43 protein-coding genes (1 of these 43 only partly in view) are annotated in these 44,353 nt (G+C 64.5%); 22 read left to right on the top strand and 21 right to left on the bottom strand.

The genetic code is table 11. From position 1 onward, the window contains the following. The 3 genes from E3O18_RS07830 to E3O18_RS07820 form a co-directional block, all read right to left on the bottom strand. Window positions 1-431 (bottom strand): biotin/lipoyl-containing protein (locus tag E3O18_RS07830; protein ID WP_347232339.1); only part of this gene is annotated, 431 nt, incomplete at its 3' end. Window positions 432-501: 70 nt separating this feature from the next. After that, window positions 502-1,872, bottom strand: a complete 1,371-nt coding sequence (lpdA, locus tag E3O18_RS07825) for a dihydrolipoyl dehydrogenase (RefSeq protein WP_134397248.1) — start codon at window positions 1,870-1,872, stop codon at window positions 502-504. 99 nt (window positions 1,873-1,971) lie between these two features. Further along, on the bottom strand, window positions 1,972-3,459 hold the full coding sequence (locus E3O18_RS07820; RefSeq protein ID WP_134395596.1) for a leucyl aminopeptidase: 1,488 nt from the start codon (window positions 3,457-3,459) through the stop codon (window positions 1,972-1,974). A 96-nt stretch (window positions 3,460-3,555) separates the two neighbouring features. Between E3O18_RS07820 and E3O18_RS07815 the strand changes: the two genes are divergently transcribed. From E3O18_RS07815 to E3O18_RS07795, 5 genes are all read left to right on the top strand, one after another. Continuing rightward, the gene (locus tag E3O18_RS07815; protein WP_134395595.1) at window positions 3,556-4,479 is read left to right on the top strand and encodes a PAC2 family protein; all 924 of its coding nucleotides are present in this window, start codon (window positions 3,556-3,558) and stop codon (window positions 4,477-4,479) included. Between the two features lie 54 nt (window positions 4,480-4,533). Further along, a complete protein-coding gene (locus tag E3O18_RS07810) occupies window positions 4,534-5,868 on the top strand; it encodes an MFS transporter (RefSeq protein WP_134395594.1) in 1,335 nt (444 codons plus the stop codon). 216 nt (window positions 5,869-6,084) lie between these two features. Continuing rightward, the gene (locus E3O18_RS07805; protein ID WP_134395593.1) at window positions 6,085-7,407 is read left to right on the top strand and encodes an RNA polymerase sigma factor; all 1,323 of its coding nucleotides are present in this window, start codon (window positions 6,085-6,087) and stop codon (window positions 7,405-7,407) included. Window positions 7,408-7,511: 104 nt separating this feature from the next. Then, window positions 7,512-8,684, top strand: coding sequence for a Mur ligase family protein (locus tag E3O18_RS07800; protein WP_134395592.1), 1,173 nt, complete (start codon window positions 7,512-7,514; stop codon window positions 8,682-8,684). Next, entirely contained in the window at window positions 8,681-9,409 is a 729-nt protein-coding gene (locus E3O18_RS07795) for a cobyric acid synthase (protein WP_134417833.1), read from the top strand. Before E3O18_RS07800 ends, E3O18_RS07795 begins: the two co-directional genes overlap by 4 nt. A 55-nt stretch (window positions 9,410-9,464) precedes the next feature. Here the strand turns inward: E3O18_RS07795 and E3O18_RS07790 are convergent, their stop codons facing one another. Continuing rightward, entirely contained in the window at window positions 9,465-9,701 is a 237-nt protein-coding gene (locus tag E3O18_RS07790; protein WP_134373800.1) for a hypothetical protein, read from the bottom strand. Between the two features lie 172 nt (window positions 9,702-9,873). On the opposite strand from E3O18_RS07790, the gene E3O18_RS07785 reads away from it, so the two are divergent. Next, window positions 9,874-11,955, top strand: coding sequence for a DNA topoisomerase IV subunit B (locus E3O18_RS07785; RefSeq protein WP_134395590.1), 2,082 nt, complete (start codon window positions 9,874-9,876; stop codon window positions 11,953-11,955). 18 nt (window positions 11,956-11,973) lie between these two features. On the opposite strand, the gene E3O18_RS07780 is transcribed toward E3O18_RS07785, so the two are convergent. Together E3O18_RS07780 and E3O18_RS07775 are read right to left on the bottom strand one after the other, a co-directional pair. After that, window positions 11,974-12,672: an SDR family NAD(P)-dependent oxidoreductase gene (locus E3O18_RS07780; RefSeq protein ID WP_134395589.1), complete on the bottom strand. Its 699-nt coding sequence runs from the start codon at window positions 12,670-12,672 to the stop codon at window positions 11,974-11,976. 54 nt (window positions 12,673-12,726) lie between these two features. Further along, on the bottom strand, window positions 12,727-15,210 hold the full coding sequence (locus E3O18_RS07775; protein ID WP_134417832.1) for a DNA topoisomerase (ATP-hydrolyzing): 2,484 nt from the start codon (window positions 15,208-15,210) through the stop codon (window positions 12,727-12,729). A gap of 91 nt (window positions 15,211-15,301) precedes the next feature. Here E3O18_RS07775 and E3O18_RS07770 point away from each other — a divergent pair, with 91 nt between their 5' ends. Next, the gene (locus E3O18_RS07770) at window positions 15,302-16,447 is read left to right on the top strand and encodes a nucleotide pyrophosphatase/phosphodiesterase family protein (RefSeq protein ID WP_198410591.1); all 1,146 of its coding nucleotides are present in this window, start codon (window positions 15,302-15,304) and stop codon (window positions 16,445-16,447) included. A 19-nt stretch (window positions 16,448-16,466) separates the two neighbouring features. Here E3O18_RS07770 and E3O18_RS07765 read toward each other — a convergent pair whose 3' ends face one another. Further along, on the bottom strand, window positions 16,467-17,063 hold the full coding sequence (locus tag E3O18_RS07765) for a DUF3043 domain-containing protein (protein WP_241973235.1): 597 nt from the start codon (window positions 17,061-17,063) through the stop codon (window positions 16,467-16,469). A 37-nt stretch (window positions 17,064-17,100) separates the two neighbouring features. Between E3O18_RS07765 and E3O18_RS07760 the strand changes: the two genes are divergently transcribed. From E3O18_RS07760 to E3O18_RS07740, 5 genes are all read left to right on the top strand, one after another. Further along, window positions 17,101-18,522 carry a dipeptidase gene (locus tag E3O18_RS07760; protein WP_134395587.1) on the top strand — a complete coding sequence of 474 codons (1,422 nt, stop codon included), beginning with the start codon at window positions 17,101-17,103 and terminating at the stop codon, window positions 18,520-18,522. A gap of 137 nt (window positions 18,523-18,659) precedes the next feature. Next, window positions 18,660-19,016 carry an iron-sulfur cluster assembly accessory protein gene (locus E3O18_RS07755; protein WP_134395586.1) on the top strand — a complete coding sequence of 119 codons (357 nt, stop codon included), beginning with the start codon at window positions 18,660-18,662 and terminating at the stop codon, window positions 19,014-19,016. Between the two features lie 178 nt (window positions 19,017-19,194). After that, window positions 19,195-20,082: a cytochrome c oxidase subunit II gene (gene coxB / locus E3O18_RS07750; protein WP_134395585.1), complete on the top strand. Its 888-nt coding sequence runs from the start codon at window positions 19,195-19,197 to the stop codon at window positions 20,080-20,082. Window positions 20,083-20,085: 3 nt separating this feature from the next. After that, window positions 20,086-21,825 carry a cytochrome c oxidase subunit I gene (gene ctaD / locus E3O18_RS07745; protein ID WP_134395584.1) on the top strand — a complete coding sequence of 580 codons (1,740 nt, stop codon included), beginning with the start codon at window positions 20,086-20,088 and terminating at the stop codon, window positions 21,823-21,825. Beyond that, the gene (locus E3O18_RS07740) at window positions 21,826-22,248 is read left to right on the top strand and encodes a cytochrome c oxidase subunit 4 (protein ID WP_134395583.1); all 423 of its coding nucleotides are present in this window, start codon (window positions 21,826-21,828) and stop codon (window positions 22,246-22,248) included. Between the two features lie 281 nt (window positions 22,249-22,529). Here E3O18_RS07740 and E3O18_RS07735 read toward each other — a convergent pair whose 3' ends face one another. From E3O18_RS07735 to E3O18_RS07715, 5 genes are all read right to left on the bottom strand, one after another. Beyond that, window positions 22,530-23,186: a methyltransferase domain-containing protein gene (locus E3O18_RS07735; protein WP_241978145.1), complete on the bottom strand. Its 657-nt coding sequence runs from the start codon at window positions 23,184-23,186 to the stop codon at window positions 22,530-22,532. Window positions 23,187-23,390: 204 nt separating this feature from the next. After that, complete coding sequence (locus E3O18_RS07730) at window positions 23,391-25,010, bottom strand: ubiquinol-cytochrome c reductase cytochrome b subunit (protein ID WP_134395581.1); 1,620 nt, start codon at window positions 25,008-25,010, stop codon at window positions 23,391-23,393. Then, the gene (locus E3O18_RS07725) at window positions 25,007-26,080 is read right to left on the bottom strand and encodes a Rieske 2Fe-2S domain-containing protein (protein WP_134417829.1); all 1,074 of its coding nucleotides are present in this window, start codon (window positions 26,078-26,080) and stop codon (window positions 25,007-25,009) included. The genes E3O18_RS07730 and E3O18_RS07725 overlap by 4 nt, the downstream gene beginning before the upstream one ends. A 55-nt stretch (window positions 26,081-26,135) precedes the next feature. After that, window positions 26,136-26,948, bottom strand: a complete 813-nt coding sequence (locus E3O18_RS07720) for a cytochrome c (protein ID WP_134395579.1) — start codon at window positions 26,946-26,948, stop codon at window positions 26,136-26,138. A 22-nt stretch (window positions 26,949-26,970) separates the two neighbouring features. Beyond that, window positions 26,971-27,540, bottom strand: coding sequence for a heme-copper oxidase subunit III (locus E3O18_RS07715; protein ID WP_241977815.1), 570 nt, complete (start codon window positions 27,538-27,540; stop codon window positions 26,971-26,973). 204 nt (window positions 27,541-27,744) lie between these two features. Here E3O18_RS07715 and trpD point away from each other — a divergent pair, with 204 nt between their 5' ends. Beyond that, window positions 27,745-28,797 carry an anthranilate phosphoribosyltransferase gene (trpD, locus tag E3O18_RS07710; protein ID WP_134395577.1) on the top strand — a complete coding sequence of 351 codons (1,053 nt, stop codon included), beginning with the start codon at window positions 27,745-27,747 and terminating at the stop codon, window positions 28,795-28,797. Window positions 28,798-28,824: 27 nt separating this feature from the next. Here trpD and glpK read toward each other — a convergent pair whose 3' ends face one another. Both glpK and E3O18_RS07700 read right to left on the bottom strand, forming a co-directional pair. Continuing rightward, window positions 28,825-30,339: a glycerol kinase GlpK gene (gene glpK / locus E3O18_RS07705; RefSeq protein ID WP_134395576.1), complete on the bottom strand. Its 1,515-nt coding sequence runs from the start codon at window positions 30,337-30,339 to the stop codon at window positions 28,825-28,827. Between the two features lie 99 nt (window positions 30,340-30,438). Then, complete coding sequence (locus E3O18_RS07700) at window positions 30,439-31,203, bottom strand: MIP/aquaporin family protein (RefSeq protein ID WP_134417828.1); 765 nt, start codon at window positions 31,201-31,203, stop codon at window positions 30,439-30,441. Between the two features lie 224 nt (window positions 31,204-31,427). Between E3O18_RS07700 and dhaK the strand changes: the two genes are divergently transcribed. The 5 genes from dhaK (at window position 31,428) to E3O18_RS07680 (ending at window position 34,970) form a co-directional block, all read left to right on the top strand. Then, entirely contained in the window at window positions 31,428-32,429 is a 1,002-nt protein-coding gene (gene dhaK, locus E3O18_RS07695; protein ID WP_134417827.1) for a dihydroxyacetone kinase subunit DhaK, read from the top strand. 19 nt (window positions 32,430-32,448) lie between these two features. Next, window positions 32,449-33,087, top strand: coding sequence for a dihydroxyacetone kinase subunit DhaL (gene dhaL, locus E3O18_RS07690; RefSeq protein ID WP_134395573.1), 639 nt, complete (start codon window positions 32,449-32,451; stop codon window positions 33,085-33,087). A gap of 1 nt (window position 33,088) precedes the next feature. After that, window positions 33,089-33,775 (top strand): dihydroxyacetone kinase phosphoryl donor subunit DhaM, encoded by a 687-nt coding sequence (dhaM, locus tag E3O18_RS07685; protein WP_134417826.1) that lies wholly within the window; start codon window positions 33,089-33,091, stop codon window positions 33,773-33,775. Between the two features lie 175 nt (window positions 33,776-33,950). Next, window positions 33,951-34,121, top strand: a complete 171-nt coding sequence (locus tag E3O18_RS16080; protein ID WP_166784607.1) for a hypothetical protein — start codon at window positions 33,951-33,953, stop codon at window positions 34,119-34,121. 252 nt (window positions 34,122-34,373) lie between these two features. Beyond that, entirely contained in the window at window positions 34,374-34,970 is a 597-nt protein-coding gene (locus E3O18_RS07680; RefSeq protein WP_166784893.1) for a DUF308 domain-containing protein, read from the top strand. A 58-nt stretch (window positions 34,971-35,028) separates the two neighbouring features. On the opposite strand, the gene E3O18_RS07675 is transcribed toward E3O18_RS07680, so the two are convergent. Continuing rightward, window positions 35,029-35,820: an SDR family oxidoreductase gene (locus tag E3O18_RS07675; protein ID WP_241976592.1), complete on the bottom strand. Its 792-nt coding sequence runs from the start codon at window positions 35,818-35,820 to the stop codon at window positions 35,029-35,031. Between the two features lie 116 nt (window positions 35,821-35,936). Here E3O18_RS07675 and E3O18_RS07670 point away from each other — a divergent pair, with 116 nt between their 5' ends. The 4 genes from E3O18_RS07670 to E3O18_RS07655 all read left to right on the top strand — a co-directional run bounded on the left by E3O18_RS07670 (window position 35,937) and on the right by E3O18_RS07655 (window position 38,602). Beyond that, window positions 35,937-36,407 carry an NfeD family protein gene (locus E3O18_RS07670; protein ID WP_174720088.1) on the top strand — a complete coding sequence of 157 codons (471 nt, stop codon included), beginning with the start codon at window positions 35,937-35,939 and terminating at the stop codon, window positions 36,405-36,407. After that, window positions 36,407-37,396 (top strand): SPFH domain-containing protein, encoded by a 990-nt coding sequence (locus E3O18_RS07665; RefSeq protein WP_134395568.1) that lies wholly within the window; start codon window positions 36,407-36,409, stop codon window positions 37,394-37,396. Before E3O18_RS07670 ends, E3O18_RS07665 begins: the two co-directional genes overlap by 1 nt. 6 nt (window positions 37,397-37,402) lie before the next feature. After that, window positions 37,403-38,146 (top strand): glycerophosphodiester phosphodiesterase family protein, encoded by a 744-nt coding sequence (locus E3O18_RS07660; protein WP_134395567.1) that lies wholly within the window; start codon window positions 37,403-37,405, stop codon window positions 38,144-38,146. A gap of 90 nt (window positions 38,147-38,236) precedes the next feature. Beyond that, complete coding sequence (locus tag E3O18_RS07655) at window positions 38,237-38,602, top strand: RNA polymerase-binding protein RbpA (RefSeq protein ID WP_134395566.1); 366 nt, start codon at window positions 38,237-38,239, stop codon at window positions 38,600-38,602. 35 nt (window positions 38,603-38,637) lie between these two features. Here the strand turns inward: E3O18_RS07655 and lnt are convergent, their stop codons facing one another. The 6 genes in view from lnt to E3O18_RS07625 are tightly spaced (at most 47 nt apart) and all read right to left on the bottom strand, a layout consistent with a single transcriptional unit that may run on beyond the window. Next, window positions 38,638-40,182, bottom strand: coding sequence for an apolipoprotein N-acyltransferase (gene lnt, locus E3O18_RS07650; RefSeq protein WP_134417823.1), 1,545 nt, complete (start codon window positions 40,180-40,182; stop codon window positions 38,638-38,640). Window positions 40,183-40,191: 9 nt separating this feature from the next. Continuing rightward, window positions 40,192-42,645: a DEAD/DEAH box helicase gene (locus tag E3O18_RS07645; RefSeq protein WP_134417822.1), complete on the bottom strand. Its 2,454-nt coding sequence runs from the start codon at window positions 42,643-42,645 to the stop codon at window positions 40,192-40,194. A gap of 9 nt (window positions 42,646-42,654) precedes the next feature. Beyond that, window positions 42,655-43,407 (bottom strand): twin-arginine translocase subunit TatC, encoded by a 753-nt coding sequence (tatC, locus tag E3O18_RS07640; RefSeq protein WP_134395563.1) that lies wholly within the window; start codon window positions 43,405-43,407, stop codon window positions 42,655-42,657. Between the two features lie 47 nt (window positions 43,408-43,454). After that, complete coding sequence (tatA, locus tag E3O18_RS07635; protein WP_104102079.1) at window positions 43,455-43,676, bottom strand: twin-arginine translocase TatA/TatE family subunit; 222 nt, start codon at window positions 43,674-43,676, stop codon at window positions 43,455-43,457. After that, window positions 43,669-44,013: a hypothetical protein gene (locus tag E3O18_RS07630; RefSeq protein WP_134417821.1), complete on the bottom strand. Its 345-nt coding sequence runs from the start codon at window positions 44,011-44,013 to the stop codon at window positions 43,669-43,671. Before E3O18_RS07630 ends, tatA begins: the two co-directional genes overlap by 8 nt. Before the next feature lie 3 nt (window positions 44,014-44,016). Further along, a protein-coding gene (locus tag E3O18_RS07625; protein ID WP_134395561.1) for a WYL domain-containing protein crosses the window boundary here: on the bottom strand, window positions 44,017-44,353 show its end. It continues 659 nt past the right edge of the window; the window shows 337 of its 996 coding nt (coding positions 660-996); its start codon lies off the right edge, out of view; its stop codon occupies window positions 44,017-44,019.

The following is a 44,353-nucleotide window of genomic DNA, read 5'->3' as shown; positions in this document are numbered from 1 at the left end:
GCCGCCACGGGTGCCGGTGCCGCCACGGGTGCGGGTGCCGCCACGGGTGCGGGTGCCGCCACGGGTGCCGGTGCCGCCACGGGTGCGGGGGCCGCGACCGGTGCGGGGGCCGCGACCGGTGCCGGCGCTTCCGCGATGGTCTCCGGAGCGTCCACCGGCGCAGGCGCTTCCGCGACGGGAGTGGAGGCACCGGAACCGTCACCGATCGTGACCAGCGGAGTTCCGACCTCGACGGTCTCATCTTCCTGGACCAGGATGGCCTCGATCACGCCGGCAATGGGGGACGGGATTTCCGTGTCCACCTTGTCGGTTGATACTTCCAGCAGCGGCTCGTCGACTTCGACGCGGTCTCCCACGTTCTTCAGCCAGCGGGTGACCGTACCCTCTGTGACACTCTCACCGAGTGCCGGGAGGTTAACGGATTCGCTCATGCGATTGTCTCCTTCAAAACGTATTGTCTGTAATTAGAGTGCTGAGTGTCTGAATGCAGAGGTTCGGCGGCTACGCGTGAAGCGGCTTGCCGGCCAGCGCCAGGAAGGCCTCGCCGAGTGCCTCGTTCTGGGTGGGGTGCGCGTGCAGGAACGGGGCGATGTCTTCCGGGTAGGCCTCCCAGTTCACCACCAACTGTCCCTCACCGATCAGCTCGCCGACGCGGGCGCCGATCATGTGGACACCGAGGATGGGGCCGTCCTTGACCCGGACGAGCTTGATGGAGCCACTCGTGCCGAGGATGGAGCTCTTGCCGTTTCCACCCAGGTTGTACTCGAAGGTGGAGATCTGGTCGGCGCCGAACTTTTCGGCAGCCTTGGCCTCCGAGTAGCCGACGGAGGCGATCTCCGGGTCGCAATAGGTGACCTTGGGAATGTTGAGGTCGTCGACGACGATCGGGTTGAGACCGGCGATCTCCTCGGCGACGAAGATGCCCTGCTGGAATCCGCGGTGCGCGAGCTGCAGGCCGGGGACGATGTCGCCCACGGCGAAGACGCCGGGAATGTTGGTCGCGAGGCGCTCGTCGGTCAGGACGAAGCCGCGGTCCATGGTGACGCCGACCTCTTCGAAGCCGAGTCCGGCGGTCGACGGGCCACGCCCGACGGCGACGAGCAGAATCTCCGCCTCGATGACGGTGCCGTCCTCCAGGGTGATGACGACGCCGTTCTCGTGCTGAGTGACGCTCTGGAACCGGATGCCGAGCGAGTATTCGATGCCGCGCTTGCGGAAGGCGCGCTCCAGCTGCTTGGAGATGGACTCTTCCTCGTTGGGAACCAGGTGGGGAAGTGCCTCGATGATGGTGACGTCGGCGCCGAAGGACTTCCAGACGCTCGCGAATTCGGCGCCGATGACGCCGCCGCCGAGCACGGCGACCTTCTTCGGGACGAACTCGAGCTCCAGGGCGTGCTCGCTGGTCATGACTCGACCGCCGATGGCGAGCCCCGGCAGGGAGCGGGAGTAGGAGCCTGTCGCGAGGACGATGTTCTTACCCACGATGGTGTCGGCACCGACCTGCACGGTGTTCGGCGAAATCAGTCGACCTTCACCTTCGATCACTGTGATGCCGCGCGATTTGATCAGACCCTGCAGCCCCTTGAACTTCGACGCCACAATACTCTTGCGGAACGCGTTCACGGCGGGCATGTCGATGCCCTCGAACTGCGTTTTGACGCCGTACTTCGCGGCGTCGCGGCTGACATCGGCCACCTCGGCCGAGTGCAGGAGTGCCTTGGTCGGGATGCAACCGAGGTGCAGACAGGTTCCGCCGAGTTTGCCCTTTTCGATCAGGCCAACGGTGAGCCCCAGCTGAACGCCCCGCAATGCGGCCGCGTAGCCACCGCTTCCGCCGCCGAGAACGACAAGGTCAAAATTCTGTTCCGACACCCAGATACTCCCTCATACATCACAACTCGGTCGGCCCTCAGCGACGATACGCATCCGGGCAGGCGAGAGTGGGCGAGATTTCTCGCCCACTCGACTGTACTACGGGCGCGAAAAATCCTCGGCCAGGCGGAGCAGAGTCCGAACCGAGATTCCGGTCGGCCCAGCATTCGTGAATCCCCACCCGCTGCCGGTGTTGTGGGCCGGCCCGGCGATGTCCAGGTGAGCCCACGGGATCGTCTCGGTGCCGTCCCCGTTGCCGCGGGTCCCGATGAACTCCTGCAGGAATACTCCGGCGAGCAGCATGCCGCCGTGGGTGCTGCCGATCTTCGCGTTGGCGATGTCGGCGACATCCGAGTCGAGTAGAGGGCGCAGTTCCGCGGGAAGCGGCATCGGCCACACCAGCTCACCCACCGATTTGCCGGCGGCGAGCACCCGGGCGACCAGGGCATCCTCACCCATGGCGGCGTAGTAGCGGGTGCCGAGTGCGACGAGGGCGGCGCCGGTCAGTGTCGCCACGTCGACGATGGCATCCGGGCACTCCTCGCCGGCCGCGACGAGACCGTCCGCAAGAACCAGGCGACCCTCCGCATCCGTGTTCAGCACCTCGACCGTGCGGCCTCCGCGGATCTGCAACACGTCGTTGGGTCGGATGGCCGAGCCGGACGGCATGTTCTCCGCGATGCAGAGCCAGGCGGTGATGCGCACGTTGAGCCCCAGGCGGGCGGCCGCCAGGGTCACAGCCAGCACCGTCGCCGCGCCGGTCATGTCGTATTTCATGCCGACCATGGATGCCGGCGGCTTCAGTGAGAGTCCGCCGGTGTCGAAGGTGATGCCCTTGCCGACCAGGGCAATGTGCTGCGTCGCGCCCTCCGGCGTGTAGCTGACCTTGACCAAGCGCGGCGGCCGACTGGAACCCTGGCCGACGCCCGCGATCCCGCCGAAACCATCCGCGGCCAGCTCCGTCTCGTCCCAGACGCGCACGGCGACGGGAAGGCCCGCGGCGGCGTCCATCGCCTGGCGCGCGAGTGCGTCCGGGTAGAGGTCGGAGGGCGGCATGTTGACCAGGTCCTTGACCAGGTTGACGGCCTCGGCGATGACTCCGACGCGGGCGGAGACTCCGGCCGCCTCCGCGGCGGCGTGCACCGTGATCTCCTGCGCCGGGACCCTGGTCGCGGCGAGCGAGTTCTGCCGGTACGCGGTGTAGTAGTACGCACCGAGTGCGGCACCCTCCAGGACGGCCTCCACTTGGGCATCCGTGGTCGTGGGGAAGGCAAAGGCAACCGAGGTCACGCCGGTCAGCTGGCGAACGGCCGACCCGGCGGCATGGCGCAGCGCATCGACCGTGGCCTCCTTGCCGATTCCGACAACGGCGATGCTGCGGGCGTTGCCGATCGACGCAGGCAGTCGCACCACCTGATCGCGACCGCCCGTGATACCCAGGGGCGCGAGTTGGTCCGCGAGGCCGGCGAAGGCGGCGTCAGCGAACAGGGCGGTGGAGTCGCCGGACTGGAGCGCCCCGACTATGAGAACGTCCACCTCCGATTCGAGGGCGGGTGCTGCGGATATGGTCAGGCGGGGTGCGGTCATCCACCGATCGTACGCTCCGGGTGTGTTCGCTCTCGGCATCACGACGGCGTCGTCGATTCCCGCACCGCCCGGAATTTGGCGCTTACAGTTAATGTCATGCGGGATCCTGGTGACATTTACGAGCTGACTGCGGACGCGGAAAACGTCCCGGAGGGGCTCCATCTTGTCGCGGGTGTGACGGGCTTCGCGGATGCCGGTGGTGCCGTCTCGCAATTCACCGAATATCTTCTGGAAACCCTTGACCACACCGTCGTCGCGACCTTCGACGCCGACGTGCTGCTCGACTACCGGGCGCGGCGGCCGATCATCCAGTTCGACCAGGACCACCTCACCGACTATCAGTCTCCCGCCCTGAGGGTGTACCAGGTCAGGGACGAGATCGGCCAGCCGTTCCTGCTTCTGACCGGCTTCGAGCCGGATTTCCGCTGGGAACAGTTCACCGCCGCGGTGCTGCAGCTCGAGCGCCGCTTCAAGGTGGCCTCCACAACCTGGGTGCACGCGATTCCGATGCCGGTCCCGCACACCCGTCCGATCGGCGTGACCGTCAGCGGAAACCGGTCCGATCTGGTCGAGAGTATGTCGGTCTGGCGTCCTAACACCCAGGTTCCGGCGAATGCGCTGCACCTGGTGGAATATCGGCTGCAGGAGGCTGGTACCTCCGTCGTCGGGTTCGTACTGCTGATCCCGCACTATCTGGCCGACACGGAATTCCCCCTCGCCGCCCTCGCAGCCCTGGACAGCACGAGTGCCTCCACCGGGCTGATCTTCCCCACCGATCGGGTGCGAGAGAAGAACCGCGAGTTCGTCGCCCGCATCGACGAGCAAGTGCGGGACAACCCCGAGCTGGGCAAGCTCGTCGGCACGCTCGAAGAGCGCTACGACGCCTATATGGAGGGCAGCACGCTGCGCTCCCCACTGACCGACGAGGCCGGCGAATTGCCCAGCGCCGATGAGATCGCCGCCGAACTGGAGAACTTCCTCGCCACCCGGCGCAGCAGAGACGACGGTTCGCCGGCCTGATCCGCCGAGCGTCGCCGTGAAGCCGGATGCTCCGGCGCGGGTAAGTTTGGGGCAATGAACTCGCGCCGCTCCTGGTTGATCTTTTACGTCGGATCGTTCGCGTACCTCTCCGCCGTCCTGCAGCGCTCTTCCCTCGGGATCGCCGGTGTCGCCGCTACTGAACGGTTCGGCGGGTCTGCCGCGCTGCTGTCCAGCCTCGCCGTCGTGCAACTCGCCGTCTATGCGGCGGCACAGATTCCGGTGGGAGTCCTGATCGATCGGTACGGGCCACGCGTGCTGGTCGCCACCGGGACAGCGCTGATGGTGGTCGGCCAGACCACGCTCGCCTTCGCCCCCGACATCCCGATTGCCGTGCTCGGGCGCATCCTCGTCGGTGCTGGCGACGCCGCCATCTTCATCTCGATGATTCGCCTCATCGCCTCGTGGTTCTCCGGACGCATCGTTCCTCAGCTCTCGCAGTGGCTGGGGAACATCGGTCAGCTCGGCCAGGTGCTGTCCGCCCTACCGCTGGCGTGGGTGCTGCACACCTGGGGGTGGACGCCGACGTTCCTCTCCGCCGCCGCGGTTGCCGTGTTGGCCCTGATCGTGGTCATCGTCGTGGTGACGGACCAACCGGACCGCGCATCCATGCAGAACCGGACCACCAGCTGGCGTGGCGCGCTCCTGCAGCTCACACACAGTTTCAAGCGGCCCGGAACCCAGCTCGGCTTCTGGTCGCACTACGTCACACAGTCCTCCGGAACCGTCTTCACCCTGCTCTGGGGATTCCCCTTCATGGTGTATGGACTGGGCTACGACACGTCCCTCGCCGCGGGGATGCTGATGGTCCTGGTGGGCGCCGGCATGGTGTGCGGGCCGATCCTGGGGATCCTGACGGCGCGCTTTCCGCTGCGCCGCAGCACCATCGTGCTCGGCGTCGTCGCACTGATGGGAGCGGCCTGGGCCGCGGTGCTGCTGTGGCCGGAGCAGCCCCCGTTCTGGTTGATGCTCGTGCTGCTCGTCGCACTTGGCATCGGGGGACCCGGCTCGCTGATCGGCTTCGATTTCGCGCGCACCTTCAACCCCCAGCGCAGCCACGGCTCGGCGAACGGCGTCGTGAACGTGGGCGGCTTCACCGCCAGTTTCGTGATGGTCTACCTGATCGGGCTACTGCTTGACTTGCAGGACGGCTGGCGCATCGCCAGGGGGGAGGTGAGCGATCTGTATTCGCTCGACTCCTTTCGGGTTGCGTTTTCCGTGCAGTTCCTGGTTGTGGGACTCGGCGTGATTCTTCTGCTGCACGCCCGGGCCCGCACCCGCAGCAAGCTGTCGCGCGACGAGGGAGTGGAAGTCGCGCCGCTCTGGGTCGCCGTGGCGCGAGCCTGGCGCCTGAGGCAGCAGCCGGAATAGCTGCGCGCCTGGCTTGTCTCGTACACAAAGCATGCAATAATTGTCAATAGGGCCCGTTCTGGTCCTGGGAACAACGACATCAGTGTCGGTGTTAATAGCCTGGGACTTGACATGGGTCCTAGTACTGCCCAAAATCCACACTGCCCAGGCTCCTCTCCCGCCAGACCCACCCGGTCGGGACCCGCCTGGCAGCGCCGCAGGCTCCCGCGCCACGGCATGAGAGGTGTTCGAATGGCAACCCGCACAAAAATCGAGCAAACCGAAGAATCCACCGTGAGCGCCACTGAGGTTTCAGACGCCGTTGCGCCGGCACCCAAGGTCGCCGCGAAGAAGCCGACCAAGTCCGCTCTGGCCAAGGCCGCTGCTGCGGCCGCCGCCGCAGCAAACGGTGAAGAGAAGCCCGCGCCGCGCAAGCGCGCCGCCAGCACGAAGGCGAAAGCCAAGCCGGCATCTGACGAACACGATGAGGCCGCACGCAGCGATGACGCGGATGCCGACGACGACTCCGACGAGGCCAAAAAGAAGCGCGCAGCATCCGCGGAGGCACTCCCGAGCGGTGCCCTAGTACTGTCCCTGGTCGACGACGACGACGAGGTGCCGGTTTACTCCAGCGCAATCACCGGCGCGACGGCCGACCCTGTCAAGGACTACCTGAAGCAGATCGGCAAGGTTGCCCTACTGAACGCCGCCGAAGAGGTCGAGCTCGCGATGCGCATCGAAGCCGGGCTCTTCGCCGAAGACAAGATGTCCCAGATGAGCGACGCCGAGAAGAAGAGTGCCCTCGGACGCGAGCTGATGTGGGTCGCCAAAGACGGCGCCCGCGCCAAAAGCCACCTCCTGGGGGCGAACCTTCGCCTGGTCGTCTCGCTCGCCAAGCGCTACACGGGCCGCGGCATGCAATTCCTCGACCTGATCCAGGAAGGCAACCTGGGCCTCATCCGTGCCGTCGAAAAATTCGACTACACCAAGGGCTTTAAGTTCTCCACCTACGCGACCTGGTGGATCCGTCAGGCGATCACGCGTGCGATGGCCGACCAGGCCCGCACGATCCGGATTCCAGTGCACATGGTCGAGGTCATCAACAAGCTCGCCCGCGTCCAGCGCCAGATGCTTCAGGACCTCGGCCGGGAGCCCACACCGGAAGAGCTGAGCCGCGAACTGGATATGACCCCGGAGAAGGTCGTCGAAGTCCAGAAGTACGGCCGCGAACCCATTTCCCTGCACACTCCGCTCGGTGAGGACGGCGACAGCGAGTTCGGCGACCTGATCGAGGACACGGAAGCCGTTGTGCCTGCGGACGCCGTCGGTTTCACGATGTTGCAGAAGCAGCTCGAAAGCCTGCTCGACTCGCTCTCCGAACGAGAGGCCGGCGTCATCCGCATGCGCTTCGGCCTCGGGGACGGCATGCCGAAGACCCTCGACCAGATCGGCGACACGTTCGGCGTGACGCGTGAGCGCATCCGTCAGATCGAGTCCAAGACCATGGCCAAACTGCGTCACCCCTCACGGTCGCAGTCCCTACGCGACTACCTCGAGTAGAGGTCGTTTTGCGCTACGCACCGGCGATTCTTCTGGGACGCGTCGTACGCAGAGTGGCCCGGTGGCGGAAGCCGGGCGGCGGATCCGCGATCCCCGGTCTCGTGGTGAACAGGATCGCACCCGGATTCCTTCCGCGCAGCCTGAACAGCTTTCCGGGCGGCCTGGTCATCGTCACCGGATCGAGCGGCAAGTCGACGACGACCAAGATGCTGGTCGCAGCGCTCCGTGCTCACGGCACCGTTGTCTTCACCAACCAGTCCACGGCCAACATCAGCCAGGGTCTGACCTCCGCGCTGCTCGAGCAGGCCAGCCTGAGCGGTCATATCGCGGGCGACATCGCCGTGTTGGAGATGGATGAGGGCCACGGAGCCCTGATCTCCGGTACGTTGACGCCGCGCGTCGTTGCGCTGACGAACGTCATGGTCGACCAGATCGACCGATTTCATGACTCGGACATGGTCGCGGCCATGCTCGCCAAGATCGCCGCCAGAGCCACCGGAACCGTCGTGGTCAACGCGGACGATCAGTACTTGAGCGACCTTGCCGCACGCCTACCCGTTTCCTCTGCCGTCGCGCGCTACGGCGTCTCCGCCGACGTTCTCGTGGACAATCCGCGGGGCTTGGGCTACAGCGCGACCACCGCCACCAGGCTGGACGCGGGGGAGGGGATGCTCCTCACCTCCGTGCAGGGCCGCCGCGCCACCGTGAGCATTGCGGGTGTGGATTACCCGCTCGGGTTGCCCGCCCGCGGAACGCACTATGCTGTCGACGCCCTGACCGCGCTGTGCACGGCGCAGGCCGCGCTCGGCGACCGCTTCGATCCGGTGCTGGCCATCAACGCCATCTCGGCCATCCCACCGGTCTTCGGCCGTGGTGAGATCGTCACGGTTCGAGGCAAGCAGGTTGAATTCGTACTGGTGCAGAACCCGGCCAGTTTCCAGCTGAACGTAGACAGCCTCGAGCCGAAGACCGAGCAGATCCTCATCGCAATCGGGTCAGACGTGCGCGACCCGTCCTACTTTTGGCCCGTCAACACCTCGGGTCTGGGCCGGGTCCGCATTGCATCCGGTTCGAAGGCGCACGAAATTGCCCTCCAGCTGGTGTACGACGACGTCGTCGTCGACCGCATCGAGCCGAACCTGGGACTGGCCCTGGACGATTTCCTGGCCCTGCCCGAACCGCTGACGGGTTTGAAGACGATCATCTTCTCCGCAGACTCCATGCGACGCACCAGGACGCACCTGGGGCTCGTCACCAACAGGGAGGAGCAGGAATGACCCGTCCGCTCTCGATCGTGTCGCTGCTTCCCGAACTCCTGGGCACCAACGGCGATGCCGCCAACGCTCGCGTTCTCGCCCAGCGGGCCCGATGGGCCGGTGCCGATGCCACGGTCGTGGAGGTGCGCTCCGCGGCCGATCTGCCGGACCAAGTCGATGCCGTCGTCGTCGGATCGGGCTCCGACTCCGACATGGTGCGTGCCAGGGATATCCTCGCGACGATGACCACGGAGCTGCGCACCTGGGCCACCGCGGGTGTCCCCATCCTCCTGGTCGGAACCGGCTGGGAACTTCTGAGCTGGGGTATCGAACTCGCTGACGGAACCGTTGTCGAGGGGCTGGGCATCGTGGCCGGTCGCGCTGTTCCGATGCCGGCACGGGCCACGGATGACATCGCGGTGGCCTCCCGGTACGGACGTTTGATCGGTTTCGAGAATCATCAGCGCAGCTATGTCGGAGGCGAGGCGTCGCCGCTCGGCCAGGTGCTCTCCGGAACGGGCAATGGCGCGGGTGCGGAGGGACTGGTCATGGGTAGCGTCGTCGGGACCCATCTTCACGGTCCCGTTCTCGCCAAAAACCCCGGACTGGCCGACCACCTGCTGCGTATGACCCTGTCCCGTATCGGGCACGAGTACTTGCCCGGTGACCATGCGCTGGCTGCCGACGACATGGCACGAGCCGCACGCAATCAGATTGCGGTGCGGCTCGGACTCTCCACGGAGTAGCGGCCCATCGGCCGGTCGCAGGACAACGCGAACTGCCTGAGGCCAACCGATACCGCTAGGAGCGCTGGTCCTCGAGGAGGCGGCTCGACTCGTCGTGCCAGCTTTCCGCGATGGCGGCGAGCTTCTCCTGGTGCTTACGGCCGTGGTGCGCGCAGAACAGCAGTTCGCTGTTGTTCACGACCACACGAATGTAGGCCTGGGCTCCACACGCATCACAGCGGTCTGCCGCGGTGAGCTGGTGGGGAGCCTTCTCGTGGTTGATGGCACCATTCTCGGCTGCGATCTGGGACATGGTTTCCTCCTCCAGACTGATACCAATTGATACCAATTTAACCTGTACTCAATGGAAACACGGTCTGGCAAGGTTATCGAGTCGGTTGCCCGTTATTTCGCTCACCGCGTAGCGCACTTCAATCGGGTGTTGATGACCGGGGGAGGGCGCTGGTTCGGTATTCTTGACCGTTGTGAGTTCTTCTGATTATTCCGCCCGCCATCTGTCAGTCCTCGAAGGGCTGGAAGCGGTTCGCAAACGCCCGGGCATGTACATCGGGTCCACCGACTCGCGCGGGCTCATGCACTGTCTCTGGGAGATCATCGACAACTCGGTCGACGAGGCACTGGGCGGGTTCGGCACCAGCATCGACATCGTGCTCCATGCTGACGAGAGCGTGGAGGTGCGCGACACGGCTCGGGGCGTTCCGGTTGACATCGAGCCGAAGACGGGACTGACCGGCGTCGAGGTCGTCTTCACCAAACTGCACGCCGGCGGCAAATTCGGCAGCGGATCGTATGCCGCGTCCGGTGGCCTGCACGGGGTGGGCGCATCCGTCGTCAATGCCCTGTCCGAGCGCCTCGACGTCGAGGTCGACCGTGACGGCAAGACCTGGGCCATGTCGTTCCACCGCGGCGAACCTGGGATTTTCGCGGACTCGGGAAAGAAGAGCCCCGACGCGCCGTTCACGCCTTTTGAGAAGCAGAGCGAACTACGTGTCATCGGCAAGGTCAAGCGCGGTGTGACCGGGACTCGGGTGCGCTACTGGGCCGACCGTCAGATCTTCACGAAGGGGGCGTCGTTTCAGACCGAGGAATTGCTCGAGCGGGCGCGTCAGACGGCCTTCCTCGTCCCGGGCCTGGGGATCGAGATCGCGGACGAGCGCACAGACGTGCACGTGCTCGAGTCCTTCAAGTTCGAGGGCGGGATCTCGGAGTTCGTCGATCACCTCGCCACCGATAGCCCGATCACCGACACCTGGCGACTGACCGGAAACGGAACCTTCCGGGAGACCGTCCCGGTGCTGACCCCGACGGGTGCCATGGTGCCCACCGAGCTGGTCCGGGACTGTGCCGTGGACATCGCCCTCCGTTGGGGGACAGGCTACGATACGGTCGTCCGCAGCTTCGTGAACATCATCGCCACCCCGAAGGGCGGAACGCACCAAGCCGGGTTCGACGCGGGCCTGCTCAAGTTTCTGCGTGCGCAGGTCGAGCTGAACGCTCGGCGGCTCAAAATGGGGTCGGACAAGCTGGAGAAGGACGACGTGATGGCCGGCCTCACAGCCGTGCTCACCGTTCGGCTGCCCGAGCCTCAATTCGAGGGGCAGACCAAGGAGGTGCTCGGCACCCCCGCGGTTCGCGCCATCGTGGCCAACGTCGTCGCCCAAGCCATGAACGCGCGTTTTGTGTCCACGAAGCGCGACGACAAGACGCAGGCCGCGGTCGTCCTGGACAAGATCGTGGCCGAGATGAAATCGCGAATCTCGGCTCGCGCCCACAAGGAAACCCAGCGCCGGAAGAACGCGTTGGAGAGCTCGTCCCTGCCCGCGAAACTGGTCGACTGCCGCAGCAATGATGTCTCGACGAGCGAGCTCTTCATCGTCGAAGGAGATTCCGCCCTGGGCACGGCCAAGCTCGCCCGGGACAGCGAGCACCAGGCACTCCTCCCCATTCGCGGCAAGATCCTGAATGTGCAGAAGGCATCCGTTGCCGACATGCTGTCGAACGTCGAGTGCGCGTCCATCATCCAGGTGATCGGCGCCGGATCCGGACGGAGTTTCGACCTGTCCGCGGCGCGCTACGGCAAGGTCATCATCATGAGCGACGCGGATGTCGACGGCGCGCACATCCGCACGCTGCTGCTCACCCTGTTCTTCCGCTACATGCGCCCGATGATCACGGAGGGGCGCGTTTTCGCGGCCGTACCGCCGCTCCACCGAGTCGTGGTGATGAACCCGGGCACGAAGCCGAACGAGACCATCTACACGTATTCGGAGGTGGAGCTTCAGGCCGTGCTCGCCGGACTCAAGAAAACCGGCAAGCGCTACCAGGATCCGATTCAGCGCTACAAGGGCCTCGGCGAAATGGATGCAGACCAGCTCGCCACGACGACTATGGAGCGGGCGCATCGCACGCTGCGCCGCGTGCGGGTCGCCGACGCGGAGATGGCCGGAAACGTCTTCGAGCTCCTGATGGGCAACGACGTCGCGCCGCGCAAGGAGTTCATCATCGAGAGCTCGGACAAACTGAGTCGCGACCGCATCGACGTGTGACGCCCGTGACCGGGGGGCCTACGAGTGGAACGATGTGCTGGCCAGGTCGCGTTCGCCGTTGATGATGGCGTCGACAACGCGCTGGGCGACGACGACCGGAGAGTAGCCGGCCGGCAGGCGCGGGGCGTTTCCGGAGATCGGGTGAGTGGAGAGGTCGGTCTCGGTGTGACCGGGCCGCGCGTCCAGAATGCGGATGCCGCTACGCCGCAGTTCCCGGCCGGCGGCCTGTCCGAAGGCAGCGAGGGCGGCCTTGGACGCCGAGTATGCGGCGAGGTTGGCAGTGGGGCTCTCGCTGACGACGCCGCTGAGGGTGACGATAAAGGGCTCTCGCCCCTGCTCGGCGGATTCGCCCAGCGCGATCCGAGCCGCACGGAGCAGGCGGATCGGTGCCAACGTGTTCACGGCGAACAGCTCGGCGAGCGTCTCATCGCTCACCTCGATCGCCGGTCCGAAGGCAACCACCCCCGATGCGTTGACGATGCCGTCGAGCCGTCCGTTCACGCTGATCGCGTCGGCGACGAGGGTCGTGATTGCGTTCGGATCGGTGAGGTCGGCGGCGAGCGGGGTTCCGGGGATCTGGAGCGCCTCAAGTTTCGCCTGGTTGCGACCGCTCAGGACGAGTCGGGCGCCGCCGGCAGCCAGAAGTCGGGCAATCTCACTTCCCAGACCCCCCGAGGCGCCGAGGACGAGAATGACGGAATCGTCGAGGTGTGTCATGTCGCCACCATAACGCACTACCCGCCGCACATGGCTGGGGATCGTGCTCGGGTGTCAGCCGATCCTGGCGCCGATGGCGCCGATCACGGAGTCCAGCATGGCCCCGGACGTATCACGCCGCGACCCTGATTCAGGAAGCGTGCGGGGAGTGCCGTCCGACGCGACCGCCCGGGCCGGCAGAGGCCCCACCCACGCGACGGAGACGGTGTCCTCGCCTTTCAGGAACCGTTGGGAGCGCACCCCACCCGTTCCCCGGCCTTTCGCCGGGTACTCGGAGAAATCGGACACTTTGGCGCTGCCCGGGTCTGTTCCGGGCAGGGTGTGGCTGCCGGTCGCGATGGTCGCAACCACGAGCGCGGCCGCGCCGTGCGTTTCCACGCTGGTGAAGTACACCACGTGCGCGTCCGCGGCCAGTTTGATGCCCGCCATGCCGCCGGCGGTGCGCCCCTGCGGGCGCACCGACCCGGCAGGAAAACGCAACAGCTGTGAGTCGGAGGCGATGAAGACGAGTTCGTCGTCTTCCGCACCCTGCGCCGCGCCGACCACCACGTCCTGGGGCTTCAGCGCGATGATCTCGAAATCGGGTTTGTTTGCCCAGTCGCCGGGTGTGACGCGTTTCACGATGCCCTGTCTGGTCCCGAGAACGATCGAATGCTCGGAATCGAGCGCGACGAGCGCGACGATCTTCTCCGCTGTGTTGGACAGGGCCAGGTAGTCGCGCACGCGTACGCCGGCCCCGAGCTGGACCGAGGTCGGCGGGAGCACGGGGAGGTCGACGGGGGAGAAGCGGATGAGCCGTCCCAGGCTGGTGACCGCTCCAACCTCGGTGCGACTGGTGGTGTCCAGAACGGACAGGACGGCGTCATGCTTGCTGCGCCTCTGAGCCGGGGTGATCCGCTCCGGCTGGACAGTGGAGCCGGCCGGAATCTCCACCCGGGCGATCTTGCCCGTCACGCTGAGGTAGACCCGGGTCGGGGTGTCCGTCACCTCGAGGATGGCGGCCTTCCGCTTGGCGGCGGCGCTGTTGGCGCCGGCGACACTCGCCTTGGCCTCAGTCAACAGGGTTCGCCGAGGCGTGCCGAAACGCTCGGCCACCGAGGCCAGTTCGTCGGACACCAGGGTGCGGATGGAGGCCTTTCTGCCGAGAAGCTTCTTCAGCGTCGCGATCTCCGCCAGCAGCTGATCCCGCTCGGTTTCGAGTTCGATGCGCGAGAAGCGGGTCAGGCGCCGCAGGCGGAGCTCGAGGATGTACTCGGCTTGAATCTGGCTCAGATCGAAAACGTCGATCAGCTTGGCGCGCGCCTGCTCGCTGTCGTCGCTGGCGCGGATGACCTGGATCACCTCGTCGATGTCCAGGATTGCCACCAGGAGGCCTTCGACGAGATGCAGACGCTCCGTTCGTCGGGCCAGTCGGTAGGCCGAGCGCCGGGTCACGACCTCGATTCGGTGTCCGATGTAGACGAGCAGGAGTTCTCGCAGGCCCAGTGTCTGCGGGCCGCCGTCGACGAGGGCGACCGCATTGATGTTGAATGAGTCCTCGAGCGGGGTCACCCGGTACAACTGCTCGAGCACGGCCTCCGGGCTGAAACCGGTCTTGATCCCGATGACGAGACGGAGCCCCTTGGTGCGGTCCGTCAGATCGGTGACATCGGAGATGCCACTGAGCTTCTTGGAATTGACCCCGTCCTTGATCTTTTCGATGACCCGCTCGGGCCCGACCAGATAGGGAAGTTCGGTGACGACGAGACCGGCCTTGCGCGCGGTGATGGCTTCGACGGATACCCGCGCCCGGGTCTTGAAACTGCCGCGCCCGGTGGCGTAGGCATCCATGATTCCCGACAGCCCGACGATCGTGCCGCCGGTGGGCAGGTCAGGCCCGGGGACGAACTCCATCAGGTCTTCGAGGGTCGCGTTTGGGTGGGCGAGCAGATGGCGTGCCGCGCCGACGACCTCGATCAGGTTGTGCGGGGCCATGTTGGTGGCCATGCCGACGGCGATACCGCTCGCGCCGTTGACGAGCAGGTTGGGGTAGGCGGCCGGGAGAACGTCCGGCTGGGTGAGCTGGTTGTCGTAGTTGGGTACGAAGTCGACGACGTCTTCGTCGAGGTTTTCTGTCATGGCCAGGGCCGGCGCGGCCAGCCTGGCCTCGGTGTACCGCGGGGCGGCCGGCCCGTCATCGAGCGAGCCGAAGTTGCCGTGGCCGTCGATCAAAGGGACCCGGAGCGTGAACGCCTGCGCCATGCGCACGAGAGCGTCATAGATCGCGGTGTCGCCATGCGGGTGCAGCTTGCCCATGACCTCGCCGACGACCCGCGCCGACTTGACGTGGCCGCGATCGGGGCGGAGCCCCATCTCGCTCATCTGGTACAGGATGCGCCGTTGCACTGGCTTGAGCCCGTCCCGGGCGTCCGGGAGCGCCCGGGAGTAGATGACCGAGTAGGCGTATTCGAGGAACGAGCCCTGCATCTCGGTGGAGACATCGACGTCTTCGATGCGCTCGGTGAACGTGGCGGGCGTGGTGCTGTCTGAACGGCTCATTCGTGAATTCTGCTGAGGCGTGCGTTGCGGGACGCGCGCTGTCGGGTAGGCGCTGGATCGATCCGGCCCTGTCTATGTCAGACTTGGCACGATGCCCCCCATGCTACCGGCCCGCCAATTCGGCACCCTGCGCCTTGCCGACGTTCTCACAAGTTCTCTCTCATCGATCGAGGGCATTTCCAACATTCTGGACCTCGGCCAGACGAACAAGGCGGTCGTCCTTCTGGCGGACGGCCTCGGCGTCAGTTCCCTCCGAGCCCGTCCCGGGCACGCCCGATTCCTGAACTCGCTGCTGACCAAGTCCAGCGTGATCGACGGCGTCTTCCCATCCACCACGGCTGCAGGAATCACGACCCTCACCACGGGTGTCGCACCCGGGCAGCACGGACTCGTCGGCTACCGGGTCCGAGACGCCGACCATGACCGTGTGGTGAACCAGCTGACCGGCTGGGACGACGGCATGCGACCGGAGACCTGGCAGCGTGCGCGCACCGTCTTCGAACGCGCCGCGGATGCCGGCATTCCCGGTTTCGCCATCGGACCCCGCCGGTACACCACATCCGGCTTCACCCAGGCGGCGCTTCGCGGTGCGCACTACGTGCCCGCAGAGAGCGTGCCCGACAGGTTCGCCGCCGCGCGACACCTTCTGGACACCGAGCCGCGCGCCCTCGTCTACGTCTACGTTCCCGAGCTGGATGTGGCCGCCCACGCGCACGGCTGGGAGTCCGAGCGGTGGTTGTCCGCGCTGGAGAACCTCGACGGCGCGGTTGCCCGCTTCGCGGCCGCACTGACAGCCGATGAGGGTCTCCTGGTCACGGCCGACCACGGAATCATCGACGTCCCGATGACCAGACACGTGCTCTTCGACACGGTCCCCGAACTCGTCGGCGGCGTCCGCCACATCGGCGGGGATCCCCGGTGCCTGCACCTCTACCTCGAACCCGAACTCGGTTCCGACGCAGCCGCAGCCCTCGCCGATACGTGGCGCGGTATCGAAGGCCACCGCGCCTGGGTCTTCAGCCGCGCGGAAGCAGTCGAGGCCGGGCTGTTCGGCGAAGTTGCACCCGAGGTCCTGCCTCGCATCGGCGACGTGATCGTGGCCGCACGCAAGCTCATCGCCTACTACGACTCCCGCGAGCCGAATCAGTCCGCACGTTCGATGGTCGGTCAGCACGGTTCGCTGACGGACGAGGAACTCCGCGTGCCCCTGATCAGGTCGGGGACCTTCTCCGTTTGAGGGCGTGAGTGTTGCGGCGTCAGGCGGGGTAGCGGCCGCGCTTGACCTGTGGTTTCGGCAGGCGAAGCACACGCAGTTGCAGTGCACGCATCGCTGCGTACCAGCGCACACGCTCGGCCTTCTCAGCGCCGAACTTGGCATTGAGCTTGCGCGTGACGATAAAGCCCAGGATGACGGAGTCGACAACGGCGACGATGACGAAGACCCACAGGCCCAGGATTCCGTACGTCTGCACTGCCGCGTCGGGGAATACGCTGAGCAGGATGACCAGAAACATCACCGGGATCATGAATTCGCCCACGTTGAAGCGGGCGTCGACAAAGTCGCGCACGAAGCGCTTCTGCGCACCGCGGTCGCGCACCGGGAGGAACTTCTCATCGCCGGCAGCCATACCCACCCGGGCACGCTCGCGAGCCTCGGCGGCCTTGCCTCTGGCCTGCTTGGCCGCGAGCTTGCGGTCATCTGGAACAAGCGGGCGCCGATTCAAAGCCTCCTGCTGCCTGCGGCTGGGCGTAGCCTGCCCTTTGCCGACAGGGTGGGATGCCGCGAGGCGAGACCTGGTCTCGTCCGGGGTCTCCATGGATGGTTGTGCGTCTGGGTTCACAGGCTTAGCCACATCAGTTCCTTGCAATTGGTTGCCTTAAGATTACCTGATGACCGATATTCGAGAAACAGCGCCCTCGGCAATCTCCCCGGCCGCCCCGGCTCTTCGCGCGGCAGTCGAACGCGGCCTCCCCACGACCATTGCCGACCTGTGCGCCCTGGTGCGGATTCCCTCCGTCTCCTGGGATGCCTTTGACGCGCATCAGGTTGCCGCCAGTGCGGATGCCGTCGCGGTCCTGGTCCGCGACCTCGGGGTGTTCGATTCGGTCGAGGTCAAGCGGGCCGGGATCCCGGGCGGTGCCGAACTCGGCCATCCGGCCGTTTTGGCCACGCGCGCGGCACGCAACGGGCGCCCGACGGTTCTGCTCTATGCGCACCACGATGTGCAACCGCCCGGCCAGGATGCGGACTGGGACTCCAACCCGTTCGAACCGACCGTGCGCGGCAACCGCCTCTACGGACGCGGTGCGGCGGACGACAAGGCGGGGGTCATGGCCCACATCGCGTCGATCCGAGCTCTCGTGGAAGCAGAAGGACCCGATTTCAACCTCGGCCTGGCACTCTTCATCGAAGGCGAGGAAGAGTTCGGCAGCCGGTCCTTCGCCACCTTCCTGGAGGAGAACCGGGAGTCCCTGCGCGCGGACGCCATCGTCGTCGCGGATTCGAACAACTGGGACATCAACACCCCTGCACTGACCACGGCGCTGCGCGGCAATGTCACGTTCCGACTGACGGTCCGCACCCTTGACCACGCGTCGCACTCGGGCATGTTCGGGGGAGCGGTTCCCGACGCGATGATGGCCGCCGTTCGTCTGCTCGACAGCCTGTACGCCGACGACGGCGCCGTCGCCGTCCGCGGGCTGACGAGCATCGATGTTCCGACTCCGGACTACACGGTGGAGCAGCTCCGCCTGGAAACCGGGCTCACCGACGGCGTCGTCGCGATCGGTCACGGCTCGGTGCTCAGCCGGATCTGGTCCCAGCCGGCCATCACAATCACCGGGATCGACGCGCCGTCCGTGGCCAACGCGTCGAACACGCTTACCCCGGCCGTCACCGTTCGACTAAGCACCCGGATCGCTCCCGGTCAGTCGGCCGACGAGGCTTTCCGTGCGCTCGAGGCGCATCTGCGTGCCAAGGCTCCATTCGGCGCCCGGATCGACATCGATGACGTCGACACGGGGGAGGCCTTCCTGGTCGACACGGGCGGCTGGGCCGTCGCTGAGACGCGGAGCGCCATGGCCGAAGCCTGGGGCGAAAGCCCGGTGGACATCGGCGTCGGCGGGTCCATCCCCTTCATCGCCGACCTGGTGCGGGTGTTTCCGGACGCTCAGATCCTGGTCACCGGGGTCGAGGACCCGGATTCCAGGGCGCACAGCCCCAACGAATCTCTGCATCTCGGAGTGTTCAAGCGGGCCATCCTCAGTGAGGCCTTCCTACTCGGCCGTCTGAATCAGCGCACCGGCAGCTGATCCGACCGAGAGCGCAGAAATCCGGGAATGCAGAGGGTGTATTCCCGGTTGTGGTCGGTACAATCTTCGTTGCCTCCGACGGTCATTCAGCCGCCGCGAAAGACCGCGTGAAAACGACTCGAACACTGAGGAGCACCATGACCGACACAGTCGCCACCAGCACAGCCGCCCATGGCGTGGGCCTGAGCGCCACCGCCGCTGACAAGGTACGCAGCCTGCTCGCTCAGGAAGGCCGCGAGGACCTCCGCCTGCGCGTTGCCGTTCAACCCGGAGGCTGCTCCGGCCTCATCTACCAGCTCTATTTCGACGAGAGGCTACTCGACGGTGACGCTCTCGTCGACTTCGATGGGGTCGAGATCGTCGTGGACAAAATGAGTGTCCCCTACCTGGACGGGGCATCCATTGACTTCGAGGACACCATCCAAAAGCAGGGGTTCACGATCGACAATCCGAACGCCGGCGGAAGCTGCGCATGCGGAGATTCCTTCAGCTGACCCACCGACGTCGGACAAAGCGCCCCGGGCTAGTACCTCCGCAAATCCTGTGACTGGCGACGAATTCGTTATCTCGGAGGCCGGTTCTTGCACAACGGATCGTGTCACCCGCAGTAAGCTGAGGGTCTATAGAAGCACTTCCAGTTAAGTGTCCTCGAGTCTCACCGAAAGGTTACTGGTGCGCAAAAACCATCGTCTCCGATGGGCTGCAATTCCAATCGCAGCGTCGTTGGCCCTTGTTCTCGCAGGTTGCTCGCAAGCCCAGCTTCATGGCTACCTCCCCGGCTTCATCGAGGGTGAGCCGGCGGTGACTAACCAGACCGAACGCATCTCCGGGCTATGGACCACGTCATGGATCGTTCTTTTGATCGTGGGTCTCATCACCTGGGGGCTCACGATCTGGGCCGTCGTTGTCTACCGTCGCCGCAAGGGCCAGACCGGTCTTCCGGTGCAGCTTCGTTACAACATGCCTATCGAAATTTTCTACACTGTCGTTCCCCTTATTCTCGTGGTCGGTTTCTTCGCCTTCACCGCGCGGGACCAGGCAGAGATCGAGGCACGCTTCGATGAGCCGGAGGTCAAAATCCAGGTCATCGGCAAGCAGTGGGCTTGGGACTTCAACTACGTCAACGAAGACGTCTATACCGCGGGGATCCAGGGCCAGCCCGACGTCGACGGTCCCGCCGGTTCGCTGCTTCAGTCCGAAATCCCCACGCTCGTCCTGCCGGTCGGCCAGAAGGTCGAGCTGGCGCTCGACGCCCGCGATGTCATCCACTCGTTCTGGGTCGTCGACTTCCTGTACAAAAAGGACATGATCCCCGGCAAGACCAACTACATGTCGATCATCCCGGAGCGCATCGGCACCTATGACGGGAAATGTGCCGAACTGTGCGGCGAGTACCACTCGCTCATGCTCTTCAAGGTCGAGGTCGTCTCCGAGGCAGACTACGAGTCGTACATCGACTCTTTGCGTGCTGAAGGCAACGACGGCCAGCTCGGCCTCGAGTACGAGCGCAACCAAAATCTGCCGGGAACGACAGCACCGACCGAGCAGGAGGGCAACTAGTCCATGACTACCACCACTACGGCATCTTCCGCGCCGGCAGCCCCCACCGCTCCGCGTCGGCCCACCGGTGTCGAGCGCAAGGGCAACGTCATCGTCCGGTGGATCACCTCCACCGACCACAAGGTGATCGGGTACATGTACCTGATCACGTCGTTCGTCTACTTCTGCCTCGCCGGCGTCATGGCACTGGTGATCCGCGCACAGCTCTTCGCCCCCGGTCTCGAGGTCGTCCAGACGAAGGAGCAGTACAACCAGCTCTTCACCATGCACGGCACAATCATGCTGCTGATGTTCGCGACACCGCTGTTTTTCGGATTCGCGAACTCCCTCATGCCCCTGCAGATCGGCGCCCCCGACGTGGCCTTCCCCCGGTTGAACGCCTTCTCCTTCTGGGCCTTCTTCTTCGGCAGCCTTGTCGCCGTCGGTGGCTTCCTCACCCCGCAGGGTGCCGCGTCCTTCGGCTGGTTCGCCTATCAGCCACTGGCCAGCACGACGTTCTCCCCAGGCGTCGGCGGCAACCTGTGGATGGTCGGGCTCGGGCTGAGCGGCTTCGGCACCATCCTCGGAGCCGTGAACTTCATCACCACAGTGATCACGATGCGCGCCCCCGGCATGACCATGTTCCGGATGCCCATCTTCACCTGGAACACCCTGGTCACGTCGCTTCTCATCCTGATGGCCTTCCCGGTCCTCGCCGCGGCGCTCCTGGCCGCGGCGTCCGACCGGATCTTCCTCTCGCACATCTACGATCCGGCCAATGGTGGTGCCATCCTGTGGCAGCACCTGTTCTGGTTCTTCGGTCACCCTGAGGTGTACATCATCGCGCTGCCGTTCTTCGGCATCGTGTCAGAAGTCTTCCCGGTCTTCAGCCGCAAGCCGATCTTCGGTTACAAGACCCTCATCTACGCGACCATCTCCATCGCGGCACTGTCCGTGGCGGTCTGGGCGCACCACATGTACGTCACCGGCTCCGTGCTGCTGCCGTTCTTCTCCCTGATGACGATGCTGATCGCCGTCCCGACCGGGGTGAAGATCTTCAACTGGATCGGCACCATGTGGCGGGGCTCACTGACCTTTGAGACGCCCATGCTGTGGGCCCTCGGCTTCTTGGTCACCTTCACCTTCGGTGGCCTCACCGGCGTCATCCTGGCCTCGCCGCCGCTCGACTTCCACGTCTCGGACACCTACTTCGTCGTCGCGCACTTCCACTACGTCATCTTCGGAACCGTGGTGTTCGCGATGTTCAGCGGGTTCTACTTTTGGTGGCCGAAGTGGACCGGCAAGATGCTCAATGAGAGCCTCGGCAAGTGGCACTTCTGGTTCCTCTTCATCGGTTTCCACACCACCTTCCTGGTACAGCACTGGCTGGGCGTCGTGGGCATGCCGCGTCGCTACGCGTCGTACCTGCCCGAGGACGGCTTCACCTGGATGAACCAGTTGTCCACGGTCGGTTCGGTCATTCTCGCGATCTCGATGATCCCGTTCTTCCTGAACGTCTATATCACCGCCCGCAAGGCACCGCAGGTCACCGTGAACGACCCGTGGGGCTACGGCGGCTCGCTGGAGTGGGCTACCTCCTGCCCGCCGCCGCGCCACAACTTTACCTCGATCCCGCGCATCCGGTCCGAACGCCCTGCGTTCGACCTGAACCACCCGGAAGCGCCCATAACAGTCGGAATCGGGCCGGCGAAGGACGCCCCGGATGCCCCCACGTACGACGTCGCGTCGAAAAGGACGAAGTAAATGAGAACCAACGTCAACCTGCTCTGGGTTCTGACAGGATTTTTCGCCCTGGTCACGGTTGCCTACGTCATCTGGGGACTCGTCGACCCGTTGCAGAACAAGGTTGAGTGGGCGGGGACGTTCGCACTCGGCCTGTCCGCCATCCTGTTCAGCTTTATCGCCTTCTACCTCGGACGCGTACACAGCGCCCAGGGCGGCGAGCTTCCCGAAGATCGTCTGGACGCGAATATCGACGACGGCGACCCTGAGGTTGGTTTCTACAGCCCGTGGAGCTGGTGGCCCATCCTCTTGGCTGCCAGTGCTGCTCTGCTCTTCATGGGGCTGGCTGTCGGCGTGTGGATCTCGATCATCGCGTTGGGTGTCGGCGTCATCTGCCTCGTCGGTTGGGTATACGAGTACTACCGGGGCAATTTCGCGCGCTGATTCGAACCGAAATGCGTACTTCAGGCAGAAGGGGCGGCGTCCAGGACACAGGTCCTGGACGTCGCCGTTGGTTATACCCGGCGCATCGCTTCGGAGTGACACGTTCGGATAATTTCACAGTTCCACGTAGCCTGATCCACAGTTCCCGCCCGCATGGCCTCAAACGATTTCGACGGAGATTCTCTGGTGTACTCGTCTTTCCAGGGCGTCGGGGTGCGATTCTGCCAGAATCTCCGTCGAATTCGTTCAGGTCGTGGGACGCTACGCGTGGCTGCCGGGCTTCAGATCGTGATGCGACGGTAGCCGAGTAACTCGAAGGACGCCGTGACGGTCTGAACGCCGCTGAGCTGGTGGGTCAGCGCGTCGACATCCGTGTGGTGGGCTGACGGACCCATCCCGATCAGAGCGGATGCCTGGGCCGGGTTGAGACGCAGCGAAGACGACAACTCGTCCCGTGTTTCCAGTTCGAAGGCGGGGGACAGCGCCTCGGACAGGTGCTTGCCTTTGTTCGCGGGCACGTCCAACGCCAGACCGGACGCCCTGAGCTCCTGCAGGTGGGAAGCTTGCGGCACGACGACGATGAGCAGGCCGTCTTCGCGCAGCACCCGGTGAAACTCGGACGGGTTCCGGGGGGCAAAAACGTTGAGGAGTACATCTGCTGATGCGTCCCGTACCGGCAGGGGGGACCAGACATCCGCCACGAGCCCGTCGACGTTGTCCTGACCGCTCACTGTGCGCCCGACCGCCACGGGGGAAAGGTCCATTCCCAGGGCACGCGCATCTGGACAGAGTGCGAGAACCCCCCGCAAGTAGTATCCGGTTCCACAGCCGATGTCTAAGACCCGGGAGGGGTTCTCAGCCGCCACCCGCTCAGCGAGGCGGTGGCGCAGCGGCTCGTACCAGCCGGTCTCAAGGAAAAGTGCTCTCGCGTCGACCATCGCGACGCTATCGCCGATCAGCCGGCGCGCACCGCCTGCCAATGACACGTATCCGCGCTTGTTCGCGTCGAAGGAGTGTCCGGCCCCGCAGCGCAGCGTCAGCGGCCTGGCGGGGGTGAGTGGCAGAAAACAGTTCGGGCACCGAAGCCACTCCGACAGGGTCTGGAGGGACATCGATGCCCGATCTGTGTTCGCGGCCGGAGCCTAGTGGTGGTGGTCGTGCGCCCGTTCGAGTTCAGTGGTCGATACCGGTTCGATCCGGTCCTCGAAGAACCAGCGGGACAGTCCGGCACGGGCCTTTTGGCCCGCCGTGATTTTGCCCTTGGCGTTCGGGCGGATCATGAGCGGCTTGTAGTCGTTATAGCTGACCAGCTTCCAGCGCTCATATTCATCAACGGGCTGGTGAACTTCGATGTACTCGCCACCGGGCAGACGCACGATACGTCCGGACTCGTAGCCGTGCAGAACGATCTCGCGGTCCTTCTTCTGCAACGCCAGGCAGATGCGTTTCGTCACGAAGAAGGCGATGAAGGGCCCCACAATCACCAGGAACTGCATGGTGTGAATCACGCCCTCCATCGTCACCTTGAAGTGCGTTGCGATGATGTCCGAGGAGGCCGTGGCCCACAGCGCCGCGTAGAACGTGACTCCGGCGGCACCGATGGCGGTGCGTGTCGGGGCGTTCCGGGGACGGTCGAGAATGTGGTGCTCTCGCTTGTCTCCGGTGACCCATCCCTCGATGAACGGGTAGATGAGCACGACCAGGATGAACAGGCCCAGCGACACCAACGGGATCAGGATGTTGAAGGACCAGGTGCGATCGAGCCAGACCATCTCGAGTCCCGGCGGGATCAGGCGCAGGGCGCCGTCAGCGAAACCGATGTACCAGTCCGGCTGTGTTCCGGCCGAAACGGGGGAGGGGTCGTAGGGACCGTAGTTCCAGATGGGGTTGATCGTGAACAGCGACGCCATCAGCATCACGATGCCGAAGACGATGAAGAAGAAGCCACCGGCCTTGGCCGCATATACGGGGAGAACCGGGTAGCCGACCACATTCTGGTTGGTGCGTCCGGCACCAGGGTATTGCGTGTGTTTGTGTACGACGACGAAGAGCAGGTGCATCGCGATCAGTGCCACGATAATGGCCGGCAGCAGCAGAATGTGGAGGGAGTACAGGCGTCCGACGATCGCCTCGCCCGGGAACTCTCCACCGAACAGGAGGAACGAAATCCAGGTTCCGACCAGCGGGATTCCCTTGACCATTCCGTCGATGATGCGCAAGCCGTTTCCGGAGAGCAGGTCGTCGGGGAGGGAGTAGCCGGTGAATCCTTCGGCCATGGCCAGGATGAACAGAACGAACCCGATGACCCAGTTGAGCTCGCGCGGCTTGCGGAACGCACCGGTGAAGTAGATGCGGAGCATGTGCAAGCCGATTGCAGCCACGAAGAGTAGTGCTGCCCAGTGGTGGACCTGGCGCATGAGGAGCCCGCCACGAATATCAAAGGAGATGTCCAGGGAGGATGCCATCGCGGCAGACATCTCCACACCCTTGAGTGGCATGTACGAACCGTCGTACTCCACCGGCGTCATCGACGCACTGAAGAAGAACGTGAGGAACGAACCGGACAACAGGATGATGACAAAGCTGTACAGGGCAACCTCACCGAGCAGGAATGACCAGTGGTCGGGGAAGATCTTGCGACCTAGTTCCTTGACCGCAGTCGAAATGCTGGTGCGTTCGTCGATGTAGTTCGCGGCGGCCCCGGTAAGGCCACCGGACTTCTTTGTTTCGACTAGGTCAGTAGTCGTAGTTGCAGTGCTCAATTCCGCTCCCAGAAGCTCGGTCCGACGGGTTCAGTGAAATCGCTTTGTGCAATGAGATACCCCTCGGAGTCTACCGTGATGGGCAGCTGCGGCAGAGGGCGCTTGGCCGGTCCGAAGATGACTTCGCACTGGTTCGTCACGTCGAACTGCGACTGGTGACAGGGGCACAGGAGCGTGTGGGTCTGCTGCTCATAAAGCGCGACCGGGCATCCGACGTGCGTGCAGATCTTTGAGTAGGCGACAATGCCGTCGTACGACCAGTCCTTCTTGTCGGCGGGCTCATTGATGTCTTCCGGCTTCAGCCTCATCAGAAGAACTGCGGCCTTGGCCTTCTCTTCGAGTTTGCCGTGGCCGAGGTCCTGCAATCCTTCGGGAATCACATGAAAGGCCGAGCCGAGGGTGACATCGGAGGCCTTGATCGGTGTGCCCGTGGGATCGATCGCGAGCCTGGTGCCCTTCTTCCACATGGTGTGTTCGAGAGCTGCAGCGGGATTGGTGTCCTGCGGGCCCAAGCCGCGGAACAGCACGACGGCCGGAAGCGGAAAGGCGATCAAGGCGCCGATGAGGCTGTTTCGGATTAGCGTACGGCGACCGATGCCCGATTCGACATTGGCCTCGTGAAAGATCTCGACCGCGCGTTCGCGGGTCTCATCCGACCCTCGCACCGGGTGGCGCTCGTCGACGCCTTCGTGGTCGAACATGAGCGCCTTGCCCCAGTGCACGGCGCCGATGCCGATTGCCAGAAGGGCGAGGGTGAGGCCGAGACCGATGAAGAGGTTGTTCAGACGAACCGAATCCGGTTCCTCAGGGATGATCGGGAAGACCATATACGCCACGATTGCGAAGACACTGCCCACGATCGACAGGTAGAAGAGCGTGTAGACGGTTCGCTCGGCGCGACGCTCCGCGCTGGGGTTGAGGTCGGTGACGCGCAGGCGGTGCGGGGGGAAACCCGGATTGGCCACGGCGTCCCGTACGACGACGGCGGTGCCCGCGGGAGCCCCCTCATGCCCGACGCCCGACGAGTCAGCAGCGGTCAAGTCCTTCCCGCTGTTATCGTCCTTGGCCATTGTTCTCCTTCATCGGAATTCTCATAAAACAGTTTGTGTCAGACCTGGTTGGTGATCAGTTCGACTTGGCGGTGATCCACACCGTCAGGGCAACGATCGACCCAAGACCGAAGATCCAAAGGAAAAGACCTTCCGAGACCGGTCCGAGGGCGCCCAGAGCGAATCCACCGGGAGACGGGTTGTTGTCCAGGTACTTGAGGTAGGTGATGATGTCGCGCTTGCTCTCCGGGGAAATGTTCATGTCGTTGAACACGGGCATATTCTGCGGGCCGGTGACCATGGCCTCGTAGATGTGCTTCTCCGTGACCCCCGCCAGGGCAGGCGCATACTTGCCCTGAGTGAGGGCACCACCGGCGCCGGCGACGTTGTGGCACATCGCGCAGTTGATGCGGAACAGCTCGGCGCCGTTGGCGGCATCGCCCTCAGCGTCGAGGAGAGACGGATCCGGAAGTGCCGGACCCGGCGCGAGGGACGCCACGTAAGCGGCGAGGGACACGATTTGCTCGTCTGTGAACTGGACGGCCTTCTTCTCAGCCTGCGGTCCGTTCAACTGCATCGGCATCCGTCCGGTGCCCACCTGGAAGTCGACCGATGCAGCACCGACGCCGATCAGGCTGGGGCCGGCATTGGTCCCCGCTGCTTCCAATCCGTGACAGGTGGCGCAGTTGGCCGCGAAGAGTTTCTGCCCTTCGCTGACGGTCTGCTGCGACGCGGCGTTCGTCTCCGCACTGGCCGTGCTCGTGCTGAAAGCGGCGTAGGCGCCTCCTGTGAAGAGGAGTCCGATCGCGATGAGGGCGACGCTGGCAAGCGGGCTGCGACGGCCGGCTTTGCGACCGTCGGACTGCTTCGGTGTGCTAATCGTGGTCATACGTGGTGTCCACTCCGACTTTCTATTTAAGAACGTAAATAACGAGGAACAACCCGATCCAGACGACGTCGACGAAGTGCCAGTAGTACGACACGACGATGGCGCTCGTTGCTTCCTTGTGACCGAAGTTCTTGACCGCGAAGGCGCGCCCGATGACGAGCAGGAACGCGATCAGGCCGGCAGTCACGTGAATACCGTGGAACCCGGTGGTGAGGTAAAATGCGGATCCGTAGGCGTTGCTGGTAAGCGAGACGCCCTCGGAAACGAGAGTCGCGTACTCAAAGACCTGACCGGACACGAATATGGCCCCGAGGGCGTAGGTGAGGAAGAACCACTCGACCATGCCCCACTGGCTGGGTTTCCATCCGGTCGAACGTGATTGCAGGCGTTCTGCCGCAAACACTCCGAATTGGCAGGTCACCGAAGAGGACACAAGGATCAGCGTGTTCACGAGGGCGAATCCGAAGCCGTGCTTCTCTGTCTCGAATAACCACAATTCAGGCGACGTCGACCGCAGCGTGAAATAGATGGCGAAGAGCCCGGCGAAGAACATGACTTCGCTGCCCAACCAGACGATAGTGCCGACAGCCACGCTGTTGGGCCGGTTAACAACGGGCGCATTGACCGTGTAAGTAATTGATGGACTCGTCACCCTTCCATTATGGCCGATTTGCGTAGCGGTTATTGTCATCGGGGCGGACCTGTCCCTCAATTGCGGGAATGACTACCTGATTGCAACAAACGCGCCCCGGGAAGCGAATTCGGGACGGATCGTCGATCTCGCTAAAATCGTTCCATGCTTGAAATTCAGTCCTGGCCAAACGTCCTCAGCGCTCTGCTTGCGGGGGAGGACCTCAGCGTCTCCGATGCCGCGTGGAGCATGGAGCAGGTCATGCTGGGGGAGGCAACTCCGGCGCAGCTGGCCGGCTTCCTCGTAGCCCTACGCGCCAAGGGCGAAACCGTTGACGAAATCGTCGGGTTTCGGGATGCGATCCTCGACCATGCCGTACCGCTGGCGGTGAACCCGATGGCCTTGGACATCGTCGGCACTGGTGGGGATCGGTTCGGCACCGTCAACATCTCGACGATGGCCTCCATCATCTGCGCCGGGGTCGGCGTTCCCGTGATCAAACACGGGAACCGGGCCTCAAGCTCGGCGTCCGGTTCGTCGGACGTGCTTGCTGCCCTCGGCATTGACCTGACACTGTCCGCCGACCAGGTTGCTGCCATTTTGGATACGGCTGGGATCACCTTCGCCTTCGCTGCCGCTTTTCACCCAGGGTTCCGTCACGCAGCCCTGGCGCGCAAGGAGCTCGGCATCCCCACGGTGTTCAACTACCTCGGCCCGTTGTGCAATCCGGCCCGTCCCGAGGCGTCAGCAGTGGGAGTCGCAAACCTGGACCGAGTTCCGCTCATCGTGGGTGTATTCCAGACGCGGGGGGCGACGGCCCTGGTCTTCCGCGGTGATGACGGTCTTGATGAGCTGACCACGACGGGCCACAGCCATGTCTGGGAGGTGTCGCGGGGCTTGGTGACGGAACACGACATCGATCCGCGTGACCTGGGAATTCGACGGGCCTCGATCAATGAGCTCGTTGGCGGGGACGCTGAGCACAATGCCGCCGTCGTTCATTCAGTGCTGGCCGGTGAGGTCGGTGCGGTGCGTGACATCGTCCTGCTGAACGCGGCCGCCGGCCTGGTCGCGTTTGACCTGGCAAACGATCCCGCGCAGTCTCAAGTCAATATCATCGAGCGCTTCCGCACCAAAATGGCCGTGGCCGCAGAGGCAGTCGACTCCGGTGCGGCCACGGTCAAGCTCGCTGAGTGGGTTGCGGCCAGTCGGGTGTGACCCGGCTGGCCCAGACACCGAGACGAGCTAGACGACGTCGTCGTCAACCCAGCCGAACGTCTTGGTAACGGCCTTCTTCCAGTTGCGCATCTGTCGGTTCCGCTCTTCTTCGCCCATTTGCGGGGTCCACCGGCTGTCCTCCTGCCAGTTGGCCCGCAATTCGTCAAGGTCGCTCCAGAACCCGACCGCCAGTCCGGCGGCGTACGCGGCGCCGAGAGCCGTGGTTTCGGCCACGACGGGTCGTACCACTGGCACGCCGATGATGTCGGCCTGGAACTGCATCAGCGTGTTGTTGACGATCATGCCGCCGTCAACCTTCAGCTCGGTCAATGGGACACCAGAGTCGGCGTTGACCGCGTCGAGGACCTCCCGGGTCTGAAACGCGGTCGCCTCGAGGGTGGCGCGGGCGATGTGGCCCTTGTTCACGAATCGGGTCAGGCCGACCAGGGCGCCACGGGCATCCGCACGCCAGTACGGCGCGAACAGGCCGGAGAAGGCCGGCACGAAGTAGGCGCCGCCATTGTCATCGACCGTTTTGGCAAGCGTCTCGATTTCCTCGGAGGTACTGATCATTCCCAGATTGTCTCGCAGCCACTGCACGAGGGCGCCGGTGACGGCGATCGACCCCTCCAACGCATAGTGGGGGGCCGCGTCGCCGAGTTTGTAACCGAGCGTGGTGAGCAGACCGTTCTTGGAGTGGATGATCTCGGTGCCCGTGTTGAAGATGAGGAAGTTGCCCGTGCCGTAGGTGTTCTTCGCCTCACCCTGGTCGAAAGCGGCCTGTCCGAAGGTGGCCGCCTGCTGGTCGCCCAGGATGCCCGCGATCGGTACCTCGCGCAGCAGGCTGTGCTCATTCACGAGGCCGTAGACCTCGGACGAGGAGCGAATCTCGGGCAGCATCGACCTCGGCACCCCGAAGGCGGCGAGGATGTCGTCGTCCCATTGCAGAGTCTCGAGATCCATGAACATGGTGCGACTGGCGTTGGTCACGTCCGTCGCGTGCACGCCGCCTTCGAGCCCGCCGGTCAGGTTCCACAGCACCCAGGAGTCCGTCGTGCCGAACATCAGATCGCCCGCTTCGGCCTTGGCGCGCGCGCCATGCACGTTCTCAAGAATCCAGACGATCTTCGTTCCGGAGAAGTATGTCGCCAGGGGGAGCCCAACCTGGGCTTTGAACCGTTCGACTCCGCCGTCGGCGGCGAGACGGTCCACGATCGGCTGGGTGCGGGTATCCTGCCAGACAATCGCGTTGTATACGGGCAGCCCGGTGTGGCGGTCCCAGACCACTGCGGTCTCACGCTGGTTGGTGATTCCCACGGCCTCGATGTCATGCCGAGTCAGGTTCGCCTTGGACAAAGCCTGGCCGATCACTTCACGGGTGTTGTCCCAAATTTCCATCGGGTCGTGCTCGACCCAGCCGGCCCGGGGGAAGATCTGCTCGTGCTCAAGCTGACCAATCGCGATCACCGAGCCTGCTTTGTCGAAGATGATGGCTCGGGAACTCGTGGTTCCCTGGTCGATTGCGATGACGTACTTGGCCATGAAATACCTCCTTGGATTGCGAGAATCGATGCTGGACGCGGCGCACTGACGCCACACAGTGCGGGCCGATTCAATGACTGAACCGGCCCGCGGGAAGGATTACGTGAGGACGGGCAAAAGGAACAGGGAAGCCCATCCGGCGAGCATGCCGCCAATGACCGGACCCACGACAGGAACCCAGGAATATGCCCAATCGGACGTTCCCTTGCCCTTGATCGGCAGGACGAAGTGCGCGATGCGGGGCCCCAGGTCACGAGCCGGGTTGATGGCGTATCCGGTCGGCCCACCGAGCGAGGTGCCGATGACGATGACAAGCAGCGCGACGGGCAGTGCACCGAGCGCGGCCAGTCCACCACTCTCGCCCTGGCGCCCGCCACCGAAAGCCAGAACGACGAAGACGAGCACGAATGTGCCGATGATCTCGGTTGTCAGATTCCAGCCGTAGGAGCGGATGGCCGGACCGGTCGAGAAGACGCCGAGTTTGTTGGCGGAGTTGGGCTCAGCGTCGAAGTGCTGTTTGTAGGTCAGCCAGCAAAAGACGGCTCCGATGAAGGCGCCGAGGAACTGACCCGCGATGTAGGTGAGGACCGACAGGAAGTTCACGGGAACGCCCGAACCGAACTCCGTCGCACCCGCTGTCACCAGGCCGAGGGTGACTGCCGGGTTGAGGTGTGCGCCGGAGTTATAGGCGACGATGACGCCGGCGAAGACTGCGAAACCCCACCCGATGGTGACCATGAGGAATCCGCCGCCAAGGCCCTTGTTCTTGGCCAGCGCGACGTTGGCGACCACACCGGTTCCGAGGAGGACGAGCATCCCCGTACCCAGCACTTCCGATAAGAATACGACTCCAATATTGTCCACGTTGACCTTTCTTGGTGAGGCTGGAGATGCCGGAGCAACCCTGAGCGGTGAGCGATCGGCATTACCATAGCGCGGCGATTAACGCAGCGGAATGGGCCGGTGGACGTGTAATTCACCGCCCCTTACCGGCAGCGAGGGCAGCGCGTAGGTTGAGCCTGGAGTGCACGGCGCTCCACACCAGCCCGTCGACGGGCAGTCCAACCACCTCGATCGAAGGAAGAGACATGAAGAAACTCGTCAATGATCCCAAGAACGTCGTCGCTGAGGCCGTGGCCGGGTTCGGCGCGGCCCACGCCGATATCGTCCGGATTTCGACGGAACCGATCCACATCGTGCGCACGGAAGCTCCCGTTGCCGGGAAAGTGGGTCTGGTCAGCGGAGGAGGAAGCGGACACGAGCCACTTCACGGTGGGTTCGTCGGGTTCGGGATGCTGGACGCAGCCGTACCCGGGGCCGTTTTCACCTCACCGACACCCGACCCGATCCTCGCCGCGACGAAGGCGGTCGATGGGGGAGCGGGGGTACTCCACATCGTCAAGAACTACACCGGGGACGTCTTGAATTTCGAGACCGCCGCCGACCTCGCCGCCGCGGAGGGAATCGAGGTCCGCTCGGTGATCGTCAACGACGACGTCGCCGTGAAGGACTCGCTGTACACGGCCGGGCGACGTGGTGTGGCCGGAACGGTCCTGGTCGAGAAGATCGCTGGAGCGTCGGCTGAGCGCGGAGACGCCCTGGAGACCGTTGCCGCGATCGCAGAGAGGGTCATCTCCGGGGTGCGGTCAATGGGTGTGGCGCTGACGCCGTGCGTTGTTCCCCACGCCGGGGAAGGCAGCTTCACGCTCGCCGACGATGAGATCGAGATCGGGATCGGCATCCACGGCGAGCCGGGGCGCGCGCGCATCACGCTGGAGCCGGCCGACGCCATCGTCGACCGTCTCCTCGGCCCTATCCTTGAGGACATCCCGTTCGTGGCCGGAGACAACGTGCTTCTCTTCGTCAACGGAATGGGCGGCACACCGCAAATCGAGCTGTACATCGTATTTCGACGGGCCGCCGAGGTGTTGGCCGAACAGGGGATCGTAGTGACCAGGACACTCGTCGGGAACTTCACGACGTCTCTCGAGATGCAGGGAACATCCATCACCGTGCTGAAACTCGATGACGAATTGACTGCCCTGTGGGATGCGCCGGTCCAGACGGCAGCGCTACGGTGGGGACGATAGGCGGGTAGAAGGAGATCCAATGAATTTGGACGGCACGTGGGCGAAAGCCTGGATCAGGGCCAGTGCGGCGGTAATGAATGAGCACCGTGTGGAATTGATTGATCTGGACCGTGAAATCGGCGATGGTGATCATGGTGAAAACATGGACCGCGGTTTTCAGGCGGTGCTGTTGAAACTCGATGACCTTCCGGCCGAGGCGAACCCCGGGGACGTCTTCAAACTCGTCGCAACCACATTGATCTCAACCGTGGGCGGTGCGGCGGGTCCACTGTACGGAACAGCGTTCCTCAAGGCGGCCGTGGCCATCACCGGCTCGGCTGACCTTAACGGGGCCGCTCTGGTTGCACTCCTGGCGGCCGCGCGAGACGGCATCGTCCTGCGCGGCAAAGCGGAGTCCGGAGACAAGACCATGGTCGATGCCTGGACTCCGGCGGTCGACGCCGCCGAAGCAGCCCGTGCCGACGGTGCGGACGACCTGGCGATTTTGATGGCTGCGGCAGCTGCTGCCGAGGCAGGGGCAGAGGCGACGGAACCCTGGGTCGCGCGTAAGGGACGGGCTAGCTACCTCGGCGAACGGGCCATCGGTCACCGCGACCCGGGAGCGCAGTCTTCGGCCCTGCTGTTGCGAGCAGCTGCCGACACCGCCGCGACCGCCTGAAATGACCGCCACAGAGGGGCTTGTCGGTCTCGTTTTCATCTCCCACAGCTCGAAGATCGCCGACGGTCTCGTCGATCTGGCGACCCAGATGGCAGCCCGAACGAGGATGGTCCCGGCCGGTGGGACAGACGACGGGGGTATCGGCACGAGCTTCACGAAGGTGGTCAGCGGCATTGCACAGGCTGACGCCGGCGCCGGCGTCGTGCTGCTCTGCGACCTGGGCTCCGCGATCCTGACGGCCGAAACCGCGTTGGATTTCCTCGGAGACGCGGCGCGTGCCCGAGTACGAATCGTGGATGCGCCTCTGGTCGAGGGGGGAGTGGCTGCAGCCGTCGCCGCCGAGATAGGGGGAGACATCGCGTCTGTCGTGCGGGCCGCGCAATCCGCCGCCGGGGCGGTCTGCGCACCTGGGGCGGAACCAGCGCTGCCGCCAGTGGTCACGCGAACCGTTACCCTGGTAAACAAGGATGGTCTGCATGCCCGACCGGCTGCTGACTTCGTGAAGCTCGCCAGTACGTTCGAGGCACGAGTCACCGTGAATGGCAAAGATGCGTCCAGTCTGCTTGCCGTGATGTCACTCGGACTCATCCGCGGCATGACCGCGGAGATCTCCTCCTCGGATGAGGCCGGAGCGGCAGCCGTAGCCGCATTGGGAGACCTTCTGGAATCGGGTTTCGGAGAAGAGTAGACGCACAGCACACACGCCTGGTCGATTTTGCAACTCGGCGTAGTCTGAGCGCATGGTCAAAGACAGGAAACCGCCGGAGAGCAGTCCTACTCGTCACTCCGACCGAGTGGATCCGCGATTCGCGGATACGGACGGGCCGACCGATCTAAAGGAATGCCCGGTCTGTGGGCAGACCATGCGTGCGCATTCGATCGAGCGCGGCGCCCATGACACGATCCTTACGTGCCCCGTGCCGCATCCGGGCGCGTGGGACCGGGACGCGTTCCTGCCCGTGAACGAATTCGGGATGGTCCTGCGCCCGCACGAACCGGAGAACACGGACGAGGAAATCGACCGCCCCGAATGAGGCCGCCGGCGGCGGTTCGGTTGGCTGTCGCCAAATGTCTGCACACGGGTCCCAATCCACCGTTGGACACACTCCGGCACGATGCGGGACGTTTCGGAAGTGCTCCGATGCCTCTCGTAGTCCGGCGAAAGCGTAGTCTGTACTGACATAATGTGCATTATCGGTCAATCAATGAAGAGGTCTGGACGTGCTGGCCGGACTCGACTACCGTGTGCGACACGGCTCGTTCCCAGAATCCGAGAGGCACCTGAAATGCCCACTACCGTTACGGCCGTTGATCTGTCGTTGGATTCGAGAGCGCTCAGCACGTCAGAAATCACGGGTGTGCGCCTGGCCATCGCTGGGACCGGCCTGCTGGCTCTGGTCGTCGGCATCCTGATCCTGTCCTGGCCGGACACCACCGTCGCGTCCCTCGGGATTCTGTTCGGCTTGTACTTCTTGATCAGCGGCATCGTTCACGTAGTCCGAGGATTATTCACACAGGGTGCGTCCGGTGGTAGCCGGGTTGTGAACATCCTGCTCGGCGTGCTGCTGATCGTCGGCGGTATCGTCGCAATCAGGACCCCTTTGGACACCCTGGCCGTGCTCGGGATGCTTATCGGGATCTCCTGGATCGTGGAAGGTGTGGCCGGATTGGTCGAGACGGCTCCGGACTCCAGCAGGTGGTTCGGCACGGTCTTCGGCGCCATCGCCGTCGTGGCCGGCGTCGTGGTGCTCTTCTCCCCCGTCGAGTCGGTCACCATTCTGGTCACGATCGGCGGAGTGTTCCTCGTTCTGTCCGGGATCATCCAACTGGCGCAGGCCTTCATGTTCGGCCGGGGTCGGTCGGCAACACTCGATACGGCGTAGCCGCACGGAGTGGCCGCAGAGCACTCGTCCGGCCGCACCGCACGTGCTGCCCGCAACGTCAGTTTCGACTGGCGGCTTCTCCGACGTAGTCCGCGATGTCCCCGACATACCTGGTGTTGTTCTCCGGCACGGCCTCGACAGCCGCCAACGCAACCTCGGCGCCGAATTCGCTGACGTTGTACAGCCGGCCGGCGGCATCCTTGCGCGCGTTCATGGTGCCCGGGCTGGCTCGCTCAAGCAGGACGGCGGTGACCGTGCCCTCGATGATGTCGCCGGAGACAACGACGAAACCGATGCCGGCCTCGGCGAGCTCGGGGATGAGGGCGCGCAATGCGTCCTCGCCGGCGCGCTTGCTCCGGGCGACCGGCTCGTATTCGGCCATGGTCGTCGTGGTCTCGACAAAGTGAGCCTGGTGGCTGGTGACGAACACCACGCGGGCACCCGGAGCGAGCAAGGGCCGTGCCGCGTGCAGCAGGTTGACCTGGGCGTCCCGGTTCAGCTGCATGGCGTAATCCTCGGCCATGCCGCTTTCCATGCCGCCGGAGGCGTTCATGACGAGGATGTCGAGCCCACCGAACTCCGTGAGGATGGTTTCGAACATGGACTCGACGGATGCAGCATCCGTCAGATCTGCGCCGACCGTGATTGCCGTGCCACCTGCGGCGCGGATAGCATCGGCGACCTTGATCGCCCGTGCCTCCTTGTTGCGGAAGTTGATCGCGACGCTGGCGCCCGCCTCAGCGAGGAGGCCGACGGTGGCCGCTCCGACACCACGGGACGACCCCGTGACCAGGGCGCGTTTGCCGGTGAGAGAGCCGGCGTCGAGGGGATTTTGGGGTGCAATAGTCACAACGCCCAACCCTACCAACATGCGCGGCTGGACTCAGCCTCGGTCAGTCTTGACTCCGGCCGACGAGCAGGTGATAGCTTCGACAGGGAAACGTCACGTGAGAGGCTCCAAAATTGATGGCTGACCTGACCGACTACTTGTGGATCGTTTGGCTCGTCTTCATCCTCGTCTGTGTGATCATCGAGCTGCTTTCTCTCGAGTTCACCTTTTTGATGATCGCGGTCGGCAGTCTGGCCGGCCTGGGGGCGAACCTGCTGGGAGCCGTGTGGTGGCTCCAGATCGTCACGGCCGCCGTGGTATCCGTGCTCCTCATCCTGCTCATACGCCCGGTTCTCCTGCGGCTGATGAGGAAGGGTGCCGATCACACACCGAGCAATGTCGCCGCACTGCTCGGCATGACCGCACAAGTACTGTCCACCGTTCGCCCCTCGGGTGGAATGGTCAAACTGGCCAACGGCGAAACCTGGACAGCCCGCCTCTCCCCCGACACCGACACGCAATCCGCCGAACCCGGTGAGATTGTTCGCGTGGCCGCGATCGAAGGCTCCACCGCCGTCGTTCTGCCCTCGGAAAGGAACATCACATAATGCTCTCCACCGGTGAATTCATTGGGCAAATCTTCATTGCCGCCCTCCTCTTGGTACTCGGGGTGTTCGTCGTCGTCGTTCTCGTCCGGGCCATCAAGATCATCCCGCAGGCCAACGCCGGCGTCGTCGAGCGTCTGGGCAAGTATCACAAGACGCTCGAGCCGGGCCTGAACATCCTGGTTCCCTTCATCGACCGGGTGCGCCCCCTGCTGGACATGCGCGAACAGGTCGTTTCCTTCCCCCCGCAGCCGGTGATCACGGAGGACAATCTCGTGGTGTCCATTGACACCGTGGTCTATTTTCAGGTCACGGATGCACGTGCCGCCACCTACGAAATCGCGAATTACCTGGGCGCAGTCGAGCAGCTCACGACGACGACCCTGCGCAATGTGGTCGGTGGCCTCAACCTTGAAGAGGCGCTGACCAGCCGCGACAATATCAACGGGCAGCTGCGGATCGTGCTGGACGAGGCCACCGGCAAGTGGGGTATCCGAGTCGGACGGGTGGAGCTGAAGGCGATCGACCCGCCCCTGTCCATCCAGGACTCGATGGAGAAGCAGATGCGCGCCGAGCGTGACCGCCGCGCCGTCATCCTGACCGCGGAGGGCACGAAGCAGTCAGCGATTTTGACGGCAGAGGGAGCCCGGCAGGCAGCCATCCTGTCGGCGGAGGGTGACGCGAAGGCAGCCGTTCTGCGCGCCCAGGGTGAGGCGGAGGCCATCACCACGGTGTTCAGGGCGATCCATGACGGTGACCCGGATCCGAAGCTCCTGGCCTATCAGTACCTTCTGACCCTCCCCAAGCTCGCAGAGGGCAGTGCGAACAAGCTGTGGATCGTGCCCAGCGAACTCACCGCCGCGATGAACGGTATCGGGACGGCGTTCGGCCATGCCGTCGGCGGCTCGGCCGCCCCCGCACCGACCGGGCAGGCCGCGCAGACCGGGCAGGCCGAGACGGCCGGTCGGTCCCCCGCCGTCCCGGAGGCCTAGGCGACGATGTACCTCGAGGGGGCCGGGCCGCGCGTTTTCGCCCATCGCGGCCTCTCCCTCGATGCACCGGAGAACACCCTGCTGGCGTTCCGGCACGCGCTGGCGGTCGGCGCGACCCACATTGAGACGGATGTCCACGCCACGGACGACGGAATCGCCGTGCTCAGCCACGACGCTGAACACGATGTGGCCGGAACCCGCATCCGCCTCGACCAGCTCACCATGGGCGAGCTGCGCCGGGTCGGACTCGGTCAGGGACAGTCCTTCGCTTCCCTTCGCGAGGGACTTGACGTCTTCCCGGACGCCCGGTTCAACATCGACGTCAAATCATTGGCCGCCGTCGAGGCCACGGCCGCTGCGGTCCGGGACGCCGGCGCCATCGACCGAACGCTGATCACCTCATTCTCCGAGAACCGCCGTCGCCGCACGGCTGCGCTCCTTCCCGGGGTGGCCACATCGGCATCCGCGTCGGTCTTGATGCGCGCCGTTTTGACCGCCGAACTGGGCCTTGCCGCTCCGGTGCGGCACTCCCTGAGGGGCTTCGCCGCCGTGCAGGTACCGGAGTCGATTCGTTTCCTTCGCATCCTCACTCCCCGCTTCATTCGCGCCATGCACGCGACCGAGGTAGAGGTGCATGTCTGGACCATCAACGATGCGGAGTCCATGAACCGGCTCCTCGACCTCGGTGTCGACGGGATCGTCACGGACCGGTGCGACCTGGCCGTGGCGATCATCGCGGCGCGAGCCTGAGAGTTCGCTCCGAGAAGTCACGTAACGGAAAGATAACGTCCAGCTTGATGGTTTATACCTAGTAGTTGCATCGCGAGAGGAGACCACACGATGGCGGATCGCAGTTTGCGTGGCATGAGGTTAGGCGCACAAAGCCTTCAAAGCGAAGAGGGCGTAACTTTTTCACCACGAGTCAGTCACACGTATCTGTGTGCAACGTGTGCACGGGAGACGGTCATGATCTTCTCGGCAGAGGCGGATGCCCCTGACGAATGGGAATGTCGCTTCTGTTCACAGACAGCAACCCGGTTGGTTGACTCCAAACCGGTGATTGTGGACCATTCCGACGAGAAAGTACCGCGTACGCACTGGGACATGCTCTTGGAGCGACGCACCCGCGCCGAACTCGAGGAACTCCTCGAGGAGCGGTTGACGTTCCTGCGGGAGCGGCGCGGACAGCAGAAGATCGGCGCCTGATCGGCCCGTTCTCTCGACGCCTGAACTGATCAGTTTTACCTGCTACGCGCCCGATTCCGTCGGGCGCGTAGCGCATTAACGGAGCACAGCACAAACCCGGCGAGGCCGAGGCCGCACACCAGCCACTCGATTGCCCGTCCCGCCGCCATCGCCGGGGTGACCGTGTCGCTCAGGGGAACTGACTGCACCATCGCTCCGGGAAGCCAGGTCGGCAAACGGTCGAGCGTGGCACCATCCGGCGTGATGATGGCGCTGGTGCCCACGGTGGAGATATTCACGACCGTGCGCCCGGCCTCGATGGCTCGGAGTCGCGCGATGGCCAACTGCTGCACGCTTTCGTCGGTGCGGCCGAAGTCGGCGTTGTTCGTCTGGGCGAGGATGATCTCGGCCCTGGCGTCGACCATTTCCTGAACGAGCTGGTCGTCGGCGATATCGAAGCAGATGGCGATTCCCGCCACGATCCCATTGATGTCGAAGACGTTGTCCCGCGTGCCGATGGAGTAATCGCGCGCGACCAGGTCGATCAACTCGGGAGCAAATGGCCGCCAGAACGCACGGTCCGGCATGTACTCCGCGAAGGGCACCGGATGCACCTTGTCGTAGATGTCGACGGCGCCCTCCCCCTCTTGCCACAGCAGAGAACTGTTGTAGAACTTGTTGTCCCGCTGCGTTATCGTTCCCGCGATGATCGGGACGCCCATCCGGCGGCTGAGGAAGTCCAGGTTCTTGGCGGCATCCGCTGAACGAAGGGGGTCGATGTCGCTGGCGTTCTCCGGCCACACGACGAAGTCGACCTCCTCGTCGATGACGGCCAGGGTCGCTGAAGTGTGGTCCGCCAGGATCTGCCCCGGTGAGTAGCGCGCGAACAGACCGGCATCCGATGCACCCTGGATGGCAGCCAGACGAACCTCCCCCGTCTGTACCGTCGGCCAGGCCGGTACGACCAATACGACCGCGATCACCCCTGCGGCGATGCCTGAGCGCACGGTGAGTCGCACCGGGGTTTCGCGGAGCAACTGCAGGGCCAGGGCGCAGAGCCAGACCAGGACGAAGCTGAGCCCCGACATGCCGACCCAGGCCACCAGTGAATTGAACGGGCTCTCGGACTGGGAGATGGCCACCCTGCCCCAAGCGAATCCGCCATACGGCCATACCGAGGCGAGTGCTTCCCGCGCCGTCCACAGCCCAGCCACGACCACCGGCACCACGCCAAGGCGGCCCAGGCTGGTCGGCCACACCCGCGGCCCCGTTTCGAGCACGACACCGATCAGCGCCAGGCTGATGGAGAAGAATATGGTTTGCAAGCCGGCCAGTGCCAGCCAGGGCACAGATCCGAGATAGAGCGTCAGCCAGCTGATGTGGATCAACCAGAACGCTGATCCGGCCACCATCCCGATGAGCAGGCCGGACCAGAAACCACGCCCCAGCAGGGCACAGAGCATTAGGAAGACTCCGACCAGGGCCAGAATCCACCACGACCGATCGGGAAACCCGGCGTCCAGGATCGCGCCTGCCGCCGCGGCGAGCACAGTAGCGGCCGGCAACGGGAGGGCCAATGGCCGAAGGGTCCCCGAGATCACGTCATCAGCCTAGGCGACTGACGAGTAGGCCACGATCCCACGGCGGATCGCATCCATGGCCTTGCGAGCGGTGCGACCGACGGGGTCGTCGGCCACGACCGAGAGCTGGTCCAGAAGGTCGATGGTCTGCTTCGTCCAGCGCACGAAGTCCCCCGCCGCCATCTCGGCCTCATCCAGGACGTCGATGAGCGATCCGGCTCGCGCCCACTTCCACATCGCCAGGCTGAGTCCCACCGCGAGGGGGTTGCTGCCGGGAAGCTTGTGATCGCGTTCGAGATCATCGAGGCGGCTCCACAACTCCTGGGTCTCGTGCAGGGCCTCGCGGAAGGTGCCCTTGGGCAGGTAGCGTTCGTCGATCAGACCCTCCTCGCGGCGAGGCTCGAAAACGAGAGCGCAGGCCATGGCGGCGAGACCCGCTGGGTCGAGGTCATTCCACAGGCCCCGGCGTAGCGATTCCGCCACCAGGAGGTCACGGTCCGCGTAGATGCGACGCAGGATCAGGCCGCTCGGGCTGAGCGTGACCGTGGCGTCGGGATTCTCGAGGAGATAGCCGTAGCCCACGAGAACTTCGGTCACCCGGTCGAAGACGCGTGCGACGGCGCCGGTGCGCGTCGTAATCTGCTGGGTGACAATATCCGTGTCTCGCCTCAGCGTCCACCAGCGCTGTGCCCACCGTGCGTGCTGCTCGCGCTCAGGGCAGCTATGGCACGGATGCTCGCGCATGCGCTTACGCAGGCTGCCGAGTTCGCGCTGGCGACGCTCGCGCGCCGCACGGGCGCCGGTCTCCCCGGCCGCATTCTGGCGCTCGACATCGGTGAGATTGCGACGAATGGCGGAATATTCGGTGAAGTCGCCCAGGTGGCAGACCATGGACTGTGCGAACCCGGTCAGTGACTCCTCCTGGTGTCGCACTTTGCGTGCCAGGTCGACGACCGCCCGATCGGCCTGGAACTGGGCAAACGAGGACTCGAGTACCTCACGCGTGCGTTCCCGACCGAACTGGTCGATCAGGTTGACGGCCATGTTGTAGGTCGGTTTAAAGCTGGAATTGAGCGGGTAGGTGCGGCGGGACGCGAGTGACGCCACCGTTTGAGGGTCGAGTCCGGAAGCCCACTGGATCAGCGAGTGGCCCTCGATGTCGATGCCGCGTCGCCCGGCCCGACCGGTCAGCTGGGTGTACTCCCCCGGGGTGACCGGCACTCTCGCCTCGCCGTTGAACTTCTCGAGTTTGTCGAGCACCACCGTACGGGCCGGCATGTTGATGCCGAGCGCCAGGGTTTCCGTAGCGAAGACGGCCTTCACGAGCTTCTTCTGGAACAGCTCCTCAACGACCTCCTTGAACGCCGGCAGCAGCCCGGCATGGTGGGCGGCGACACCCCGCTCGAGGCCGTCGAGCCACTCGAAGTAGCCGAGCACGCCGAGGTCTTCGTCGAGCAGCGTACGGCAGCGCTCGTCGACGATCTGCCGGATCTCCTCGCGCTCCTGAGCGTCGGTCAAGCGCACGCCGGCCCGCAGTACCTGGCGGACCGCCTGGTCGCAGCCGACTCGGCTGAAGATGAAGAAAATCGCCGGGAGGAGATGTTTGCCCTCGAGCAGCCGCACGATCTCGGAGCGGTCCATCCTCCCCGGTTCGAAACCGCCACGCGGCTGGGTCCCCCGGCCGCGATCGCGGTCGCCGCCCCGGCGTCCGTTCGCCGAGCGGACGCCGGGTGCGCGCCCGCCCGACTGGGCCAGCCGCACCAGCTCCGGGTTCACCCGGTGGGTCCCGGCCAGGCCGGCCGCGTCGAAGAGGTCGAGCATTTTGCTCTTGACCAGCACATGTTGTTCGAGCGGGACCGGTCGCTCTTCGGAGACGATGACATCCGTTTCGCCGCGGACGGCCTGCAGCCAGTCGCCGAATTCTTCGGCGTTTGAGACCGTGGCGCTGAGCGAGACCAGACGTACGTCCTGGGGCAGATGGATGATGACCTCTTCCCACACGGCGCCGCGGAACCGGTCGGCCAGGAAGTGGACCTCGTCCAACACGACGAAGGCAAGGTTTGTGAGGAGGTCCGAATCGGCGTAGAGCATGTTGCGCAGCACTTCAGTCGTCATGACCACGATTCGGGCCTGCGGGTTCACGTTCGTGTCGCCGGTGAGCAGGCCCACGGCATCCGCCCCGTATTCCGCGACGAGTTCCTGAAACTTTTGATTGCTCAGCGCCTTCATCGGGGCGGTGTAGAAGACCTTCTTCCGTGAGCTCTGCATTGCCAGATAGATCGCGAACTCGGCGATCAGGGTTTTGCCGGCACCCGTGGGCGCGGCGACGAGCACGCTGTTATCGTCTTCAAGAGACGCGCAAGCGGCCAGCTGGAAGGGATCCAGTCCGAAGCGGAGCCCGGCGCGGAATGACTCGAGGCGGGGCCGGCCGGCGCGGGCTCGGGAGGCGGCATAGCGTTCCGCGGGCGATTCAAGGTTGGTCATCGGATGCGCTCAGAGCGCCAACTCCTGTTCGAGGGAACGGGCGCGCCGGGCGGCACGTCGATCGTGGAGGTACGCGATTCCGTACGCGGCGAAGTAAAGCACGACCATAGGGATGGCCAGAAGAAACATTGAGATCACGTCGGCAGCGGGGGTGGCGATCGCGGTGAACAGTGTGATCAGCAGGACGGCGATCCGCCAGGATTTGATGATCGACTGAGCGCTGATCACTCCGGCCAGGTTGAGCAGAACGATGAAGACGGGGAGCACGAAAGCCACACCGATCGCGATCATGAGCTTCAACACGAAGTCGAGGTAACTTTGCGCGACGATGAGAGCGGCGTCTTCCTTGGGGGCGAAACTCGTCATCAGTCCGACAATGTTCGGTAGAACGAACCATCCCGCGGCGCAGCCCGCCAAGAACAGCGGAATGGCGGTGAAGAGGAAGCCGAAGGTGTACTGCTTTTCGATGCGGGTGAGGCCGGGAACCAGGAACGCGAAGATCTGGAAGAGCCAGACCGGGCTGGACACGACGAGCCCCACGTAGAAGGCGATCTTCAACTTCAGGTCAAAGGCACTTGTGATGTCTGGGTAGTTCAGCTGAGCCGTGCGGTCCTGCGCCTCGATGATGGCGTAGATCGGCTCGCGCAGGGCGTCCCACACGAAATCGGACAGGAACCAGCCGACGATCGCACCAACCAGAATTCCTGCCGCAGCAAGGAAGAGACGCTTGCGCAGCTCGAGCAGATGTTGCCCCAGCGACATTTTTCCATCGGTGGCCGTGCGCCGAGGGATTCGCCCCGCCACGGGACTTACGATTTCGTCGTCGGGTCGGCTGTGCCGGCGGCCTTCGAAGAATCGTCAGCGCTGCCGGTCGTTTCGGCGTCTTCTTTGTCGCTCTTGATCTCGTTCTTGAAAATCTTCATGGACTGCCCGAGGCTGCGGGCAAGGCCGGGAAGCTTGGGCGCACCAAACAGAAGCAGAACGATGACGAGGATGATCAGGAAGTGCCATCCGGTCAAGTTGTTAAGCATCAGTATCTGTCCTTTGGGTCAGTGGGCGAGTGATAAACAGTTTACCTCTGGCGATCAAGGAATCCCGCCGCCGCTGTCGACGTTGCGCCCGGTCACGCTGAACAAGTTCGAGGGCGCGGTAGAGGTCGGCGGGCTTTGTGAAGACGGCCGGTTGGAACCGGACCTGGGGCGGCATCTCCTGCCCCCGGGTGACGTCAGCGACACGATCGCCGAGTTCTTGAAGGGCTTCCAGTGTGGCCATGACCTTCTTGAACAGGGCGAACCCGAACCAGGCCAGCATCGCGAGCAGACCGAGCACCAGGCCGATCCAGATCAATGCCCACAACCACCACGGCATCGTCTATTCCCCCAGGTCTGTCGGTTCGGACTCGTCGTAGCGGGCCACACCGGCGGCCGCCCACTCGCGCACGACTGCGCGCGCCTCGGCCGGGTCAACCACTTCCACGACTCCGGCGAGGCCGCTGACGAGGCGTTTGAGGCCGTGATAATGAGCCACTTTGAGTGTCCTCCGCACTCTGTCCCCGGGTGCTCCGGGGGCGCCGTATGGTGCGTAGTCCGCGAGCAGCGGAACGGCCGACGTCGGGAGTTCAACCGTCACATCCTGGTCGGACGCGGAGCCCTCGAAGAGGGTCTCGGTCGGCACGGCATCGGCGGACCGGGGGTTGGTCGGCACGTCG

This window comes from Cryobacterium sp. TMT2-42-4 (assembly GCF_004402645.1).
GTDB lineage: Bacteria > Actinomycetota > Actinomycetes > Actinomycetales > Microbacteriaceae > Cryobacterium > Cryobacterium sandaracinum.
Note: the sequence above shows the minus strand (reverse complement) of the source record. Positions and strands in the feature narration are given on the sequence as shown.

Coding starts and splice junctions, on each gene's coding strand:
- E3O18_RS07820 (WP_134395596.1), bottom strand. CDS start 3,459: ATGACCGCACCCCGCCTGACCATATCCGCAGCACCCGCCCTCGAATCG.
- E3O18_RS07665 (WP_134395568.1), top strand. CDS start 36,407: ATGCTCTCCACCGGTGAATTCATTGGGCAAATCTTCATTGCCGCCCTC.
- tatA (WP_104102079.1), bottom strand. CDS start 43,676: ATGCTTAACAACTTGACCGGATGGCACTTCCTGATCATCCTCGTCATC.
- E3O18_RS07775 (WP_134417832.1), bottom strand. CDS start 15,210: ATGAGCCGTTCAGACAGCACCACGCCCGCCACGTTCACCGAGCGCATC.
- E3O18_RS07755 (WP_134395586.1), top strand. CDS start 18,660: ATGACCGACACAGTCGCCACCAGCACAGCCGCCCATGGCGTGGGCCTG.
- E3O18_RS07630 (WP_134417821.1), bottom strand. CDS start 44,013: ATGCCGTGGTGGTTGTGGGCATTGATCTGGATCGGCCTGGTGCTCGGT.
- E3O18_RS07815 (WP_134395595.1), top strand. CDS start 3,556: ATGCGGGATCCTGGTGACATTTACGAGCTGACTGCGGACGCGGAAAAC.
- E3O18_RS07805 (WP_134395593.1), top strand. CDS start 6,085: ATGAGAGGTGTTCGAATGGCAACCCGCACAAAAATCGAGCAAACCGAA.
- dhaL (WP_134395573.1), top strand. CDS start 32,449: ATGAATTTGGACGGCACGTGGGCGAAAGCCTGGATCAGGGCCAGTGCG.
- trpD (WP_134395577.1), top strand. CDS start 27,745: ATGCTTGAAATTCAGTCCTGGCCAAACGTCCTCAGCGCTCTGCTTGCG.
- E3O18_RS07670 (WP_174720088.1), top strand. CDS start 35,937: ATGGCTGACCTGACCGACTACTTGTGGATCGTTTGGCTCGTCTTCATC.
- dhaK (WP_134417827.1), top strand. CDS start 31,428: ATGAAGAAACTCGTCAATGATCCCAAGAACGTCGTCGCTGAGGCCGTG.
- E3O18_RS07795 (WP_134417833.1), top strand. CDS start 8,681: ATGACCCGTCCGCTCTCGATCGTGTCGCTGCTTCCCGAACTCCTGGGC.
- ctaD (WP_134395584.1), top strand. CDS start 20,086: ATGACTACCACCACTACGGCATCTTCCGCGCCGGCAGCCCCCACCGCT.
- E3O18_RS07770 (WP_198410591.1), top strand. CDS start 15,302: ATGCCCCCCATGCTACCGGCCCGCCAATTCGGCACCCTGCGCCTTGCC.
- E3O18_RS16080 (WP_166784607.1), top strand. CDS start 33,951: ATGCGTGCGCATTCGATCGAGCGCGGCGCCCATGACACGATCCTTACG.
- E3O18_RS07645 (WP_134417822.1), bottom strand. CDS start 42,645: ATGACCAACCTTGAATCGCCCGCGGAACGCTATGCCGCCTCCCGAGCC.
- E3O18_RS07720 (WP_134395579.1), bottom strand. CDS start 26,948: ATGACCACGATTAGCACACCGAAGCAGTCCGACGGTCGCAAAGCCGGC.
- E3O18_RS07680 (WP_166784893.1), top strand. CDS start 34,374: ATGCCCACTACCGTTACGGCCGTTGATCTGTCGTTGGATTCGAGAGCG.
- E3O18_RS07725 (WP_134417829.1), bottom strand. CDS start 26,080: ATGGCCAAGGACGATAACAGCGGGAAGGACTTGACCGCTGCTGACTCG.
- E3O18_RS07780 (WP_134395589.1), bottom strand. CDS start 12,672: ATGACACACCTCGACGATTCCGTCATTCTCGTCCTCGGCGCCTCGGGG.
- E3O18_RS07810 (WP_134395594.1), top strand. CDS start 4,534: ATGAACTCGCGCCGCTCCTGGTTGATCTTTTACGTCGGATCGTTCGCG.
- E3O18_RS07790 (WP_134373800.1), bottom strand. CDS start 9,701: ATGTCCCAGATCGCAGCCGAGAATGGTGCCATCAACCACGAGAAGGCT.
- E3O18_RS07660 (WP_134395567.1), top strand. CDS start 37,403: ATGTACCTCGAGGGGGCCGGGCCGCGCGTTTTCGCCCATCGCGGCCTC.
- dhaM (WP_134417826.1), top strand. CDS start 33,089: ATGACCGCCACAGAGGGGCTTGTCGGTCTCGTTTTCATCTCCCACAGC.
- E3O18_RS07760 (WP_134395587.1), top strand. CDS start 17,101: ATGACCGATATTCGAGAAACAGCGCCCTCGGCAATCTCCCCGGCCGCC.
- E3O18_RS07735 (WP_241978145.1), bottom strand. CDS start 23,186: ATGGTCGACGCGAGAGCACTTTTCCTTGAGACCGGCTGGTACGAGCCG.
- E3O18_RS07655 (WP_134395566.1), top strand. CDS start 38,237: ATGGCGGATCGCAGTTTGCGTGGCATGAGGTTAGGCGCACAAAGCCTT.
- glpK (WP_134395576.1), bottom strand. CDS start 30,339: ATGGCCAAGTACGTCATCGCAATCGACCAGGGAACCACGAGTTCCCGA.
- tatC (WP_134395563.1), bottom strand. CDS start 43,407: ATGTCGCTGGGGCAACATCTGCTCGAGCTGCGCAAGCGTCTCTTCCTT.
- E3O18_RS07740 (WP_134395583.1), top strand. CDS start 21,826: ATGAGAACCAACGTCAACCTGCTCTGGGTTCTGACAGGATTTTTCGCC.